The organism is Pantoea alhagi, assembly GCF_002101395.1.
Lineage (GTDB): Bacteria > Pseudomonadota > Gammaproteobacteria > Enterobacterales > Enterobacteriaceae > Mixta > Mixta alhagi.
Genome location: NZ_CP019706.1, coordinates 229,284 through 286,601 on the forward strand (window position 1 = coordinate 229,284; position 57,318 = coordinate 286,601).

General features: G+C 53.3%; 53 protein-coding genes, 7 tRNA genes and 2 pseudogenes (2 of these 62 running past the window's edge). 22 read left to right on the forward strand and 40 right to left on the reverse strand.

What is annotated here, in order from left to right:
- From tolB to sdhC, 17 genes are all read right to left on the reverse strand, one after another.
- Nucleotides 1-509 carry the start of a Tol-Pal system beta propeller repeat protein TolB gene (tolB, locus tag B1H58_RS01030; protein ID WP_085067573.1) on the reverse strand. It extends 787 nt beyond the left edge of the window, so 509 of the gene's 1,296 nt are visible here — the first part of the coding sequence; its start codon is at nucleotides 507-509; its stop codon lies off the left edge, out of view.
- A 124-nt stretch (nucleotides 510-633) separates the two neighbouring features.
- Complete coding sequence (gene tolA / locus B1H58_RS01035; RefSeq protein ID WP_085067574.1) at nucleotides 634-1,932, reverse strand: cell envelope integrity protein TolA; 1,299 nt, start codon at nucleotides 1,930-1,932, stop codon at nucleotides 634-636.
- Between the two features lie 31 nt (nucleotides 1,933-1,963).
- Nucleotides 1,964-2,392 (reverse strand): colicin uptake protein TolR, encoded by a 429-nt coding sequence (gene tolR, locus B1H58_RS01040; RefSeq protein ID WP_038627352.1) that lies wholly within the window; start codon nucleotides 2,390-2,392, stop codon nucleotides 1,964-1,966.
- 13 nt (nucleotides 2,393-2,405) lie between these two features.
- Nucleotides 2,406-3,092, reverse strand: coding sequence for a Tol-Pal system protein TolQ (gene tolQ, locus B1H58_RS01045; protein WP_085067575.1), 687 nt, complete (start codon nucleotides 3,090-3,092; stop codon nucleotides 2,406-2,408).
- A complete protein-coding gene (gene ybgC, locus B1H58_RS01050; protein ID WP_085067576.1) occupies nucleotides 3,089-3,493 on the reverse strand; it encodes a tol-pal system-associated acyl-CoA thioesterase in 405 nt (134 codons plus the stop codon). Before ybgC ends, tolQ begins: the two co-directional genes overlap by 4 nt.
- 226 nt (nucleotides 3,494-3,719) lie before the next feature.
- Nucleotides 3,720-4,013: a cyd operon protein YbgE gene (gene ybgE, locus B1H58_RS01055; protein WP_085067577.1), complete on the reverse strand. Its 294-nt coding sequence runs from the start codon at nucleotides 4,011-4,013 to the stop codon at nucleotides 3,720-3,722.
- Entirely contained in the window at nucleotides 4,013-4,126 is a 114-nt protein-coding gene (gene cydX, locus B1H58_RS01060) for a cytochrome bd-I oxidase subunit CydX (RefSeq protein ID WP_085067578.1), read from the reverse strand. The genes ybgE and cydX overlap by 1 nt, the downstream gene beginning before the upstream one ends.
- A gap of 15 nt (nucleotides 4,127-4,141) precedes the next feature.
- Complete coding sequence (gene cydB / locus B1H58_RS01065; protein WP_085067579.1) at nucleotides 4,142-5,281, reverse strand: cytochrome d ubiquinol oxidase subunit II; 1,140 nt, start codon at nucleotides 5,279-5,281, stop codon at nucleotides 4,142-4,144.
- A gap of 11 nt (nucleotides 5,282-5,292) precedes the next feature.
- On the reverse strand, nucleotides 5,293-6,861 hold the full coding sequence (gene cydA, locus B1H58_RS01070; RefSeq protein ID WP_085072202.1) for a cytochrome ubiquinol oxidase subunit I: 1,569 nt from the start codon (nucleotides 6,859-6,861) through the stop codon (nucleotides 5,293-5,295).
- 705 nt (nucleotides 6,862-7,566) lie between these two features.
- Nucleotides 7,567-8,442 carry a succinate--CoA ligase subunit alpha gene (gene sucD / locus B1H58_RS01075; RefSeq protein WP_085067580.1) on the reverse strand — a complete coding sequence of 292 codons (876 nt, stop codon included), beginning with the start codon at nucleotides 8,440-8,442 and terminating at the stop codon, nucleotides 7,567-7,569.
- The gene (sucC, locus tag B1H58_RS01080) at nucleotides 8,442-9,608 is read right to left on the reverse strand and encodes an ADP-forming succinate--CoA ligase subunit beta (RefSeq protein WP_085067581.1); all 1,167 of its coding nucleotides are present in this window, start codon (nucleotides 9,606-9,608) and stop codon (nucleotides 8,442-8,444) included. Before sucC ends, sucD begins: the two co-directional genes overlap by 1 nt.
- 69 nt (nucleotides 9,609-9,677) lie before the next feature.
- The gene (gene odhB, locus B1H58_RS01085) at nucleotides 9,678-10,901 is read right to left on the reverse strand and encodes a 2-oxoglutarate dehydrogenase complex dihydrolipoyllysine-residue succinyltransferase (protein ID WP_085067582.1); all 1,224 of its coding nucleotides are present in this window, start codon (nucleotides 10,899-10,901) and stop codon (nucleotides 9,678-9,680) included.
- A 13-nt stretch (nucleotides 10,902-10,914) separates the two neighbouring features.
- On the reverse strand, nucleotides 10,915-13,722 hold the full coding sequence (sucA, locus tag B1H58_RS01090; RefSeq protein WP_085067583.1) for a 2-oxoglutarate dehydrogenase E1 component: 2,808 nt from the start codon (nucleotides 13,720-13,722) through the stop codon (nucleotides 10,915-10,917).
- A gap of 254 nt (nucleotides 13,723-13,976) precedes the next feature.
- Nucleotides 13,977-14,693, reverse strand: a complete 717-nt coding sequence (locus B1H58_RS01095) for a succinate dehydrogenase iron-sulfur subunit (protein ID WP_085067584.1) — start codon at nucleotides 14,691-14,693, stop codon at nucleotides 13,977-13,979.
- Nucleotides 14,694-14,710: 17 nt separating this feature from the next.
- Nucleotides 14,711-16,477, reverse strand: coding sequence for a succinate dehydrogenase flavoprotein subunit (gene sdhA / locus B1H58_RS01100; RefSeq protein WP_085067585.1), 1,767 nt, complete (start codon nucleotides 16,475-16,477; stop codon nucleotides 14,711-14,713).
- Between the two features lie 2 nt (nucleotides 16,478-16,479).
- Nucleotides 16,480-16,827 carry a succinate dehydrogenase membrane anchor subunit gene (gene sdhD / locus B1H58_RS01105; RefSeq protein ID WP_085067586.1) on the reverse strand — a complete coding sequence of 116 codons (348 nt, stop codon included), beginning with the start codon at nucleotides 16,825-16,827 and terminating at the stop codon, nucleotides 16,480-16,482.
- Nucleotides 16,821-17,210, reverse strand: a complete 390-nt coding sequence (gene sdhC / locus B1H58_RS01110) for a succinate dehydrogenase cytochrome b556 subunit (RefSeq protein ID WP_085072203.1) — start codon at nucleotides 17,208-17,210, stop codon at nucleotides 16,821-16,823. The genes sdhD and sdhC overlap by 7 nt, the downstream gene beginning before the upstream one ends.
- Nucleotides 17,211-17,831: 621 nt before the next feature.
- On the opposite strand from sdhC, the gene B1H58_RS01115 reads away from it, so the two are divergent.
- The gene (locus B1H58_RS01115) at nucleotides 17,832-19,115 is read left to right on the forward strand and encodes a citrate synthase (protein WP_085067587.1); all 1,284 of its coding nucleotides are present in this window, start codon (nucleotides 17,832-17,834) and stop codon (nucleotides 19,113-19,115) included.
- 220 nt (nucleotides 19,116-19,335) lie between these two features.
- Here B1H58_RS01115 and nei read toward each other — a convergent pair whose 3' ends face one another.
- The 11 genes from nei to B1H58_RS01170 form a co-directional block, all read right to left on the reverse strand.
- On the reverse strand, nucleotides 19,336-20,124 hold the full coding sequence (nei, locus tag B1H58_RS01120) for an endonuclease VIII (protein ID WP_085067588.1): 789 nt from the start codon (nucleotides 20,122-20,124) through the stop codon (nucleotides 19,336-19,338).
- A 12-nt stretch (nucleotides 20,125-20,136) separates the two neighbouring features.
- Complete coding sequence (gene pcp / locus B1H58_RS01125) at nucleotides 20,137-20,784, reverse strand: pyroglutamyl-peptidase I (protein WP_085067589.1); 648 nt, start codon at nucleotides 20,782-20,784, stop codon at nucleotides 20,137-20,139.
- A 7-nt stretch (nucleotides 20,785-20,791) separates the two neighbouring features.
- The gene (locus B1H58_RS01130) at nucleotides 20,792-21,808 is read right to left on the reverse strand and encodes a DUF979 domain-containing protein (RefSeq protein WP_085067590.1); all 1,017 of its coding nucleotides are present in this window, start codon (nucleotides 21,806-21,808) and stop codon (nucleotides 20,792-20,794) included.
- Complete coding sequence (locus tag B1H58_RS01135; protein ID WP_085067591.1) at nucleotides 21,808-22,536, reverse strand: DUF969 domain-containing protein; 729 nt, start codon at nucleotides 22,534-22,536, stop codon at nucleotides 21,808-21,810. Before B1H58_RS01135 ends, B1H58_RS01130 begins: the two co-directional genes overlap by 1 nt.
- Before the next feature lie 44 nt (nucleotides 22,537-22,580).
- Entirely contained in the window at nucleotides 22,581-23,321 is a 741-nt protein-coding gene (gene pxpA, locus B1H58_RS01140; RefSeq protein ID WP_085067592.1) for a 5-oxoprolinase subunit PxpA, read from the reverse strand.
- Entirely contained in the window at nucleotides 23,311-24,243 is a 933-nt protein-coding gene (gene pxpC / locus B1H58_RS01145; RefSeq protein WP_085067593.1) for a 5-oxoprolinase subunit PxpC, read from the reverse strand. The genes pxpA and pxpC overlap by 11 nt, the downstream gene beginning before the upstream one ends.
- Nucleotides 24,237-24,893, reverse strand: a complete 657-nt coding sequence (pxpB, locus tag B1H58_RS01150) for a 5-oxoprolinase subunit PxpB (protein ID WP_085067594.1) — start codon at nucleotides 24,891-24,893, stop codon at nucleotides 24,237-24,239. Before pxpB ends, pxpC begins: the two co-directional genes overlap by 7 nt.
- A 175-nt stretch (nucleotides 24,894-25,068) precedes the next feature.
- Complete coding sequence (locus tag B1H58_RS01155) at nucleotides 25,069-25,812, reverse strand: type 2 GTP cyclohydrolase I (RefSeq protein WP_085067595.1); 744 nt, start codon at nucleotides 25,810-25,812, stop codon at nucleotides 25,069-25,071.
- A complete protein-coding gene (gene phrB / locus B1H58_RS01160; RefSeq protein ID WP_085067596.1) occupies nucleotides 25,799-27,262 on the reverse strand; it encodes a deoxyribodipyrimidine photo-lyase in 1,464 nt (487 codons plus the stop codon). The genes B1H58_RS01155 and phrB overlap by 14 nt, the downstream gene beginning before the upstream one ends.
- Nucleotides 27,263-27,283: 21 nt before the next feature.
- On the reverse strand, nucleotides 27,284-28,237 hold the full coding sequence (locus B1H58_RS01165) for a YbgA family protein (protein WP_085067597.1): 954 nt from the start codon (nucleotides 28,235-28,237) through the stop codon (nucleotides 27,284-27,286).
- A gap of 173 nt (nucleotides 28,238-28,410) precedes the next feature.
- Nucleotides 28,411-28,602 (reverse strand): YbfA family protein, encoded by a 192-nt coding sequence (locus tag B1H58_RS01170; protein WP_085067598.1) that lies wholly within the window; start codon nucleotides 28,600-28,602, stop codon nucleotides 28,411-28,413.
- A gap of 274 nt (nucleotides 28,603-28,876) precedes the next feature.
- On the opposite strand from B1H58_RS01170, the gene kdpE reads away from it, so the two are divergent.
- The gene (gene kdpE, locus B1H58_RS01175) at nucleotides 28,877-29,554 is read left to right on the forward strand and encodes a two-component system response regulator KdpE (protein WP_085067599.1); all 678 of its coding nucleotides are present in this window, start codon (nucleotides 28,877-28,879) and stop codon (nucleotides 29,552-29,554) included.
- A 60-nt stretch (nucleotides 29,555-29,614) separates the two neighbouring features.
- Here the strand turns inward: kdpE and pgm are convergent, their stop codons facing one another.
- The gene (gene pgm / locus B1H58_RS01180; RefSeq protein ID WP_157130128.1) at nucleotides 29,615-31,255 is read right to left on the reverse strand and encodes a phosphoglucomutase (alpha-D-glucose-1,6-bisphosphate-dependent); all 1,641 of its coding nucleotides are present in this window, start codon (nucleotides 31,253-31,255) and stop codon (nucleotides 29,615-29,617) included.
- 24 nt (nucleotides 31,256-31,279) lie between these two features.
- A complete protein-coding gene (seqA, locus tag B1H58_RS20530) occupies nucleotides 31,280-31,831 on the reverse strand; it encodes a replication initiation negative regulator SeqA (protein ID WP_157130129.1) in 552 nt (183 codons plus the stop codon).
- A 252-nt stretch (nucleotides 31,832-32,083) separates the two neighbouring features.
- Here seqA and ybfF point away from each other — a divergent pair, with 252 nt between their 5' ends.
- The 4 genes from ybfF to fur all read left to right on the forward strand — a co-directional run bounded on the left by ybfF (nucleotide 32,084) and on the right by fur (nucleotide 34,753).
- A complete protein-coding gene (ybfF, locus tag B1H58_RS01185) occupies nucleotides 32,084-32,848 on the forward strand; it encodes an esterase (protein ID WP_085067600.1) in 765 nt (254 codons plus the stop codon).
- A gap of 154 nt (nucleotides 32,849-33,002) precedes the next feature.
- Nucleotides 33,003-33,278 carry a LexA regulated protein gene (gene ybfE, locus B1H58_RS01190; protein WP_085072204.1) on the forward strand — a complete coding sequence of 92 codons (276 nt, stop codon included), beginning with the start codon at nucleotides 33,003-33,005 and terminating at the stop codon, nucleotides 33,276-33,278.
- Between the two features lie 139 nt (nucleotides 33,279-33,417).
- Complete coding sequence (gene fldA / locus B1H58_RS01195; protein WP_085067601.1) at nucleotides 33,418-33,948, forward strand: flavodoxin FldA; 531 nt, start codon at nucleotides 33,418-33,420, stop codon at nucleotides 33,946-33,948.
- A gap of 361 nt (nucleotides 33,949-34,309) precedes the next feature.
- Complete coding sequence (fur, locus tag B1H58_RS01200; RefSeq protein ID WP_085067602.1) at nucleotides 34,310-34,753, forward strand: ferric iron uptake transcriptional regulator; 444 nt, start codon at nucleotides 34,310-34,312, stop codon at nucleotides 34,751-34,753.
- An 81-nt stretch (nucleotides 34,754-34,834) separates the two neighbouring features.
- Here fur and B1H58_RS01205 read toward each other — a convergent pair.
- The 4 genes and pseudogenes from B1H58_RS01205 to B1H58_RS01220 form a co-directional block, all read right to left on the reverse strand.
- Nucleotides 34,835-35,158, reverse strand: a pseudogene (locus B1H58_RS01205) (ChiP family protein); the annotation flags it as partial.
- Between the two features lie 265 nt (nucleotides 35,159-35,423).
- Entirely contained in the window at nucleotides 35,424-35,909 is a 486-nt protein-coding gene (locus B1H58_RS01210; RefSeq protein ID WP_085067603.1) for a GNAT family N-acetyltransferase, read from the reverse strand.
- On the reverse strand, nucleotides 35,897-36,163 hold the full coding sequence (locus B1H58_RS01215) for a type II toxin-antitoxin system TacA family antitoxin (protein WP_085067604.1): 267 nt from the start codon (nucleotides 36,161-36,163) through the stop codon (nucleotides 35,897-35,899). The genes B1H58_RS01210 and B1H58_RS01215 overlap by 13 nt, the downstream gene beginning before the upstream one ends.
- Before the next feature lie 181 nt (nucleotides 36,164-36,344).
- Nucleotides 36,345-36,641, reverse strand: a complete 297-nt coding sequence (locus B1H58_RS01220) for a chorismate mutase (protein WP_085067605.1) — start codon at nucleotides 36,639-36,641, stop codon at nucleotides 36,345-36,347.
- Nucleotides 36,642-37,234: 593 nt separating this feature from the next.
- Here B1H58_RS01220 and B1H58_RS01225 point away from each other — a divergent pair.
- The 3 genes from B1H58_RS01225 (at nucleotide 37,235) to B1H58_RS01235 (ending at nucleotide 40,639) form a co-directional block, all read left to right on the forward strand.
- A complete protein-coding gene (locus tag B1H58_RS01225; RefSeq protein ID WP_085072205.1) occupies nucleotides 37,235-37,600 on the forward strand; it encodes a hypothetical protein in 366 nt (121 codons plus the stop codon).
- Between the two features lie 37 nt (nucleotides 37,601-37,637).
- Complete coding sequence (locus B1H58_RS01230; RefSeq protein WP_418304144.1) at nucleotides 37,638-39,710, forward strand: pyrroloquinoline quinone-dependent dehydrogenase; 2,073 nt, start codon at nucleotides 37,638-37,640, stop codon at nucleotides 39,708-39,710.
- A gap of 602 nt (nucleotides 39,711-40,312) precedes the next feature.
- Nucleotides 40,313-40,639, forward strand: a complete 327-nt coding sequence (locus tag B1H58_RS01235; RefSeq protein WP_085067607.1) for a four-helix bundle copper-binding protein — start codon at nucleotides 40,313-40,315, stop codon at nucleotides 40,637-40,639.
- Between the two features lie 233 nt (nucleotides 40,640-40,872).
- Here B1H58_RS01235 and B1H58_RS01240 read toward each other — a convergent pair.
- From B1H58_RS01240 to nagE, 5 genes and pseudogenes are all read right to left on the reverse strand, one after another.
- Nucleotides 40,873-41,207 (reverse strand): annotated as a pseudogene (locus B1H58_RS01240) (transposase); the annotation flags it as partial.
- A gap of 42 nt (nucleotides 41,208-41,249) precedes the next feature.
- Nucleotides 41,250-41,441: a hypothetical protein gene (locus B1H58_RS01245; protein WP_085067608.1), complete on the reverse strand. Its 192-nt coding sequence runs from the start codon at nucleotides 41,439-41,441 to the stop codon at nucleotides 41,250-41,252.
- Between the two features lie 191 nt (nucleotides 41,442-41,632).
- Nucleotides 41,633-42,883: a tryptophan permease gene (gene mtr / locus B1H58_RS01250; RefSeq protein WP_085067609.1), complete on the reverse strand. Its 1,251-nt coding sequence runs from the start codon at nucleotides 42,881-42,883 to the stop codon at nucleotides 41,633-41,635.
- 258 nt (nucleotides 42,884-43,141) lie between these two features.
- Nucleotides 43,142-44,809: a glutamine--tRNA ligase gene (gene glnS / locus B1H58_RS01255; RefSeq protein WP_085067610.1), complete on the reverse strand. Its 1,668-nt coding sequence runs from the start codon at nucleotides 44,807-44,809 to the stop codon at nucleotides 43,142-43,144.
- A gap of 155 nt (nucleotides 44,810-44,964) precedes the next feature.
- The gene (gene nagE, locus B1H58_RS01260) at nucleotides 44,965-46,992 is read right to left on the reverse strand and encodes an N-acetylglucosamine-specific PTS transporter subunit IIBC (protein ID WP_208615345.1); all 2,028 of its coding nucleotides are present in this window, start codon (nucleotides 46,990-46,992) and stop codon (nucleotides 44,965-44,967) included.
- A 341-nt stretch (nucleotides 46,993-47,333) separates the two neighbouring features.
- Here nagE and nagB point away from each other — a divergent pair, with 341 nt between their 5' ends.
- The 11 genes from nagB (at nucleotide 47,334) to B1H58_RS01315 (ending at nucleotide 53,411) form a co-directional block, all read left to right on the forward strand.
- Nucleotides 47,334-48,134, forward strand: a complete 801-nt coding sequence (gene nagB, locus B1H58_RS01265) for a glucosamine-6-phosphate deaminase (protein WP_085067612.1) — start codon at nucleotides 47,334-47,336, stop codon at nucleotides 48,132-48,134.
- 66 nt (nucleotides 48,135-48,200) lie between these two features.
- Nucleotides 48,201-49,349, forward strand: coding sequence for an N-acetylglucosamine-6-phosphate deacetylase (nagA, locus tag B1H58_RS01270; RefSeq protein WP_085067613.1), 1,149 nt, complete (start codon nucleotides 48,201-48,203; stop codon nucleotides 49,347-49,349).
- 6 nt (nucleotides 49,350-49,355) lie between these two features.
- On the forward strand, nucleotides 49,356-50,576 hold the full coding sequence (gene nagC, locus B1H58_RS01275) for a DNA-binding transcriptional regulator NagC (protein ID WP_085067614.1): 1,221 nt from the start codon (nucleotides 49,356-49,358) through the stop codon (nucleotides 50,574-50,576).
- A 291-nt stretch (nucleotides 50,577-50,867) separates the two neighbouring features.
- The gene (gene asnB / locus B1H58_RS01280) at nucleotides 50,868-52,535 is read left to right on the forward strand and encodes an asparagine synthase B (RefSeq protein ID WP_085067615.1); all 1,668 of its coding nucleotides are present in this window, start codon (nucleotides 50,868-50,870) and stop codon (nucleotides 52,533-52,535) included.
- Nucleotides 52,536-52,754: 219 nt separating this feature from the next.
- Nucleotides 52,755-52,831, forward strand: a tRNA-Met gene (locus B1H58_RS01285).
- An 8-nt stretch (nucleotides 52,832-52,839) separates the two neighbouring features.
- Nucleotides 52,840-52,924, forward strand: a tRNA-Leu gene (locus tag B1H58_RS01290).
- A gap of 22 nt (nucleotides 52,925-52,946) precedes the next feature.
- Nucleotides 52,947-53,021 (forward strand) — tRNA-Gln (locus tag B1H58_RS01295).
- A 35-nt stretch (nucleotides 53,022-53,056) separates the two neighbouring features.
- Nucleotides 53,057-53,131 (forward strand) — tRNA-Gln (locus B1H58_RS01300).
- A gap of 21 nt (nucleotides 53,132-53,152) precedes the next feature.
- Nucleotides 53,153-53,229, forward strand: a tRNA-Met gene (locus B1H58_RS01305).
- Nucleotides 53,230-53,235: 6 nt separating this feature from the next.
- Nucleotides 53,236-53,310, forward strand: a tRNA-Gln gene (locus B1H58_RS01310).
- A 26-nt stretch (nucleotides 53,311-53,336) separates the two neighbouring features.
- A tRNA-Gln gene (locus tag B1H58_RS01315) sits at nucleotides 53,337-53,411 on the forward strand.
- Nucleotides 53,412-53,497: 86 nt separating this feature from the next.
- Here B1H58_RS01315 and ubiF read toward each other — a convergent pair.
- Nucleotides 53,498-54,670 (reverse strand): 3-demethoxyubiquinol 3-hydroxylase, encoded by a 1,173-nt coding sequence (ubiF, locus tag B1H58_RS01320; protein WP_085067616.1) that lies wholly within the window; start codon nucleotides 54,668-54,670, stop codon nucleotides 53,498-53,500.
- Between the two features lie 175 nt (nucleotides 54,671-54,845).
- Between ubiF and miaB the strand changes: the two genes are divergently transcribed.
- Together miaB and B1H58_RS01330 are read left to right on the forward strand one after the other, a co-directional pair.
- Nucleotides 54,846-56,270 (forward strand): tRNA (N6-isopentenyl adenosine(37)-C2)-methylthiotransferase MiaB, encoded by a 1,425-nt coding sequence (miaB, locus tag B1H58_RS01325; protein WP_085067617.1) that lies wholly within the window; start codon nucleotides 54,846-54,848, stop codon nucleotides 56,268-56,270.
- Nucleotides 56,271-56,478: 208 nt separating this feature from the next.
- Nucleotides 56,479-57,318: the 5' portion of a PhoH family protein gene (locus B1H58_RS01330; RefSeq protein WP_085067618.1), read on the forward strand. Its footprint extends 213 nt past the window's final position; the window shows 840 of its 1,053 coding nt (coding positions 1-840); it begins with the start codon at nucleotides 56,479-56,481; its stop codon lies off the right edge, out of view.

The following is a 57,318-nucleotide window of genomic DNA, read 5'->3' on the forward strand; positions in this document are numbered from 1 at the left end:
TAGGCAATACGGGTACGGAATGCGCCTTTAATGCCGGTCAGCTTTTCAAAAGACTCATCGCTGGCGGTATGGGCAGCATAACGCAGCCACTGTTTGGTGACTTTGTACTGATTTTGCGCCAGCACGGTACCCGGCGAGCCGGAGGTATCCACCAGCTGGTAAGAGACCGTATAGCTGCCATCGGCACCCGGCTGAATCTGGCCCACCACGACGGCATCAATACCCAGCGCGGTCCAGGCGGCTGGCTGCACTTCCGCCGCGCTGCCAGGTTGCTGTGGCAGACGAGAGCGATCCAGCGGATTGAATTTGCCGCTGTTGCGTAAGTCCGCAGCGATAATGCCGCCAATATCTTCCGGCGCCGCGCCCGGCCCCTCCCATTTAAACGGGACAACACCAATCGGACGCGCCGTATTCACCCCCTGGGTGATTTCGATGCGTACTTCTGCATGCAGCATTGCTGCCCACAGAAGAAGAAAAAAGCTTAGGGTTACACGTAGTGCCTGCTTCATTTTCTCTCCCTTATCTGAACGCCATGTTCTCGATAATTCGCACTGTTCCTGACGACGATTAACTAAAACCATACAGAGTACGGCAAGCTAACCATAGTTCAACCTGCCATTTGTTACTGCATTCTTACGGCTTGAATTCCAGCGTCGCATCTTTTACCGCCTGCCAGACATCCTGGCTTGGTGGTTTAGGCATACGCGCCATACGTGCCGCATTGATCGCCGCCTGACACAACGCCGCATCGCCGCCCGCCGCCGTAGCTGAAATCAGCAAACCATCAGGCGCCAGCTTAATACGAACGTCACAGGTGCGCCCCTTAAAGGTATCGGCATCGTAGAATTTACTCTCTATCGCGCCTTTTACCTGTCCCAGATAGCTGTCAATCGCCGCGCCGGAAGCGCCTGATTTTTTCTGAGTGCCCTTCCCTGCCGCACCGCCACCGGCCTGGCCGGTTTTCGGTGCGTTTTTACCCGAGGTCAGGCCGCCCAGTAAATCATCAACCGCGCTGCTGTCGCTGGCGGCTTCCGCCGCTGCTTTTTTCTTCGCTTCAGCCGCTGCCTTCGCTTTAGCTTCAGCGGCCGCTTTTGCTTTCGCCTCCGCTTTGGCTTTTGCCTCAGCGGCCGCTTTCTCTTTCGCTTCCTGTGCCGCTTTGGCCTTCGCCTCAGCCGCTTTCTCTTTTGCTTCCTGCGCCGCTTTGGCCTTTGCCTCAGCAGCCGCTTTCTCTTTCGCTTCCTGCGCCGCTTTGGCTTTCGCTTCAGCGGCCGCAGCTTTAGCCTGCTCTGCTGCTTTAGCTTTCGCTTCGGCTGCGGCAGCTTTGGCCTGCTCTGCTGCTTTGGCTTTCGCTTCGGCTGCGGCAGCTTTGGCCTGCTCTGCTGCTTTGGCTTTCGCTTCGGCTGCGGCAGCTTTGGCCTGCTCTGCCGCTTCTGCTTTCGCTTTGGCTGCAGCTTTCGCCTGCTCCGCCGCTTCTGCTTTCGCTTTCGCTGCAGCGGCTTCTGCAGCTTTTTGCTGCTCTGCGGCGCGTTTGGTGGCTTCTTCCGCCTGGCGCTGCTGTTCAGCCTGCGCCTGGGCCTGTTGTTTCGCCTCTTCCTGCGCCTGAAGCCGCTCTTTTTCCAGCTCTTTCAATCGCTGCTGCTCAGCTGCGCGCTTTTGCTGCAGCTCTTCCGCCTGCTGCTGCGCCTGCTTCTGACGCTGCTGCTCGGCGCGCTGGCTGTCGCTTTGCTGATTTTGCTGGCGGTTATACTGTTCAACCACCGCACCTGGGTCGACCATAACGGCATCAATATCGCTACCGCCACCGCCACCGCTGGCCTCGATTTTTTCGTTAAACGAACTCCAAATCAGTAATGCAATCAGGACGATATGCAATATCACTGAGATGATTATCGCGCGTTTTAACTTATCGTTTTGTTCGGATGCCTTCGACACGCTCGGTTCCCAAAAAACGGTTACGGAATAATTAAATTGGCTGCGTCATCAGGCCGACTGATTTCACACCCGCCTGGTGCAGCAGGTTCAGCGCCTTGATAATCTCGTCATAGGGCACATCTTTTGCGCCGCCAATCAGAAACACCGTTTTCGGATTCGCTTCCAGTCGGCGCTGCGCTTCCGCCACCACCTGCTCTGAAGGCAACTGCTCCATACGATCGTGATCGACAACCAGACTATATTGCCCAACGCCGGAAACCTCTACGATCACCGGTGGATTATCATCACTGGACACCGTTTTAGAATCCGTGGCATCCGGCAGATCGACTTCAACGCTCTGGGTGATAATGGGCGCCGTTGCCATAAAAATCAGCAGCAGCACCAACAGCACGTCCAGCAGCGGAACGATGTTAATTTCAGACTTCAGATCGCGACGACCGCGACCACGCGTTCTGGCCATACGTCACCTCTGCTTACTTTTTATTCTCGCTGGAGAATGCCTGACGGTGCAGGATAGCCGTGAACTCTTCCATAAAGTTGTCATAACCCTGTTCCAGTTTGTTGACGCGCTGGTTCAGGCGGTTATACGCCATTACGGCAGGGATAGCAGCAAACAGGCCGATAGCGGTCGCAATCAGCGCTTCAGCAATACCCGGCGCAACCATCTGCAGCGTCGCCTGCTTCACCGCGCCCAGCGCGATAAAGGCGTGCATAATCCCCCACACGGTACCAAACAGACCAATATAGGGACTGATGGAACCCACGGTGCCAAGGAAAGGAATATGGTTTTCCAGGCTTTCCAGCTCACGGTTCATTGAGATACGCATCGCCCGACTGGCGCCTTCCAGCACCGCTTCCGGCGCATGGCTGTTGGCGCGATGCAAACGCGCAAATTCTTTAAAACCGGCGTAAAAGATCTGCTCTGAGCCGGTTAGCTCATCGCGACGCGCCTGGCTTTCCTGATAAAGGCGGGATAGCTCAATGCCCGACCAAAATTTGTCTTCAAACGCTTCCGCTTCGCGTCCCGCCGCGTTAAGAATGCGGGTGCGCTGGATAATAATCGCCCAGGACGCAATGGAAAACCCGATCAAAATTAACATGATAAGTTTAACCAGAAGGCTTGCCTTCAGGAACAAATCAAGAACATTCATGTCAGTCACTGCTTGAACTCCGCGACAATAGACTTGGGAAGCGCTATTGGCTTCATTAGGTGTGGGTTGATGCAGGCGATAAGGACTTCTGCTTCATTGAGCAATTTGCCTTCTGCGTTAACGATGCGTTGCCTGAACGTCATAGTGGCACGGGTCATCGACATCACCTCGCTCTGCACTTCAAGCATATCATCCAGTCGCGCGGCGGCAATATAATCAACCGTGATTCGACGTACGACAAAAGCAATCTGCTGTTCAAGCAGCGATTGTTGATGGAAATGATGCTGGCGCAGCATCTCCGTACGCGCTCGTTCATAAAAAGCGATATAGCTGGCGTGGTAAACCACCCCACCGGCATCGGTATCTTCGTAATAGACACGCACCGGCCATCGAAACAGCGTTGTACTCACTTTACATCCCGGTAATGCTTTTTAAACGTTGCTACTATACGCAAGTGCAAACGGCTTTGGAATGGGTCACCAGAGCGCGGAGAAAATAATTATAGAATGGAAACTATTGACAAAAACGGCAGGATAATTATTGAAAAAAAACGGCGCTAAACAGACGTTTGCTGACATAAATTTTCAGCGTCAGACAGGCCTGAGCCTGTACTCATGCTTCAGGCCTGCAATCGAATCAAAAAAAGAAAATGAACGTTCCCAGCGAGAGGGCAATCAGGGCCAACAGCGGCGAGAAAAACATCTGCCACCGTACCCGGCGAGGATGAAATCCAACGCCGTGCACCACGCCAGCGCATACCGCCCATATCAGTAAAAAGCCCTGCCAGACGGTGAGCGAACTGGTGCCGGCGGCAAAACGCGTCGGATCCCAGAACAGGCAGCCTGCCAGCAGCAATGCCAGCACCAGAGAAAGCGCCCGCAGCGGACGCTTATCCATGATGAAATAGAGCTGTTGCAGCTGCTGACGCATCAGGGTTTATCCTGTTGCTGGGCGCTATCTTCTACATGCTCCAGCGCCAGCGCGGTGATAATCCCGAAGGCACAGGCCAGTAGCGTTCCAAGAATCCAGGCAAAATACCACATGGTTTAACGCCTCCGTTAATAGAGTGAATGAGTGTTGCTTTCAATATGTTCTTTCGTGATACGTCCGAACATTTTGTAGTAACACCAGCTGGTGTAAATCAGGATAAGCGGCACAAAGATCATCGCCACAAACAGCATCAGTTTCAGCGTCATCAGGCTTGACGTGGCATCCCACATGGTCAGGCTCATGTCCGGCTGGATGCAGGAGGGCATAATAAAGGGAAACATCGCCACGCCAGCGGTCAAAATAACGCAGGCCAGCGTCAGCGAAGAGAACAGAAACGCCCAGCCGCCCTTCCCGATGCGTGAACTGATAACGGTAAGAAGCGGCAATGCCACGCCCAGCGCCGGAATCAGCCACAGCAGCGGATGCTGATTGAAATTAATCAGCCAGGCGCCTGCTTCGCGCGCCACTTCTTTATTTAGCGGATTTGAGGATGCGGCATGATCCAGCGCGCTGGTCACCACGTAGCCATCAATACCGTAAACCACCCAAACGCCCGCCAGCGCAAAAGCAACCAGCATAATCAGCGCACAGATTTGCGCAGTGGCACGAGCGCGTAAATAGAGTTCGCCATGGGTGCGCATCTGCAGGTAAGTTGCGCCCTGCGTCAGGATCATCGTCAGGCTAACCACGCCCGCCAGCAGACCAAACGGATTCAGCAGCTGGAAGAAATTACCGGTGTAGTAGAGGCGCAGATAGGCGTCGGTATGGAAGGGCACGCCCTGCAACAGGTTGCCAAACGCCACGCCAATCACCAGCGGCGGAACAAAGCTGCCGATAAAAATGCCCCAGTCCCACAGCGTGCGCCAGCGCATATCTTCAATTTTCGACCGGTAGTCAAAGCCCACCGGCCGGAAAAACAGCGAGGCCAGCACTAAAATCATCGCAACGTAGAAACCGGAGAAGGCGGCGGCATAGACCATCGGCCAGGCGGCAAACAGTGCGCCGCCAGCGGTAATCAGCCAGACCTGGTTTCCATCCCAGTGCGGCGCAATGCTATTGATCATGATCCGACGTTCCGTATCGGTACGTCCGAGAATGCGCGACAGCATGCCCACGCCCATATCAAAACCATCGGTGACCGCAAAGCCAATCAGCAAAATACCGATCAGCAGCCACCAGATAAAGCGTACAACGTCATAATCCAACATGGCTGGCTCCTTTACTGCACCGACTGCGAGGCGAGAGTGGACTGCTCATAGTGATAGCGTCCGGTTTTCAGGCTGCTTGGTCCCAGGCGGGCAAATTTGAACATCAGATACATTTCCACCACCAGGAATAGCGTGTAGAGGCCGCAAATCAGTCCCATCGAGAACAACAGATCGCCGACGGTAAGCGTTGAATTCGCCACAGCCGTTGGCAGCACCTCGCCAATCGCCCACGGCTGACGTCCATACTCTGCAACAAACCAGCCCGCTTCAACGGCGATCCACGGCAGCGGAATGCCATACAGCGCCGCTTTCAGCAGCCAACGGTTTTTCCCGATGCGGTTACGAATAACGCTCCAGAACGAGAGGCCGATAATGCCGAGCATCAGCACGCCGCACAGCACCATAATGCGGAAAGAGAAATAGAGTGGCGCAACATGCGGAATCGAGTCCTGGGTAGCCAGCTTGATTTGCGCTTCCGTGGCGTCGACGACATTTGGCGTATAACGTTTCAGCAGCAGACCGTAACCCAAATCCTGCTTGTGGCCGTTAAAGGCTTCACGCACTGCCGGATCGGTATTGCCCGCGCGCAGTTCTTCCAGCAGGTGATAGGCCTTCATCCCGTTGCGGATGCGCACTTCATGCTGCGCCAGCAGATCTTTCAGGCCGGTAACTGGCCGATCGACCGAACGGGTAGCGATCAGACCCAGCAGATAAGGAATTTGAATCGCATAGCTGTTTTCCTGCGTCAGCTGATCGGGCAGGCCAAACAGGGTAAAGGCTGCCGGGGCGGGCTGCGTTTCCCACTCGGCTTCGATCGCTGCCAGCTTGGTTTTTTGCACATCGCCCATTTCGTAGCCTGACTCATCGCCCAGCACGATCACCGATAGCACCGCCGCCATGCCAAAGCTGGCGGCAATAGCAAAAGAGCGTTTAGCGAACGCCAGATCGCGCCCGCGCAGCAGGTAATACGCACTGATGCCAAGAATAAACATCGCGCCGGTGGTATAGCCTGCCGCAACCGTATGCACAAACTTCACCTGCGCGACCGGGTTAAGCACCAGCTCTGAGAAGCTCACCATCTCCATACGCATGGTTTCGAAATTAAATTCAGAGGCGATGGGGTTTTGCATCCAGCCATTTGCCACCAGGATCCAGAGCGCAGAGAGGTTGGAACCCAGAGCCACCAGCCAGGTAACGGCCATGTGCTGCACTTTGCTCAGGCGATCCCAGCCAAAAAAGAACAGGCCAACAAAGGTGGATTCGAGGAAGAAAGCCATCAGGCCTTCAATGGCCAGCGGGGCACCGAAGATATCGCCGACATAGTGAGAGTAATAAGACCAGTTAGTGCCGAACTGGAACTCCATGGTCAGGCCTGTTGCCACGCCCAGTGCAAAGTTGATACCAAACAACTTGCCCCAGAATTTGGTCATATCTTTGTAGATCTGTTTACCCGACAGGACATAAACGGTTTCCATAATCGCCAGCAGAAACGCCATACCCAGCGTTAACGGCACGAAAAGGAAGTGGTACATCGCAGTCAGGGCAAACTGTAAACGCGACAGTTCGACGATATCAAACATCTTAACCCCTTGCTCTTTGCTAAAAGCAGTTAATGCATGATGTTTATTTGCCGGAAAGCGTTGGCAAATAGCGCCATGCTGATTGCTGTTTTCAATAAAACGATATTTATATTTTGCTGTTAGACGGGCAGGGAAAATCATACCCGCAGGCAGCAAATGAAAGAGAATTGATAACTCACCGTGAGTGAGACGGTAATATCATACCCTTACAAACGATACGGTAAAGAGAAATTATTGTGATCTCCGGGATATTTTTTGATCTGGACCTGCATTTAACCTGAAAGCGTTAGAGAGGCGTGATATGACATAACGCAATAAAATCAAAAAACAGAAATCTGGTCAAATATGATATAAATATCAATTATTTAGATTATAAATTAAAATAAGGTTAAACATAAATATCAATTTAAATTAAACAGGTAAAATATATGTTAATAATATGTTTTATCTAGATGCTTTTATTAATCGTTTATTTAAAAACAGGAAAATCATACTGTATAAATGCATGTTCCTTTCGCAAGAGTAGCCTTATATTTTTATTTCAATTCCATTGATAAAAAGGAAAATAGATTTTTATTGTATTTAATTTCACAATTGTTAAACCTTAATTTATTTTATTATTAACAAACAGTCCTTATAGCAGGAATAAAAGCCATAAAAAAGGCCACCCGTAGGTGGCCAGTCTGCCGAATAATCTGGTGCAGATTATTTAAGAGGGAGTACCGCTTTTACCGCGTCGCCAATATCGGCAAGGCTACGAACGGTTTTAACACCGGCCGCTTCCAGCGCAGCGAATTTCTCATCTGCCGTACCTTTGCCACCGGCAATGATCGCGCCAGCATGGCCCATACGCTTGCCTTTCGGCGCCGTGACGCCAGCGATATAGCCGACAACCGGTTTGGTAACGTGTTCTTTGATGTAGGCTGCCGCTTCTTCTTCTGCGCTGCCGCCGATTTCACCAATCATCACGATGGCTTCTGTCTGCGGGTCATCCTGGAACATCTGCAGGATATCGATAAAGTTAGAGCCAGGGATCGGGTCGCCGCCGATGCCCACACAGGTGGACTGGCCGTAGCCGATATCGGTAGTCTGCTTCACAGCTTCATAGGTCAGCGTACCGGAACGTGAAACGATACCGATGCGGCCCGGCTGGTGAATGTGGCCCGGCATGATGCCGATTTTACATTCGCCTGGGGTGATAACGCCCGGACAGTTCGGCCCAATCATGCGCACGCCCGCTTCATCCAGCTTCACTTTTACCGTCAGCATATCCAGCGTCGGGATGCCTTCAGTGATAGTAATGATCAGCTTAATACCCGCATCGATCGCTTCCAGAATCCCGTCTTTGCAGAAAGGTGCCGGGACATAGATAACGGATGCCGTTGCGCCAGTCGCTTCCACCGCCTCGCGTACGGTATTGAACACCGGCAGGCCCAGATGTGTGGTGCCGCCTTTGCCGGGCGTTACGCCGCCAACCAGCTGCGTACCATAGGCCAGTGCCTGTTCAGAGTGGAATGTACCCTGGCCGCCGGTGAAACCCTGGCAGATCACTTTGGTGTTTTTGTCGATCAAAATGGACATTATTTACCCTCCGCTGCAGCAACAACGCGTTGGGCCGCGTCGGTCAGGCTGGTTGCTGCAATAATGTTCAGACCGCTGTCCGCCAGTTTCTGTGCGCCCAGCTCAGCGTTGTTCCCTTCAAGACGCACCACTACCGGTACGTTGACGCCAACTTCTGCCACCGCGCCGATGATGCCATCAGCAATCAGGTCACAGCGTACGATGCCGCCGAAAATGTTAACGAATACCGCTTTAACCGCGTCGTCAGACAGGATGATTTTAAAGGCTTCGGTAACACGCTCTTTGGTTGCGCCGCCGCCAACGTCAAGGAAGTTAGCTGGCTGACCACCGTGATGTTTCACGATGTCCATGGTGCCCATCGCCAGACCGGCGCCGTTTACCATACAGCCGATGTTGCCTTCCAGCGCAACGTAGTTAAGCTCCCACTGCGTCGCATGCGCTTCGCGCGGATCTTCCTGGCTCGGATCGCGCATTTCACGCAGCTCCGGTTGACGGAACATGGCGTTGCCGTCTGCGCCCAGTTTGCCATCCAGGCAGACCAGATCGCCCTGTTTGGTGATAACCAGCGGGTTGATTTCAACCAGGGCCAGGTCACGTTCCAGGAACAGCGTCGCCAGACCCATGAAAATTTTAGTGAACTGATTGACCTGCTTGCCGCTCAGACCCAGCTTAAACGCCAGCTCACGGCCCTGATAAGGCTGCGGGCCGGTCAGCGGATCCAGCGCCATTTTATGAATCAGCTCTGGCGTCTCTTCCGCCACTTTTTCAATTTCAACGCCGCCTTCGGTGGAGGCCATAAACACGACCCGACGGGTGCTGCGGTCAACCACGGCGCCCAGGTAGAGTTCCTGATCAATATCGGTAGCGGCTTCAACCAGAATCTGGTTAACCGGCTGACCTTCCGCATCCGTTTGATAAGTGACCAGACGTTTACCCAGCCAGTTTTCAGCAAAAGTACGGATCTCTTCTTTGCTGTTAACCACTTTCACACCGCCCGCTTTACCACGGCCACCGGCATGAACCTGACATTTTACTACCCACGGGCCTGCGCCAATTTTAGAGGCCGCTTCTTCCGCTTCACGTGGCGTAGTGCAGGCGTAACCGGTCGGTGCCGGTAAGCCATACCGTGCAAACAGCTGTTTCGCCTGGTACTCGTGTAAGTTCATGATGTTCTATCCATTCAGGTCTGAAAAGATTAATAAGGTTGGGCGCGGCAGTAACCGCGCCCGGCAACATTAAACGTCCAGCAGCAGGCGCGCCGGATCTTCCAGCATCTCTTTCACTGCCACCAGATAGCCCACGGATTCGCGGCCATCAATCAGACGGTGGTCGTAAGAGAGCGCCAGATACATCATCGGCAGCACCACAACCTGACCATTAACCGCCATTGGGCGATCTTTGATTGCGTGCATGCCCAGGATAGCGCTCTGCGGCGGGTTAATGATCGGCGTCGACATCAGCGAACCGAACACACCACCGTTGGTGATGGTAAAGTTACCGCCGGTCAGTTCTTCTACCGTCAGCTTGCCGTCACGGCCTTTTACCGCCAGCTCTTTAATTTTCTTCTCGATATCCGCCATGCTCAGCGTATCGACATCGCGCAGAACCGGCGTCACCAGGCCGCGCGGCGTGGAAACGGCGATGCTGACGTCAAAGTAGTTGTGATACACCACATCTTCGCCATCGATGGAAGCGTTCACTTCCGGATAGCGTTTCAGCGCTTCCACAACCGCTTTGATATAGAAGGACATAAAGCCCAGACGCACGCCGTGACGTTTCTCGAAGGCATCGCCGTACTGCTTACGCAGCTCCATGATCGGCTTCATGTTGACTTCGTTAAAAGTGGTCAGCATGGCGGTGCTGTTTTTCGCTTCCAGCAGACGCTCGGCAACGCGCTTACGCAGACGCGTCATAGGTACGCGCTTCTCGCTGCGGCCAGCCAGCGGTTGAGGCTGTGCCTGCGGCGCGGCGGCTTGCGGTTTCGACTCGGCTTTCGCCGGCTGCTGCGTGAGATGTTTTTCCACATCTTCGCGGGTAATGCGTCCACCTACGCCGGTGCCTTTAATCGCCGCCGCATCCAGATCGTGCTCGGCAATCAGCCGACGAATCGCCGGGCTGAGGGCATCGTTGCTCTCTTCTTCCAGCGAAGCAGACTGACGCTGCGCCGGAGTGGACTCATTGCTTTCCGTTTTAACAGAGGCCTCTTTGCCGCCGCTGTTACCCTCTTTCAGGCGTCCCAGGATCTGACGCGAGGTCACGGTTGCGCCCTCTTCTTCCAGTACGGCTTCCAGCACGCCGTCAGCAGAGGCTGGCACTTCCAGCACCACTTTATCGGTCTCGATTTCTACCAGTACTTCATCGCGGCTTACCGCATCGCCCGGTTTCTTATGCCAGGTTGCTACAGTGGCATCAGCAACAGATTCAGGCAGGTCGGGAACGAGAATTTCTACGCTACTCATTATCTTTCCTTATTTAATCAACGTTCAGCGCGTCATTAACCAGGTCTTGCTGCTGTTTCAGGTGTACAGACATGTAACCTACAGCAGGTGAAGCGGAAGCCGGACGTCCGGCATAACGTAAAGAAGCACCAAAAGGAATCACTTCACGGAAGTGATGCTGGCTGCAATACCAGGCGCCCTGGTTTAGCGGCTCCTCCTGACACCAAACGAAATCATGTACGTGCGCGTAAGGCTGCAGCGCCTCCTGTACCGCTTTGTGCGGGAAAGGATAAAGCTGCTCAATGCGCACGATAGCGACATCGCTTTGTTCATTTTTGCGACGCTGCTCCAGCAGATCGTAATAGACCTTACCGGCACACAGCACGACGCGTTTCACTGCTTTGGCATCCAGCGCGTCGACTTCGCCAATCGCGGGCTTAAAGCTGCCGTTTGCCAGCTCATCCAGGGTAGAAACCGCCAGCGGATGACGCAGCAGCGACTTCGGCGACATGACCACCAGCGGGCGACGCATACCGCGCAACGCCTGACGACGCAGCATGTGATAGACCTGCGCCGGAGTCGACGGTACACAGACCTGCATATTCTGCTCTGCGCACAGTTGCAGATAACGTTCCAGGCGCGCCGATGAGTGCTCCGGTCCCTGCCCTTCATAGCCGTGCGGCAGCAGCATCACCAGACCGCACATACGGCCCCACTTCTGCTCGCCGGAGCTGATGAACTGATCGATAACCACCTGGGCGCCGTTGGCAAAGTCGCCAAACTGCGCTTCCCAGATGGTCAGGGTACGCGGCTCAGCGGTGGCATAACCATACTCAAACGCCAACACGGCTTCTTCCGACAGCACCGAGTCCCAGACTTTGAACTGGCCCTGGCCGTTATGGATATGCTGCAGCGGGATCCAGGTTGAGCCGTTCGCCTGGTTATGAATCACTGCATGACGATGGAAGAAGGTGCCGCGCCCGGAGTCTTCGCCGGAAATACGCACAGGAATACCCTCATCCACCAGCGTGGCGTAGGCGAGATTTTCCGCTGCGCCCCAGTCAAACGGCTTATTGCCTGCCGCCATTTCTGCGCGGTCGTTGTAAATTTTCGCCACGCGCGACTGCACTTCAACAGATTCCGGTACCTGACTGATGCGTTTCGCCAGCTCCTGCAGACGCTTGAGTTCCACTTTTTCCGGGTAGCTCTCATCCCACTCATGGTTGAGATAAGGCGACCAGGTGAAAGAGTGCAGGCTCATCGGACGCCATTCCGGCACCACGCATTCGCCTGCATCCAGCGCATCACGGTACAGGTTAACCATCTCCGTAGCGTCTTCCAGATTAATCACCTGCTCCGCTTCCAGACGATCGGCGTAGATTTTACGCGGCGTCGGATGCTTTTTGATTTTCTGGTACATCACCGGCTGGGTTGCGCTTGGCTCATCCGCTTCGTTATGGCCGTGACGGCGATAGCAAACCAGATCGATAAAGACGTCGCGCTTAAAGGTGTTACGGAAATCGAGCGCCAGGCGGGTCACAAAGGCGACCGCTTCCGGATCGTCGGCGTTAACGTGGAAAATAGGCGACTGCACCATTTTACCGATGTCGGTACAGTATTGTGTTGAACGGGCATCTTTCGGGTTTGAAGTGGTAAAACCGATCTGGTTGTTAATCACGATACGCACCGTACCGCCTACTTCATAACCGCGCGCCTGCGACATGTTCAGGGTTTCCTGAACCACGCCCTGGCCGATGACCGCCGCATCGCCATGAATGGTAATCGGCAGCACTTTATTGCTGACCGGCTCATCCAGACGATCGAGGCGGGCACGTACCGAGCCCATGACTACCGGACTGACGATCTCCAGGTGCGACGGGTTAAACGCCAGCGCCAGGTGAACCATACCGCCTTCGGTTTCCACATCGGAAGAGAAGCCCATATGGTATTTCACGTCGCCGGTACCGAGATGCTCTTTGTGTTTACCGGCGAACTCGTCAAACAGGTCCTGAGGTTTTTTACCCAGTACGTTGATTAATACGTTCAGGCGACCACGGTGCGCCATCCCCAGTACCACTTCACGCGTGCCGCTTTTGCCGGCGTGACGAATCATCTCACGCAGCATCGGCACCAGCGCATCGCCGCCTTCCAGCGAGAAGCGTTTCGCGCCGGGGAATTTAGCACCCAGATAACGCTCCAGCCCTTCTGCGGCGGTCAGCTCTTTCAGAAAGCCTTTTTTCTCTTCAGCGGAGAAAGATGCGCGCCCCACAGCCGATTCGATACGCTGTTGCAGCCAGCGTTTTTCATCGGTGTTGGTGATATGCATATATTCCGCGCCGATTGAGCCGCAGTAGGTTTGCTTCAGCGCATTAATCAGTTCCCCTAACTGCAAGCGATCTTTGCCAATGGCAAAAGAGCCAACATTAAAGGTTTCCTGAAAATCCGCCTCGCTTAAGCCATGAAAAGCCGGGTCGAGATCGGAAACCTGCTCCTGCTGCCAGAGGCCCAGCGGATCGAGGTTAGCGTGCTGATGTCCACGGAAGCGGTAGGCATTGATCAGCTGCAGGACTTTAACCTGTTTGGCATTGGCATCGGGATCGCCAACGGAAGCGGCGTAACGCGAGGTATCTTTTGCCAGACGACGGAAATAGTCGCGCGTAGAGGAGTGGAACTGCTCAGGCCTGAGCCCGGTGCCGGGAAGCTGTTGGAACATATCGCGCCATACAGCATCAACAGAGTCAGGATCGGTGAGAAAATCCTCATAGAGCTGCTCTATGTAAGATTGGTTCGCGCCGGCCAGCCAGGAAGAGTCAAGCCAGGGCTTCATTGCGCTGTTCTGCATTGTGATCCCTTAAGCATTACATGCTTTTTTCGAGGTTTCATTGTTGCCGGGTTACCGGCTTGCCCAACGCTGTGTCGCGCACCTGCTTGGAAAGTGCTCGCCACAGCCAGATCCAGTTCATCGATACAAGCACGGGGCAATCGATGCCCTGGCCCGTAAGGGAACCTTGGTAAGGTTTTTCACCGCGCCGTGACAGACCTTACCAGGGTCTCCGTAAATGCTCCGGGAACCGGGGTTCCCGGAGCAATGTGCTGTTATGCGTTACGCTGCAGCAGCATCGACTTAATATGGCCGATAGCGCGCGTTGGGTTCAGCCCTTTCGGACAGACGCTGACACAGTTCATGATACTGTGGCAACGGAATACGCTGAAAGCATCGCTGAGATCGTCCAGACGCGCATTGGTTTCGGTATCGCGGCTGTCGATCAGGAAGCGATAGGAAGCCAGCAGCCCCGCAGGCCCAACAAACTTATCCGGATTCCACCAGAATGACGGGCATGACGTTGAGCAGCAGGCGCACAGAATACATTCGTACAAACCATCCAGGTGAGCACGATCTTCCGGCGACTGCAAATGCTCACGTGCAGGCGGATTTGCGCCATTATTCAACAGGTAAGGCTTAATCTTCTCATACTGCTTGTAGAACTGCCCCATGTCCACGACTAAGTCACGGACTACCGGCAGGCCCGGCAGCGGACGGATAACAATTTTTTTCTTGCCGTTGCCCAGCGCTGAAACCGGTGTAATGCAGGCCAGGCCGTTACGACCGTTCATATTCAGGCCGTCAGAGCCGCAAACGCCCTCGCGGCAGGAACGACGAAAGGCCAGCGTCGGGTCCTTCTCTTTTAGCTTGATCAGCGCGTCCAGCAGCATCATGTCACGGCCATCTTCCGCTTCCAGGGTGTAATCCTGCATGCGCGGCGCGTCGTCCACGTCCGGGTTATAACGATAAATGGAAAATTCGAGTCTCATCGTCTCTTCTCCGCAAATTAGTAGGTACGCACTTTCGGCGGGAAAGCGGCGCGCAGTTTCGGCTGCATGTTCACCTCACGGCGCGTCATGCTTTCGGTTTGCGGCAAATAGAGCGAATGGCACAGCCAGTTCTCATCGTCACGTTCCGGGTAGTCAAAACGGCTATGGGCGCCGCGGCTCTCCGTGCGGTAATTCGCTGCTACCGCGGTAGCAAAAGCGGTTTCCATCAGGTTATCCAGCTCCAGGCATTCGATGCGCTGGGTATTGAAATCGCTGGAACGATCGTCAAGACGCGCATGTTTCAGGCGCTCACGGATCTGTTTCAGATCCTCAAGCCCCTGCGCCATCGCATCGCCTTCACGGAACACCGAGAAGTTATTCTGCATGCAGCTCTGCAGCGCCTTACGGATTTCAACCGGATCCTCACCCGTGGTGTTGTTATCCCAGCGATGATAGCGCGCCATGGCGGCGTCGATATCTTCTGAAGTGGCATCGCGCAGCGTTCCCTGCTCCTGAATCGACTCCAGCAGATGCAGGCCTGCCGCACGGCCAAATACGACCAGGTCCAGCAGCGAGTTACCGCCCAGGCGGTTCGCGCCGTGAACCGATACGCAGGCAATTTCACCAACGGCAAACAGACCCGGCACCACAACATCTTCCCCTTTTTCGTTCAGGGTCAGCGCCTGGCCGCTCACTTTGGTCGGAATGCCGCCCATCATATAGTGGCAGGTTGGGATAACCGGAATCGGTTCTTTTACCGGATCCACGTGAGCAAAGGTACGGGACAGCTCAAGGATGCCCGGCAGACGCGACTCCAGCACCTCTTTACCCAGATGATCCAGCTTCAGTTTGATGTGCGGACCCCACGGGCCTTCACAGCCGCGGCCTTCACGAATTTCGATCATCATGGAACGCGCGACCACATCACGACCCGCCAGATCTTTGGCGTTCGGCGCATAACGTTCCATAAAGCGTTCGCCATGTTTATTCAGCAGATAGCCACCTTCGCCACGACAACCTTCGGTCACCAGGACGCCAGCGCCGGCAATGCCGGTCGGGTGGAACTGCCACATCTCCATATCCTGCACCGGCACGCCCGCGCGCAACGCCATACCCACGCCATCACCGGTATTGATATGGGCATTGGTAGTGGATTGATAGATACGGCCTGCACCGCCGGTCGCCAGCACCGTGGCTTTCGCTTTGAAGTAGACGACTTCGCCTGTTTCAATACTCAGCGCGGTACAGCCCACTACAGCGCCGTCCTGATTTTTCACCAGATCCAACGCATACCATTCTGAGAAAATGGTGGTTTTGTTTTTCAGGTTCTGCTGATAGAGCGTGTGCAGCAGCGCATGGCCGGTACGGTCAGCTGCCGCCGCAGTACGTGCCGCCTGTTCGCCGCCGAAATTACGCGACTGTCCGCCGAACGGACGCTGATAAATGCGGCCATCTTCCAGACGGGAGAATGGCAGGCCCATATGTTCCAGCTCCAGAATCGCTTCCGGGCCGGTTTTACACATATACTCGATTGCGTCCTGGTCACCGATATAGTCGGAACCTTTAACGGTATCGTACATGTGCCATTCCCAGTTATCTTCATGGGTGTTACCCAGCGCGACGGTAATACCGCCCTGCGCAGAAACGGTATGGGAACGGGTAGGAAAAACTTTAGACAGCAGGGCGCAGCTCTGGCCCGACTGTGAAATCTGCAGGGCCGCGCGCATACCTGCGCCGCCTGCCCCGATAACGACGGCATCAAACTCTCTGACTGGCAAATTCATTCTCACGCACCCCACACCACAACAGTTCCATAAATTGCATAAACCAACAGCGTAACAACGATGACCAACTGCAACAGCAGACGCCATGCCAGAGGTTTAACATAGTCCGTCAGCACCTGCCACATGCCGATCCAGCCGTGGATCACGGTAGAAAACAGCGTCAACAGGGTAAAGACTTTAGTAAAGGAAGAGGCGAAGAAGGCGCGCCAGATATCATAGGTCAGTGTATCTGACACAATGATGAAGCCAAGAATATATAAGGTGTAGAGCGTAATGAGGATTGCAGTGGCACGTAACAGCAGCCAGTCCTGCACGCCATTACGACCCAGTGCAGTAGCATTGCTTACCATACGAGGACTCCAGCCAGAATTGAAAGCACGATAGTAATAGCGAAACAGAAGTGTGCGGAGCGATTGCCGACACGCTGCGTTTCTGCCAGGTAACCGAAATCCATCAACATATGGCGAATGCCGCCAACAGTATGCCAGGCCAGGGCGGTGAGAATGCCCCACATAATGAACTTAGCGAAAAAGCTGTTCATTACGGCAGATGCCTGCAGGAAGCCTTCAGGAGAGGAGAGCGAGAGTCCGAGTAACCAGAGCAGGATCCCAACGGCTACAAAACTAATGACGCCGGAAACGCGGTGGAGAATGGACGATATTGCAGTAACGGGAAACCGGATCGTAGTGAGATCCAAGTTGACAGGTCTTTGTTTTTTCACGGTTTTGCCCACACAGCTTTTCTTATTTTGCTTCCTCCGGGCCTGAAGGTGATAGCCGAACACGACTCGTGCACCGGCACCATAACAGCAACATCCAGTGTTAATTGAAGCGGTAAAACGCTGGGTGGCTCCTGGTGTCAGGGTATTCCGGAGACCTGGCGGCAGTATAGGACGATCACATTCTCATTACAATTGCTCTACAAACGCTTTAGCGAGATTTAAGTGGAACAGTGATCAACCTCACGATTTTCATATTTTAAACAAATTTAATTATCTGATTTGACAAAACTTCAACAATTCAGTTACAAACTAACGCACGAAAATCCTATGATGCGCAAAAGTTATGGGGATACACTTTACCCCTCAACGCAAGTTATGTAACAGTAATGAAATAAATTGCTAAACGCATCAGGTTATTAGTTAAGATTCATAATGACCAGCACGGATCTTTAACAACCACAGAACGCATTAGCATCGTGGCTGCCGGAAACTTCCGACTGCGCCCGTCACTCTGTACCCTGCAAGCAAAACATGCCACAGAGTAGATAGTCTGCAATTACTTCACACAATTTGCAGCATGATGGTAACTTCGGTGTCAAAGATCCTACAAATATGGCGCTAAGGAGACTGTAAATGGCTGATAAAAAAGTGACGCTCACCCTTGACGGTGAAGCTCCTGTTGAGCTGGACGTGCTACAGGGCACGCTGGGCCAGGATGTTGTCGATGTCCGAAGCCTTGGCTCACAGGGTTTGTTTACGTTTGACCCTGGTTTTACCTCTACTGCGTCCTGCGAATCCAAAATTACCTATATTGATGGTGATGAAGGCATTCTGCTCCATCGTGGCTATCCCATCGACCAACTCGCTACCCACTCCAATTATCTGGAAGTCTGTTACATCCTGTTGAATGGTGAAGCGCCGACGCCAGAACAGTTTGAAGAGTTCCGCATCACGGTTACGCGTCATACCATGATTCATGAGCAGATTACCCGTCTGTTCCATGGCTTCCGTCGCGACTCGCACCCGATGGCGGTTATGTGCGGCGTGACCGGCGCGCTGGCGGCGTTCTACCATGACTCAATGGATGTGAATATTGAGCGTCACCGTGAAATTGCGGCGTTCCGCTTGCTCTCTAAAATGCCGACCATGGCGGCCATGTGTTACAAATATTCGATTGGCCAGCCGTTCGTCTATCCGCGCAATGACCTCTCTTATGCCGGTAACTTCCTGCATATGATGTTCGCCACCCCGTGTGAAGAGTATAAAGTGAACCCGGTGCTGGAGCGCGCCATGGATCGTATTCTGATCCTGCACGCGGATCATGAGCAGAACGCCTCTACTTCAACGGTACGTACCGCAGGATCGTCCGGCGCTAACCCATTCGCCTGTATCGCTGCCGGTATCGCCTCGCTATGGGGACCGGCGCACGGCGGCGCAAACGAAGCCTGTCTGCGCATGCTGGAAGAGATTAGCCATAAAGAGCATATCCCGGAATTCGTAAGGCGTGCGAAAGATAAGAATGACTCTTTCCGCCTGATGGGCTTCGGTCATCGTGTTTATAAAAACTACGATCCGCGTGCAACGGTTATGCGTGATACCTGTCATGAAGTGCTGAACGAGCTGGGTATGAAAGATGACCTGCTGGAAGTGGCGATGGAGCTGGAGCATATTGCGCTGAACGACCCATACTTTATTGAGCGCAAACTCTACCCGAACGTCGATTTTTACTCTGGCATTATTCTGAAAGCGATGGGCATCCCCTCTTCCATGTTCACCGTGATTTTTGCCATGGCGCGTACCGTTGGCTGGATTGCCCACTGGAAAGAGATGCATGACGAAGGCATGAAAATTGCCCGTCCGCGTCAGCTCTATACCGGTTACGCACAGCGTGAGTTTGAATCCCAGCTGCAGAAATAACTTTCCTGCCAAAGAAAAAGGGCCTGCGGGCCCTTAAAATTTGTTCCGGTGATCGCGCGGGAGACAAGGTCCGTTCGCAAAGACGCAAAAGACGGCATCCCTGCCAGCTCGGCCCGCGCCTTCCCTGGCGCGGGACGCTTTGCTCTTTGGTCCTTGTCTCCTGCGCTTAAGCATCGGCGTCTGAAGGGCCTGCGGGCCCTTTTTTATTGGCGCTAACAGATTAATGTTGACAGCCGGGGCACCAGTAAAAAGGACGCGATGAAAGCGTGCTTTTCTCAATGATTCCGCCGCAGCGCTCACAGGGTTTGCCAGCCCGATGAAAGACTTTAAAACGAAAGGCCGCGCCGTGGTGTGCGCTCTTCATGGTGCCACGCATCCGATAAGAGTGACGCGGAATCGCCAACAGCGCATGCGCCAGGCGCTGTAGCTGTGCCCCGGTTAAATCCTGCGCCCGGTGCTGCGGTGCCAGCGCTGCGTCCCATAAAATCTCCACACGCAGGTAATTGCCTAAGCCCGCCAGAAAAGCCTGATCCAGCAACAGCCCGCTGAACTGACGCCGACGAAAGCGCGGTGAAAGCAGGCGCTCGCACACCTCTTCTTCGGTAAGTGTCAGATCCAGAACATCAGGCCCGATGCGCTGCAAAAAAGGATGCGCCGCCAGCGTGTCGCTGTTGTGCATTTCAATATCAGACGCGCTATAGAGCAAAATCGTTTGGTCGGCGCAGCCGAGGCGCACCCGTAATATGCGCTGCGTTGCCGGCTCGCTACCGGTTTTGACCACCCGCCAGACGCCATAGAGCTGGTTATGGCTGTAAAGCGTTAATCCGCTGGAAAAGTGGGTTAGCAGCGCTTTGCCTCGGGTTTCAATGGCGGTGACCGTTTCACCAATTAGCGCGTTTTCATAGGTTTTTAGCTGCGGAAAAGCAAACCAGACCTCCGTCAAAGGCTTGCCCGCGATGGCTTTTTCCAGCCGATCCGCCGCCCGACGGATCTCGGGTCCTTCTGGCATAGAGATATCCTGTTAGTGCGTTGCGCCGCCAACCAGACGCAAATCCTGTTCAGTTCGTAGCGCAATGGTAATCGCCATTTCCAGCGCCAGAATGACGGTTTGTGCCGCCATGCTCGGCGCACCGGGATGGTTAATCGCCTGTTCCGGCAGATAAGGAATATGAATAAACCCACCGCGCACCTCGTTGCCCTGTTGAGCAAGACGATGCAGCAGTCCATACATCACATGATTACAGACGTAGGTACCTGCCGTTTGCGATACCGATGCGGGAATGCCAGCTTCACGTATCCCTTCAACAATCGCCTTAATCGGCAGGGTTGAAAAGTAGGCGGCCGGGCCGCCGGGAATAATCGGTTCATCAATTGGCTGATTACCCTTGTTATCAGGGATACGCGCATCGTTAATGTTGATACCGATGCGTTCTACGGAAATATCGGCGCGCCCACCCGCCTGCCCTACCGCAATAATTAATTCTGGCTGCAGCGCCTCCATTTCAGCGTAAAGCGTAGTGAGCGCATCGCCAAAGACGCAAGGCAACTCTTTTGCTACTACCTGAAAACCGCACAGCATACGCTCATGCAGCTGACGCACCGCTTCCCATGAAGGGTTCATCCGCTCACCGCCAAAAGGCTCAAACGCCGTAATCAGTACTGTTCTCATTATTGCCTCACAGGAACATCAGGAAATAGAGCAGGAATATGTTTACAATTAACAGTAGCACGCCGGTAGGCGTCTGCGCCTTGATGACCGCATTGCGATCCGGCAGCTCCAGTAACGCCGCAGGAACAAGATTAAAATTGGCCGCCATCGGCGTCATCAGGGTGCCGCAGTAGCCGGAAAACATCCCGATAGCGGCCATAACAGCCGGGTTGCCGCCGTGCTGCAGCACCAGGATCGGAATACCGATACCGGCGGTGACAATGGGAAACGCAGCAAAGGCATTGCCCATAATCATGGTCAGCAGCGCCATACCGATTACATAGACCGCTACGGCAATCATACGATTATCCACTGCCAGATATTCCCCGGTGAGGTGAGCGATCGCGCTGCCAACGCCTGCAGTGGTAAACAGCAAGCCCAGGGTGGCAAGGAGCTGCGGCAAAACAAAGGCCCAGCCGATAGAGTCCAGCAGGCGGCGCGCTTCCTGCAACGATTGCGCCGGGCGCTCATGGCTGATTTTCAGTGCCACCAGCCAGCCCACCAAACAGCCTACGGTCATTGAAAAGAGCGTGACCAACGTAGCGTGGTTACCGGTACCGAACACCAGCGTTTCCAGCCCGGCAATATGGTTAAACGCCAGCACGCCCGCTACCGTAACCAGCGGAATAGAGAGCGCCGGCAGGAACAGGCGATTGCCCAGCCGGCTGGCGCTTTGCTGACGTTCTTCTTCACTACGCTGGTGATAGCGCCCGAGTTTTAGCCCGCCCAGGCCAGCAATCACGCCCATTAACGTCACCAGCACGCCGACAAAAATATGCAGATTACGCGCACCAGCCTCGCTGGATCCGGTTAACTGCGTCGCCAGTTGATATGCCCAGTCACCGATAAAAAAGATCAGGCCATACAGGCCCCAGAATAGCCCGGTGGTAATACGTCGCGGATTGGCCTTATCACGCCATGACATCAGCGCCACTACCAGCAAAACCAACCCGGCCAGAGAAAACAGATACTGTTGCTGAAACATTAGCGGCCCTCCTTCTGCTGCAGCGCCGCCTGATTTAGCGCGCTTAGCTCTGCCGCCAGTTTCCTGTCCAGCCGACGCAGACGCAGAGCGTGAATAATAAAGGCGCAAACCGCTGTAGGAATGCCCCATAGCGCAATGTGCAATGGCTCGGTGTGGATACCGCCCGACTCCAGCATAAAGTTATGCATGAAGATAATGGCACCAAAGGCGACAAAAATATCTTCACCAAAAAAGAGCCCAACGTTATCGGTTGCCGCTGACATGGCGCGCAGACGGTAGCGCACCTCAGCGGGCAATTCGCCATAACGGTTTTTTGTGGCACCTTCCGCCATCGGTGCCAGTAGCGGACGCACCATTTGCGGATGTCCGCCCAGGCTGGTTAGCCCCAGCGCCGCCGTGGCTTCACGCACCAGCAGATAGATAATTAACAGGCGACCTGCGGTGGCCGTTTTAATTGTGGCGATCCACGCCTGGGCGCGCTCTTTTAATCCGTGCCGCTCCAGCAGCCCGATTATCGCCAGTGGCAACAGCAGAATAAACGGCAGGTTACGGGTATTCAGGAATCCCGAGCCCAGCTTTTCCAGAATATCCGCCAGCGGCATATGCGCGGCGAAGCCAGTGACCAGACCGGCCAGCAGCACCACCAGCACCGGGTTAAAACGCAGTAAAAAACCGATAACAAGGGCTGCGATCCCCAACAGGGGCCACAGGCTTACCAGAGGTTGCATAGTATCTCCTGCTAAAAAACCCCGCTACGATCCGGGGTGAACTGTCAGATTTCACTGCTAACAGCAATATGCTGCGCAGCAAACGCGTCACGCAGGCGACGTGCGAAAGTTAATGCATGCGGGCCGTCGCCGTGCAGACAAACGGTTTGTGCACGCAGTGTTACCCACTCACCGGTAACGCTGGCGATTCTTCCCTGCTGCACCATGCTTAAGGTACGAGATATGGCTTGTTCTTCTTCTTCAATCATCGCGCCCGGCTGATTACGTGGCACCAGCGAGCCGTCGGCCTGATAACCGCGATCGGCGAAGACCTCTTCCCGGGTGCGCAATCCGTGATGCTGCGCGGCGCGGATCGATTCACTGCCCGCCAGCCCCACCAGCAGCAGCTCAGGGCTCACCGCCTTAACCGCCCGGGCAATCGCATCCGCCAGTTGCCCATCGCGCGCGGCCTGGTTATACAACATGCCATGCGGCTTAACGTGCGTCAGCTCTCCACCTTCGCTTTCCGCCAGGGCTTTCAGCGCGCCAATCTGATACAGCACCTGGGCAAAGACCGTTTCCGGCGGCAGCTGCATAGCGCTGCGACCAAAATTTTCCCGATCGGGAAAAGAGGGATGTGCGCCAATCGCCACGCCAAATTCCCGCGCCCAGCGTACCGACTGCAGCATGGTTTGCGCATCCCCCGCGTGAAAACCGCAGGCGATATTGGCTGAGGTCACTAACTGCAGCAGCTCGCGGTCATGGCTGCATCCCTCGCCCAGATCCGCGTTTAAATCAATTTTCATCTTCCAGCCCCCATGCCATGCGCTCAATAACCTGCTGTTGCTGCCGCTTCGCCTGTAACGCCTCCTCCAGCGTACAGTGTATAAAGTGGATCGGCTCGCCCAGACGGATCTGCGCCAGATGATAAAGATCCGCTTCGATCACACAGGCAATGCGCGGATAGCCGCCGGTGGTCTGCGCATCGGCCATCAGCACAATTGGCTGGCCGTTATGGGGAACCTGAATCACGCCCGGCAACAGGCCATGTGAAAGCAGCTCGCGATTAACGTTGCGCGCCAGCGGTCGCCCCTGAAGGCGGTAACCCATACGGTTACTCTGTGGATCGAGCCGCCAGGAAACGCGCCAAAACGCTTCCTGCGACTCTTTACTGAACTCATGATATTCCGGCCCCGGCAGCGCGCGCAGGCGATTGCCCCACAACAGCTGTCGTACACCGGCGGTTTTGCTGAAGTCATGCGTGGGTGCCGCCAGCGGCAACAGATCGTCATCCTGCAGACGCCGCCCCTGCCAGCCGCCAAATACCGCCCTGGTATCGGTGCTACAGGATCCCAGCACCGGAGCAATATCAAAGCCGCCGTTAATCGCCAGATAGCTGCGCATACCGCGTACCGGCATCGACAGCGTCAGGCGCTGGCCTTTTTTTACCGGCAGACGCCAGCCGGTCCAGGCGGGACGACCATCTATATCGGCATTGCAGCCAGCCCCTGTTAATGCAAACCAGCCGTCGCGATCAAACTCCGCACAAAACTGGCCCAGCGTAATTTCCAGCACCGCCGCTGTTTGCGGATTGCCCACCAGCAGGTTTGCGGTGCGCATCGCCGGTTCATCCAGCACGCCGCCGCCACTAATGCCAAGCTGACGCCAGCCGCTGCGACCGCAGTCCTGCAGCGTGGTATTGATCCCGGCACGGATAATTTTCAGCATACGCCCTCCTTCTGCGGCACAAAGCGCACCTTATCCCCCGGGCGCAACAGCGTGGGCGGCTGATGCTGAGGATTAAATAACGATAGCGTGGTTCGTCCCAACAGTTGCCAGCCGCCGGGCGACGCCAGCGGATAGATACCGGTCTGACTGCCGCCGATGCCCACCGAACCCGCAGGCACCAGCACGCGCGGTTCATCGCGGCGCGGCGCGTGCAGGCGGCTGTCTAACCCGCCCAGATAGGGGAAGCCGGGCTGAAAACCGATGAAATAGACCACATAGTCACCGGCGGCGTGCGCCTCAACCAGCTGCTGCGGCGTCATTTGACAATGGCGCGCCACCGTCTCCAAATCGGGGCCGCCTTCACCGCCATAAACCACCGGAATGGCGACCTCGCGCGATTCCGGCACTGCGGCTTCGCTCTCTTCCCACCAGGTCTGCAGACGCTCAATCGCATCCAGCGCCTGATGCTGTGGGTCACGCAAAATGACAGTGAGGTTATTCATTCCAGGGATCGCTTCCAGCACCTGCGGATAGTCACGCAGGCGTTCGGTTAATCCCCAAATTCGCTGTTGGCTGAACAGCGAAACAGGCGGTTCCAGCTCAAGCACGACCGCGCGTTCCCCCAACAGGTAACAACGTGCTCTTTGCAAAACTTACCTCCTGTTATCACTAAGTAGCTCAAACTTATTCATTTTGAGCAGATAGTTATGATGAGATGACGCAGGTATGTCAACCGCTTTGCATCAGGTGAATTCACGAAAATGACGACGGAAACGCCGTCATCATCGTCAGGAAAAGATCCGTCAGGGGAAAATCGCAAGGAACTCAGGCTGGGTTAGCAATATCAATAAAAGTGACATCCAGCTGATGATGCGCTGCCAGCCACTCGCCCAGTGCGCGAATGCCGCCGCGTTCAGTGGCATGGTGACCGGCGGCAAAAAAGTGCAGCCCGTTTTCTCTGGCGCTGTGGATCGTCTGTTCCGATACTTCGCCGGTGATAAAGGCATCCACGCCAAAGTCCGCAGCGCTGTCGATAAAGCCCTGTCCACCGCCGCTACACCAGGCGATACGGCGAATCTGCGGCGGCGCGTTGTCGCTACAGTGCAGCGGCTGACGTCCTAATACGCGATTAATGCGCTCCGCCAGCTGCTCTCCGCTCAGGCTCTCCTTTAGCTCTCCCCACGGCACCAGCGGCTGTATTTCGCCCTGTACGTTAATATCCAGCGCCTGCGCCAGCTGTGCGTTATTGCCTAATTGCGGATGCGCATCCAGCGGCAAATGCCAGCCATAGAGATTAATATCGTTCGCCAGTAAGGTACGCAGGCGACGGCGCTTCATGCCTTTAATCACTGGCGCTTCGTTTTTCCAGAAGTAGCCATGATGCACCATGACCGCATCCGCCTGTAAACGTACCGCCTCATCCAGCAACGCCTGGCTGGCGGTTACGCCGGTTACGATTTTCCGCACTTCATCGCGCCCCTCAACCTGCAAACCATTTGGCGCATAGTCGCTAAAGGCGGCGCTGTTCAGCTGTTGGTTAACGATTTTCTCCAGTTCAAAATTGTTCATTCATCGACTCCAGGGGCATAACATGGGACGCTTTGCGCGCCGCAGCAAAAATAGCTAACGTTTTTTCTCTTGCCGCCTTATGTTCCACGATTGGTGACGGATAATCGAGTCGCTGATGATTTTTCTTTGCCCAGCCGTGCGGATCGTGGATGGCACTATCCGGTACCTTCGCCAGCTCCGGTAGCCAGCGGCGGATAAACTCGCCCTGTTTGTCAAAGCGCTCGCCCTGCGTGGTGGGATTAAAAATTCGGAAATAAGGCGCCGCATCGGTGCCGGTTGAGGCCGCCCACTGCCAGCCGCCATTGTTAGCGGCCAGGTCGCCATCAATTAACATCGACATAAAATAGCGTTCGCCCAGTTGCCAGTTGATCTGCAGATCTTTAACCAGAAAGCTGGCGGTAATCATGCGCAGCCGGTTATGCATCCAGCCGGTGCGGTTCATCTGCCGCATCGCCGCATCGACAATCGGATAGCCGGTTTTTCCCTGCTGCCAGGCGGTAAAATGGTGAGGGTTATCCTGCCAGGCAACCTGTTTCGTCCAGGTCATAAAGGGCTGGTTTTTACACAGCGCCGGAAAAGCCACCAGCAAATGACGATAGAAATCTCGCCAGATTAATTCGTTCAGCCAGACTCTGGCCCTCCCCTGCTCCAGCGTCTGCGGCTGTTCGTGCAGTAAACGATGCAGGCACTGACGCGGCGATAAGGTTCCCGTCGCCAGGCAGACCGATAGTCTGCTGGTGCCGTCCAGCGCAGGCAGATCGCGCTGTTCTGGATAGCTCATCACCGGCTGTCTGCAAAACGCACGCAGACGCTGCAGCGCCGCGGCTTCGCCTGGCGGAAAAAGCTGATGATCGAACGCTTGTCGCGGATAATCAAAGGGCGCTAACGCAGGTAATGTCTGCGGCAGCGTCTGGCTGCGCGGTTCCGGCGCGGGCAGGCACTCCGGCAACGATATGCGCAACCGCTGCAGGTAAGCTTTACTGAAGGGAGTAAAAACTTTATACATTTTTTGACTACCGGTACGGACGCTGCCCGGCGGCAGAAGAACGCTGTCATCAAAACCCTGTACCGTGACGCCCTGCTGCGTCAGCCTGCGCTCCGTCGCCGCATCCCGCTCTCGCTCGTTAAACTCATACTGGTAGTTATAGAACAGCGCATCAACCTGCTGCTCACGGCAAAAAGCCGCCAGATAATCAACGGACGCGCTAAAGTCAGCACACTGGTAATAATGCAGAACGATACCTTTTGCCGCCAGCGCCTGCTGCAGAAGCTGCAGGCTGTGCCAGATATAGTCAGCCTGACGCGGCGACATATCATGCTGACGCCACTGCTGCGGCGTAGCGATAAATAACGCAACGACGTTTGCATCGCGCTGACGGCAGGCGGCCCAGAGCGCGCTGTTGTCGTTGATACGCAGATCATTGCGCAGCCAGACCAAATGGGTGGCCATAACCTCTCCTGTATGCTCAACTCAGCGGCCGTAGCGCAGGCGCAGCGTCTCTGGATAGGGTTCAAAATAGCGCTGCTGCGACAACCATTCGTGCGGATACTCTTTCATATAATGTTTGAGCAAGGTGATGGGGGCCAACAGCGGCTGCACTCCCTGACGATAGCGATCGATCAACGAGGCCAGCTCCTGTCGCTGCGACGACGTCAGCTGTTGACGAAAATAGCCCTGAACGTGCATTAACACGTTGGTGTGATTGCGGCGCGTGGCGGGATGCTTCATGAGTTTCATCAGTCGATTGCGATATTCAACGGCATACGCCTCCAGCGAGGCGTAATCATTCATTGCCGCCACAAACGGCCCCAGCTCACGATATTCCGGCTGTGAATGCGCCAGCAGCAGCAGCTTATAGCGGGTATGAAACGACATCAGCTTATGGGCCGTCAGCCCTTCGCGCCAGAGCTGATTAAACTCATGCAGCGCATAAACGCGCCCGACAAAATTTTCACGCAGGGTATCGTCATGCAGACGTCCATCTTCTTCCATCGGCAGCCAGGGCATCTCCTGCTGTAGCGCCTGTGCGAAAATCCCGATGCCTTCTTTGCGGTTATTCTTGCCGTCGGGTTCATAAATGCGTACCCGTTCCATCCCGCAGCTGGGTGATTTGGCACACAGAATATAGCCGCACAAGTGATGCAACCCAGCAACCTTCCGCGTGGCGAAATCGCGCATCTGAGCGGTAATCTCTTCGCCGCCGCTTTTGCTGAAACAGAGTGAAATCTCGTCCTGATGTTTAACCAGACGCAGGGCCGGACGCGGCACAGGCAGGCCAATCGCCATTTCCGGACAGATGGGCTCATAGCTTACGTAGGGAGCCAGCTCTTGCGTGGCAAAAGTCAGCCGTTTATGTCCGCCATCAAAACGTACGCTGTCGCCCAACAGACAGGCGCTGATTCCTACCGGGATTTTCTCACTCATACTTGTACAACCCCTAACTTCTTGTATAAGTTTAAGTGTAGCTGAAGCTGATGAATGACGCACCGAAAATCCAGCGATGCTGTGGTACAACGCAAAAAAAATCCCGCCAACAGGGCGGGATCTTATTGAGCGCTTATCATCAATGCTGAACCGGGCGTGGTAAAAAACCAGGGCTAGTAGATGTCTCCGCCTGCGGCTTCAGCCTGCGCCAGCCAAACGGGTTTGGTACTGGTTTTACTCCAGACACGGTGCAAATAGCTGTAAAAGCGTGCACGATCGCTGCGAAACAGCATAACCGGAAGCGCCAGCAGGCCAATAACCACTACAGCGCTGCGACGCAGGATAATTTTATGCAGAGGGTACATTGAATAGCTCACCTGGGCCTCCCGGAGGGTTAAACAGCGAATAATTGTTCATTAGTTAATCATCATACGCCGCATTGTGTAATTTTACTACTCATCAGACCACTTAATTGCTGGAAAAAAGTGCATTCCCGAATTTTACCTGTAAGAAAGTTACATAAATGTTGATTTAAAGTGATCGTCTTGTGCCAGAAAAACAGATTGCCACGCAAAACGCAGCGGGTTTTGCTAAAGTGCGCTTTCCGTCATTCCTTTATGGCGTTGGGGAATCATCATTTTGACCAGCGTACTGATTGTTGAAGATGAAAAAGAGATTCGCCGTTTTCTGCGCGTGGCGCTGGAAAGCGAAGCCCTGCGGGTTTATGACAGCGAAACGTTACAGCGTGGGCTGATGGAGGCTGCAACCCGCAAACCCGATTTGGTTATCCTTGATCTGGGCCTGCCGGATGGCGACGGCATCGACTTTATTCGTGATTTTCGCCAGTGGAGCAGCGTCCCGGTGATTGTGCTTTCCGCACGCAGCGAGGAGCAGGACAAAATTATGGCGCTGGATGCTGGCGCAGACGATTTTCTTACTAAGCCGTTTGGCGTTGGTGAACTGCTGGCGCGTGTTCGTGTTGCGTTGCGCCGTAAGACAGGGCTGCAGACGCCGGATCCTGTAGTGCATTTCGCTCAGGTTCAGGTTGATTTGGCTGCGCATCATATTGTGCGTAATGGTGAGACACTGCATCTGACGCCCACCGAGTTTCGTTTGCTGGCGCTGCTGCTGAATAATCCAGGCAAGGTACTGACACAGCGGCAGCTGTTAAGCCATGTCTGGGGGCCGAACGCGGTGGAACACAGCCACTATTTGCGCATTTATATGGGCCATCTGCGGCAAAAGCTGGAACAGGATCCCGCCCGTCCGGCGCACCTGCTTACCGAAACCGGTATCGGCTATCGCTTTATGCCGTAGCGCTACGCTGGCCATAAAAAAAGGCGCTGAACCTCAGCGCCTTTTTCGTAGCGATTAAACTCAGGCGTTTTTCAGCACTGCGCTCACAATCTCTACGGCTTCTTTTTCGATTTTTTCGCGATGTTCCGCACCGAGGAAGCTTTCACAATAGATTTTGTAAGCATCTTCCGTACCGGACGGACGTGCAGCAAACCAGCCGTTTTCGGTCATGACTTTCAGGCCGCCAATCGAAGCGCCGTTGCCTGGCGCACTGGTTAAACGTGCGGTGATAGGATCGCCCGCCAGCGTTGCCGCGCTTACCATTTCCGGCGACAGTTTTGACAGCGCCGCTTTCTGAGCAGAGGTCGCAGACGCCTGTAAGCGGTTGTAGCTTGGCGCGCCGAAACGTTCTGCCAGCTCGTCATAGTGCTGCTGCGGGTTTTTACCGGTTACGGCAGTGATTTCCGCCGCCAGCAGGCAGAGGATGATCCCGTCTTTATCGGTAGACCACGGCGTACCGTCGAAGCGCAGGAAAGACGCCCCGGCGCTCTCTTCGCCGCCAAAGCCGAAGCTGCCGTCAAACAGACCATCCACAAACCATTTGAAGCCCACCGGCACTTCTACCAGTTTACGACCGATATCGTTAACCACACGGTCAATCATGGCACTGGAAACCAGCGTTTTACCTACGGCAACCTCTTTGCCCCACTGCGGACGATGCTGGAACAGATAGTTGATTGCCACAGCCAGATAGTGGTTCGGATTCATCAGACCTGCAGGCGTGACGATACCGTGACGGTCGTAGTCCGGGTCATTGCCAAACGCCAGATCGAATTTATCACGTAGCGCCAGCAGACCGGCCATCGCACATTCTGATGAGCAGTCCATGCGCACCACGCCATCTTTATCCAGATGCATAAAGCGGAATGTCTGGTCGATAGCGTCGTTAACGATAGTTAAATCGAGCTGATAATGCTCGGCGATGCGTTTCCAGTATTCCATACCGGAGCCGCCCAGCGGATCAACGCCGATTTTCAGGCCCGCTTTTTTAATCGCTTCCATATCCACAACCTGGGCCAGCCCTTCAACATAAGGCTGAATCAGATCTTTTTCCTGAATATGGCCGCTGGCCCAGGCCTGCTCCAGCGACAGGCGTTTAACCTCCTGCAAATCGTTTTGAATCAGCTGATTCGCACGGTCTTCCACCACTTTGGTAACGTTGGTGTCGGCCGGGCCACCGTTAGGCGGATTATATTTAATACCGCCATCTTCCGGCGGATTATGGGAAGGCGTAATCACGATGCCATCAGCCTGAGCGCCGCCCGCTTTGTTATATTCAAGGATTGCGTTAGAGATGGCCGGGGTCGGCGTATAACCGTTATCCTGCTGCACAATGACATCAACGCCGTTGGCCGCTAACACTTCCAGCACGGAAATGATCGCCGGCTCTGACAGCGCGTGGGTATCTTTACCCACGTAACAAGGGCCAGTGATCCCGTTCTTTTTACGTTCTTCAGCAATGGCCTGAGCGATAGCCAGAATATGCGTTTCATTGAAACTCTGACGTGCGGCGCTGCCGCGATGCCCTGATGTGCCAAACTTCACCGCGTGTTCCGCATTCCCTTTTTCTGGCTGCAGAACGTAATACTGGGATGTTAATTGTGCAACGTTAATCAAATCGCTCTGCTGGGCTGGCTGCCCGGCACGGGGGTGATTGGCCATTGGCGCTTCTCCCTGACGCTTCAGTTAAATGGTGCCGCAAACCTTATCTGACAGCTCCGGTGGGAACTGCATAGCCAGCATGATATGTTCCACCATGCTGCATTTGCGGCCTGTGTTAGTGTTGGTGATCACCCAGTACGGCGTGCCGGGAACATGCTTCGGCTTGGTATGGGTGCCATGCTGCAACAGTGTTTGTTCATCGCCGGCAAAGTAAACGCGGGTGCGTCCCTGCAGCGATGCGGTGGCCTCAGCAAACGCTTCGGGATCAAGACGATATAGTGTAGATAAAATCAACATAAAGCGATTTACCGCTTTATTCTGCTCGGCGTATTCATCAGAGAGTAGCAGCTCGCGCACAGCACGCACCCGATCTTGCGCACGCGTGGTTGGCTTGCTGACTTCATTTTCCTGACGCACGCTAACAGCAGGCGCCGGGGCCGGGGCCGCAACCGGTGCGCTCTGACCAGCGGTAAATTTCAACATCCGCCGTAAAATGTCGGAGGCGCTTTCACCGATATGCTGCGTGTGGCTGGCAATATAGCGATAGAGTTCTTCGTCGACTTCAATCGTTTTCATCTTTATCCGTACGGTAATTGCTTGTGGCAGATCCAGGCGCAGCGCGTAATAGCAAATTTCAGCTGTACAATCTGTGCGCTGGTTCTAACATAAGGATTATAAAGTTAAATCCTGCGGGTCGGTAGCGACGTTGGCGCTTGCAGGCAAAAGTCAGAATATGCCGCAAAGCAATCCGGCAAACAACCACTGACCGGCAGGCAGTCTATAAACCATGATAACCTATGCTTTCCTTTCAACTGTAAGAACTTTGCCATGAATTTGAATACTCGCCTGCAAACTGAACAGTCCGATCCGAACGCACTCCCCCTTCTGCTTATTCATGGCCTGTTCGGCAGCCTTGATAACTTAGGCGTGCTGGCGCGCGGCTTAAAAGCGGATCGTCCGTTGATTCAGGTGGATGTGCGTAATCATGGCCTTTCACCGCGCAGCGATGAAATGTCGTATGCGGCCATGGCGCAGGATATGCTGGATACGCTCGATGCGCACGGCATTGATAAAATCGCGGTGACTGGTCACTCCATGGGTGGGAAAATCGCCATGACCATGACGGCGCTGGCGCCTGAGCGGATCGAACAACTGGTATTAATTGATATCGCCCCGGTTGACTATCGCACCCGACGTCACGATGAAATTTTCGCCGCGGTTAATGCAGTAACCGCCGCAAAGGTGCAGTTGCGCAGTGAAGCCGCCAGCGTAATGCGCGAAATGCTCGCTGACGAAGGCGTTATCCAGTTTCTGCTGAAATCTTTCCACGACGGCGCATGGCGTTTTAATGTTCCGGCACTCTGGGACAACTACAGCAGCATCTCCGGCTGGGAAAATGTGCCCGCCTGGCACGGCCCGGCGCTGTTTATTCGCGGTGAGCTTTCTCCCTATCTTGATGATATTCATCGCAATGCTTTGCTGGCGCAGTTTCCAGCGGCGCGAGCGCACGTGATTGCTGGCGCAGGCCACTGGGTTCATGCTGAAAAACCGGATGCGGTGCTGCGGGCTGTGCGGCGTTTTTTAGCGCTGTAAAAGCAATATGTTAACAGGCTAACAAAGATTGTCCTCGCTCTTTGGTCAGGGTATGATGGCGCGCTAAAATTTTGCCGCCGTTAAACGGGGGCAAACCGGCCCAAACGTCACCATGCGCGGCGCAAACGCGCAGCCCATTCAGTATCACGATTCTATGGCAAAAGAACAAACGGACCGGACCACGCTCGATCTCTTCGCAGATGAACGTCGCCCGGGTCGCCCGAAAACCAGTCCGCTGTCGCGTGATGAACAACTTCGTATCAACAAGCGCAACCAGCTGAAGCGTGACAAAGTCCGCGGGTTACGGCGCGTTGAACTGAAGATGAACAGTGAGGCCGTCGATGCGCTTAATGCGATGGCTGCCGAACGCGGCGTCAGCCGCAGCGAGCTGATCGAAGAGATGATTCTCGCCCAGTTGCAGGCGCTTTGAACGGCTGGAAGAAGCGCACTAAGAAACAAATGCAGCGGCTTTACGAGTTCCGCCTCCTGACGGTCTCTGCTATTATTGCCGTAATCTGCATACAACGGGCAGTTACCATATTTTTAAGTTTCAAGAGGTTACTAAACTCATGGCAATCGTAGGTATTTTCTTTGGCAGCGATACCGGCAATACAGAAAACATTGCAAAGATGATCCAGAAACAGCTCGGTAGCGATGTTGCCGAAGTGCATGATATTGCCAAGAGCAGTAAAGAAGACCTGGAAGCTTTTGATATCCTGCTGTTAGGCATCCCGACCTGGTACTACGGCGAAGCACAATGTGACTGGGACGATTTTTTCCCAACGCTGGAAGAGATCGATTTCAACGGCAAACTGGTGGCGTTGTTTGGCTGCGGTGACCAGGAAGATTACGCTGAATATTTCTGCGACGCGATGGGTACTATTCGCGATATCATTGAGCCAAACGGCGCGGTGATTGTTGGTCACTGGCCAACCGAAGGTTATCATTTTGAAGCGTCGAAAGGCCTGGCAGATGATAAGCATTTCCTTGGTTTAGCCATTGATGAAGACCGTCAGCCCGAATTGACTAACGAACGCGTTGATAAATGGGTTAAACAGATTTATGCAGAACTGCACCTGCAGGAAATTCTGGAAGCCTGATTTAACGCGCATTGTGCTGTAAATCACATTGCGTAACAGGTATTTCCTATAGAAATGATAGATACGGGTTTGAAAATTTTACTATTGAGTCGGTAGAATACCCGTATCGGTCGCGCGCTTTCCTGCCGTGGTGCTGTAAAGCGGCAGGATCTAGCGAAATGTAAACACAGCATCATATGGGCATGAACAACGCCGGACGTAGCGATCTTCTCTTTACTTCCACTTGCGATTTCACGCGCACCCTTACGGTTTTCATTTCGAAGCATCAGTTCTATAATGAGACGCTATTAGCTTAGCGTCGACCGATGTTCATGGCTGTTCAGCCACATTGTGACTAGCAAAGTAACAGGACAATATCCGCATGACTGACAATAACACCGCATTAAAGAAGGCCGGACTGAAGGTCACACTTCCGCGACTAAAAATCCTGGAAGTGCTTCAGGGACCTGAGAGCCATCACGTCAGTGCGGAAGAGTTATACAAGCGACTCATTGATATGGGCGAAGAGATCGGGCTGGCGACGGTTTATCGCGTCCTGAACCAGTTTGACGATGCCGGTATCGTTACCCGCCATAACTTTGAAGGCGGCAAATCCGTTTTCGAACTGACCCAGCAGCAGCACCACGATCATCTGATCTGCCTGGACTGCGGCAAGGTTATCGAATTTAGTGATGAGTCTATTGAATCCCGCCAGCGTGAAATCGCCACGCGCCACGGCATCAAACTGACCAACCATAGCCTTTATCTGTATGGTCACTGCGCGTTGGGCGATTGCCGCGAAGACGAAACATTACACGATAAATAATCAATTATGCTATGCAGTAAAATCAAAACCGGTGCTCAGGCACCGGTTTTTTTTACCCTTCACGCTGCCCGCATGCGTTAAAAAAACAGTGAACGGGGCGATAACGATAAACTTCACCTCTTTCTTATCCTGGAAAATATTGCCGTATCCACCGCCGTAGCTGGAGAGATTGCTGTGATTGTTGTAACGGGTGAAGTGCAGCTTAAACAGCGTATCCTTCGCTCTGCCCTGCTGAATGGTATAAAACAGGTCCAGATCCCAGCCGCCTAAGTCATACATCACACCGGCAAAAATTGCTTTTTCACCGTTGGCGTTCCAGTCAGAGCGCGCATCCCACCAGATATCAAGACGCCCGTTGGAGCTGCCACAGGAAGGCGTCATGCGCTGAAGAAAGTAGCCATGATTTGTACTGACCCAAAAAGTTGGACAGATTAACCGAGGCATCTGAGGAAGAGTTCATTTAATACATGGGCTCTTTTTTGTTTCCTGCTAACGCTAAATAAACTGTTACGTAACCGAATTATCCATCCCGCAGCTTTCTTACTTTCGCATTGCCGTCTCATCAATAAACTGTTTGTCATCTTCTTTCGTGAAAGTTTCTACTGAATTAACAATAGGTGTATCATCCGATTCCCGCTCGTAGCGGTATGGACGTATTGGCCTTCACCTCCTATTGAGAGAGTTTCAGGAATAATGTCCGCTGCTGAGTTTGTGATGGTTTGAAACCATGATAAATATAGAAGTTTTTGGCTTCTTCCGTAAGTGCGTGAACCATGATTGCACGTACACCAATATTCTCGGCTACCCGATAGCAACGAAGCACTGCGTCATGCAGTAAATCGGCACCAAGCCCTTTTCCACGGAATGAGACATCGACAGTCAGACGGGCAAGTATAATGACAGGAATGGGATCAGGCATGTTACGCCGAAGGCTGCCTGTCGCTTCTGTATGGTTGACGCTCCCGGTGGCCAGAGAGTAAAAGCCGGCTATTTGTTTAGTGTCCTTCTTACAAACCACAAACGTTCGGGCCGCTCTGAGAGCCTGGTTTTTGAGGCCCCTCTGCTTTAACCAGTCATCGAGCACGGCTTCACTGCTGACAAACTCCGCCACCTGATGAAAAGCGGATAAAGGTTCTGGTGCTGTTACACGTCCCACTGAGGTTTCCTTGCCAGCAGTTTTTCGATAACGGGATCATCTGTGACCGGTGCATCAATCATATCGATGAACTCTGCGTATTGCTCATCGTTAAAATTAAAGACGCGGCGGTCGAGGATAACATTCTCGGCAGCCTTACAGGCCATTTCCAGAATGAAATCTGTACGTGATTTGTGAAGGATTTCAGCCGCGGCATCAATGAGTGCTCGCTGAGATTCTTTGGCCCTAAGGTTGAGTTGAACATCAGATTTCATGAAATATCTCCGTATAGCATTTGCTTTACAGAGTAGCACAATGAGAATGTATAGCAAATGCTATACATCAAGTTATCTTCTTTAATATTTAGAATGATGATGTCCGCTTTGTGCCAAAAACGGCCTCTGGAAGATATTTATACTCACCCACTAATGCTTCGATTTTTGATGTCGCGCGGTGTCAGGCTTTTTCCTGTTGCAATTGTTCATGCTGCTTAAGCTCATAGTCAATAAATGCATCAATCATGCTCCGGTATACTTTTTCAATGATTACTTTCGAAAGTCCAATTTCCGCAGCTCTCTCACGCACCTTACTGATGACTTGTTCTACGCGATCCTGCGCACGAACGGCGGTACTATCGGTTTTGAACGCAGCAGCGGCTTTAACACACCCTGCACGCTGAGCTATTAATTTAACCAGCTCACTATCGATTTGATCAATACGGTCTCTAACTTCGTCAATACTGGAAAAGCACATAGATTGAACCTTTAGACTAGTACATGAGGTCAGCAGGATACATTAAATTCTGACAGGTGCCATCTATAGAATTATGAAGCGGACATTTTGCACCCTAACCTTCCTCACCCACGCCGGAAATTCGCAGAACGTATCAGGCATCATCAAGCCGTGAGGTCAGTTTTCTGACATGAACGCCTTCGGCAAGGCGCCGTTCCGGTCCCGGCCACCGCTGCCCCCACAATGACAGCAAGAGATGGCGGGGATTCGTCCATTATTTGCCGGAAGCGGGCATTACTGATATCCCGACACGTTAATAACCACGCCAGTTGGCCGCTGCATTTTAAGTTGATTAAAAAGGCATCGTTAATATGCACGATTAAAATAGCCATGATTGATGCTAAGTCCGGTCTGTCAGCCATCGTGAATGCCACATCCGGTTGAGTGCCCCCAATAAGAAACCATCTTCTATACTCTGTTACGTTTAGTTAACTTTGCCGCTGTTCATCGTGCTGCGTTGTTTTTTTAATCACCGCCTTGCCCGAAAGCCGCTGCCTGAATCCATCGATACGCCATATTTAATACTTATTCATTTCAACGGGGGACGTCCTGATATGTCGCAATCTCAACCCTCACGCCTGGGCAGCTTACTGCTGCTGCTGGCAGCCGTGATCGGCTTCGCGGTGGCTTTATACGCGTGGCTGACACCCCTCACCGGTGTTACCGGTACTATTGGTGCACTGGGTGTGGCCATCGCCAGCGCCGTGCTGGCGCTACTGACCTTTATTTTACGTGGCGCATCCCGCCGCGGTGCGCGCACTTCCCTGATTGTTATCATTTTTCTGATGTTATTCGCGATTGGTTTTGCAGCTGCGCTACTGCATCAGTACATCATTACGGCAGCAATGGTGGTCGGCCTTATTGGCCTGATTACGCTGAGCCGCAATTCCGTTCGTCATAATCATCGCATCAGAGCCTGAGGAGCTGCCCGTGCATAATGATCACTATTCTCCATTAATGAAAGTCAGCATCACGGCGCTGGCTCTACTGTTCATACCGGTGACGCAGGCGCAGAAGCAGGATAACGCTGCTGAAGCCTCTATGGGCACGCAGGAAAAACTTAATGTGGATTCGGCCAATCAACAGGCGCCGGGAACCACTGAAACCACTGAAGATGCGTCCACCGGCAAGCGTGACGGACAGAAAGTCGAGTCTGCCAGTCACGCCGCGAGCTCACTGGTGCCCTCTTCTGCCAGCTGGGACAGCTTCCATGGTCAGCTTAACGCACAGAAATATAGCCCGCTGAAACAGATCACTGCGGATAACGTCAGCAAGCTAAAGAAAATCTGGGAATTTCATACCGGAGATGTCTCGGATGGCAAAGGTGACACCCCTGCCACAGTCTGGTCAGCAACGCCAATTTTTGCCAACCAGACGCTCTACATCGGTACCCCATTTGATCGCCTGATTGCGCTGGACCCCGGTACAGGTAAAGAGAAGTGGCACTATGACACTAAATCCTCGCGCAAAGCCCTGACGCAGCCGGTACTGAAGAACCGTGGTGTCTCCTACTGGCAGGCCCGACAACCGGCTCCCGGGCAAGCGTGTCAGAAGATCGTCTATATGGGAACCGTTGATGGCAAGCTCTTTGCGCTGGATGCCGATTCGGGTAAGCCATGCAGTGACTTTGCTGACAACGGCATGCTGGATCTTAATCAGTGGAACACGGTTAACGCCAAGTACCCGCTATCTGTGCTGCAGCCGCCCACGGTCGTCGGCAACCACCTGCTTGTTGGCTGGGCTGGCAAAGACTGGGCTTATGCTGAAGCGCCTCCGGGCACCGTCTTTTCAATCAATGCGCAGACCGGCGAACGCGAATGGACTTTTGAAGCCATTCCGGCCGCAATCCGCAAACGCACCGGTACCGCCAACGTCTGGACACATATGTCTGCCGATGAGGCTCATGGACTGGTCTATCTGCCGGTCTCATCGCCATCTCCCAACTACTGGGGCGGTAACCGCGTCGATCCGATTCCGCTCGGCACGTCTACTACCGCGCTGGACATCAATACCGGTAAAGTGGTCTGGTCTCGCCAGTGGGTGCATCACGACGTGTGGGATTACGATATCAATTCGGCACCAACGCTGATGGATATCACAGTCAACGGCAAAAAGATCCCGGCACTGATTCAGGCTACCAAGCAGGGCTTTCTGTTTGTTGTGAACCGTCTGACGGGTGAGGATGTCTGGCCTATTGAAGAGCGTCCGGTGCCTCAGGGTGATGGTTCGGTGCAGGGTGAAGTTCTTTCGCCAACACAGCCATTCCCTACAAAACCTGCGCCACTGCTCGATCAATCGAAAAAGCCAGAGATCTGGAAACTGGCGGATATAGTGGGTGCCGGCCAGTGTTCACGACTATGGGATAAGCTGACCTATGAGGGCATGTACACGCCACCAACCACTAAGGGCGAAGGGACGCTAACCTATCCGGACAGCGCCGGGGGCGTTCAGTGGGGCGGCGTAGCGTACGATCCACAAAAACAGATTGCGGTCGTTAACACCTCACACATCGTGCAGTATGTGAAGCTCTATAGCCGCGAAGATTACGAAAAAGCGGATAATGGTTCCGGCAACGAGAGCGGTTTTGCCCCTCAGGAAGGTGCGCCTTACGGGCTGCGTCTGATGGTGGCGAATAACTGGCTTGGCATGCCGTGCTGGCAGCCACCCTTTGGTGAAATCGTGGCGCTGGATATGCATACGGGTGACGTAAAATGGCGTCGTCCGGTTGGCGCTTCGCAGCAGTATGGCTTCTTTATGCCGGAAAGCTGGGGATCACCCACCATCGGCGGCCCGGCAGTGACAGCGGGTGGCGTGATCTTTATAGGTGCCTCAATGGATGCCAAAGTTCGCGCCTACTCCGTGGATAACGGAGAAGAGCTGTGGTCCGATCAGGTTGAAGCACCAGCGGTGGCGAATCCGTCGATCTATGAGTATAAAGGCCGTCAGTATGTCGCATTTGTCGCAGGCGGTAATACTATTCTGAAGGATCAGGTGGGCGATCAGGTGGTGGTTTACGCGCTACCTGAGTAATCGTTCTTAAAAACATCAATACAAACAGAATGGGGCCCCAGCGCCCCATTTTTTTGTACCCGGTCCGGCGTTTCGAGCGCTCCGGACTGCCACATTGGCGATAATCGAGCCTCTCCCGCTCTGCGCAGGGATGACCGGCTTCGGCTCAGTTCGCTAAGGTATTTTTAGTTGCAGGACTGAACCCACTCATTCCTGATTAGGGCTGGGGTAAATTCTGTGGCAGGAAGTTTTAGTAAAGCCTTTGCGATCGTTAATATACAGCCTCCAGGTCCGCTGGACATTGCCTGCTGCTCCGTCTTATTTCATATACCGCTGGCCCCCGCAGGTACTTCGTTACGAAATGGCGTAAAGGCCGTTATCTGCTACATAGCCGCCCCTCCGTCAGCCGCTGTACAGCTCTCAAGTTCTGCTGCGCCTCAAACGTTCTGAAAGAACTGCGGAAGTCCGCTCTGTGCCTAAGCGGACACTGGTGCATTGGGTAACTATAAAGTTGCACTGCAGGTCAATTATGAGAAATGCTGAAAAGCTCGTTAACTAATCCCAAGTTGCATAATCAGTTATCTCTTCCATGATTAATACGTAACCTTAGCTAAGGAGAAATCATGTTAGACGAATACAAAAAATGCATTGAGGCCTGCTATCTGTGTGCAGCGGCATGTGATAACTGTGCGGCTTCATGTCTGGAAGAAGAAAACGTTGAGATGATGCGCAAGTGCATAAAACTGGATATGGAGTGTGCAAATGTCTGTCGTCTTGCAGCTCAGTTCATGGCACTTAATAGCGAGTCAGCTCAAGAGCTCTGCCGACTTTGTGCTGATATTTGTCAGAAATGCGGCGATGAGTGTGCAATGCATGAGCATGACCACTGCCAGGATTGCTCCAGAGCTTGTCATCACTGCGCCGAACAATGCAGAAAGATGGCCGCCTGAGAAAAAAATCAAATTACCAAACCCGCTTCGGCGGTTTTTTTAATCCCGTAGAGAAAATTCAGCAGGATGAGATTAAGAGTACAGGCGGGAAATGGATCTATTCGTAAGTGTCATCCTCAACGACAAATGCTTGCACAGATTATTTAAATGGCTCAATGCCCGTTTTTCGCTCATAGCAGACATTTGCGTGCTCGTCTCAAAGACGTTCAGGTTTCCTGAACTGGAAGGTGCCTTGATTTCAACGTCCCGAAAAAGCATTCTGCGCAGGCGTTATCGAGGTAGTTACCTTTGCGGGAAATATTTTGCATGATGCCAAATTCATGTAACAGATATTGGTACCATCTATGACGGTATTGCCAGCCCTGATCTGAATGCAGAACCGGATTGCTGCCCGCATCAAGTCGGGAAAATGCCTTAATCACATCGGCATGGTTGGGCGTTCTGAAATACTGTAGGAAATCACTTCGTTATTGAAGAGATCAATAATGGGGGAAAGATAGAGTTTGCGACCGTTGACAGCGAATTCAGTGACATCGGTGACCCACTTTTCATTAGGCCGTTTTCGCTTTACTGAAGCCAATTTCGTTTGGTGCTGCCGGGCCGCTATTGCTTATTTTCCACGCGCCAAATAACGCCACATCCAGGCCGATAAAATCTGCCGCATAGCCAGAATTAAAATCCAGGCTACTGTTAAAGGTGGAATGATGCAGATTAGCCTGATATTGCCCATACTTTCGCTTGCAGGATCCATGTCTTTGCGATCGCGCTGGCGTTGCCAGTAATAAACAATACCAACAACCATATAAGGTTATTTATGAGAAAACATCATTATGTTCAGGATGTTTTTTTCAGCCTGATAATGAGACAAGCAATAGTGTAAAGTAGTCTTAAAAATAGCACCGATTAAATAATTTACCCGACAGCAATCAATCTAATAAATACAAACTTGAGGCTTATTCTCAGGACGCTAAATAAAACATCCTGAGAATAAATTTAACGGGCGTAGACCGGAAGGAGATCAGCGTAGCTCAGTAACGACACCACGATATTCAGAACGGCAAACAACAGCACCAGAAACACCGGCAGATTACCGCCTTTTAAACGCCAGCCTTGAGGTTGTGGAAAGCGTTGTCTGGCGCGCCAGACAAGCAGCGCCGGCGTGATAACCGCCCAAACGGTAGCTGCCAGCCCGGCATAACCAATTGCGACCAGAAAACCATTCGGCCAGATTAGCGCAGCGGAAAGCGGAAAGATAAAGGTGAGCAACGTAGTTTTTAACCGCCCTGTCGCATGGTTATCGGTTTTCAATAAATCAGCCAGATAATCAAACAGCCCCAGCGTAACCCCAAGAAATGAACTGGCAACGGCGAAAGTTGAAAAAACAGTGAGCAGTACACTAAGCGAGGCGTTTTGCAGTAAATTGCCTAAAGCGTCAACCAGCGCATCGATATTGCCGCCGCGTTGGGCAATCGCAATAAAGTCCGTGCGGGGAATATTGCCCATGGTGCCAATAATCCAGACCAGATAGATCATCAGCGCCGCCAGGGTTCCCAGCAATAAACAGCGCGCCACTTTTTTGCCATTGCCCTGGTAATAGCCGATCAGTCCGGAAATATTGCCATGATAGCCAAACGAGGCCAGGCAAAAAGGAATCACCATCCAGCCATAGCGCAGATAATGGCTTTCCGTTGCAATGGTATCAAACAGCAATGCCGGCTTAACATGACCAAGCAGGCCGCCGAACAGCAGAAAGAAAGTAATAACTTTCGCGCCCAGAAAGATCAGCGTAACGCGGCTGACTGCGGCGGTCCCCAGCCAGACAAACAGCGCCACCAGCAGCGTAAAACCCAGTCCCGCCGCTCTGGCAGAGACCGGCATCGCCAGCGCAGCAAAGGTATGCTGCAAAATAGCGCCGCTGGCTGAAATATAGGCATAGGTCAAAATACCCAGCACAAAGAGGATGGACGCACCGTTAAGCAGGTTCCAGCGCTGTCCCAGCAGATCGCGCGTCAACGTATCGAAGCCCGCCCCGCCTGGATAGTGCAGACTTGCCTCAAGAAACATCAGCCCGGACAGCAGCATGCAGAGCCAGGTGAATAATAAAATAGCTGACGACCAGCTAAACCAGGCACCGGACATCACCACCGGCAGCGAAAACATACCAGCCCCGACTATCGTACCGGTAATGATCAGCGTGCCCCACAATATTGAGGGAAGCTTGCTGGCGGAAACCGCTGTTTCCATAACACGTCCTTAGAATGATATTTGTTCATTTAATATTCAGTTGGCACTCTGTCTGGCTGAAAGGCCATTAAGGAAGATATTCTACCCTATAGTGAACTCATGAACTAGTACATGTCAGAAAAAACAGATCAATGCGCTGCCAGCATAAAATGGGCATCGTATTTCCTGGTGTAATGTTTTCTCGCTGCCTGCCACTGCCAGGGTTGCAACAAGCAAAAAAAGGCGGCTCAGTGAGCCGCCTTTGATTACTGAAACGTCTTACTCGCCGCTTTTAGCCCAGGTATCACGCAGGCCAACGGTACGGTTAAATACCAGATGCTGCGGACTGGAATAAACGCTGTCGGCACAGAAATAGCCTTCGCGTTCAAACTGGTAAGGCGAGGTGGCTTCAGCCTGTTTCAGGCCTGGTTCGACAAAGCCATGCTTAATCACCAGCGATTCCGGGTTAATGGTTGCAAGGAAATCTTCCGCCGCGCCCGGATTCGGCACGCTAAACAGACGATCGTAAAGACGGAACTCGGCCGGTGCCGCATGTTCTGCCGATACCCAGTGGATAACGCCTTTCACTTTACGGCCATCCGCCGGATCTTTGCTCAGCGTATCAACATCGCAGGTGCAGAAAATGCAGGTAATATTACCCTCTTCATCTTTCGCGATACGCTCGGCACGGATAACGTAGGCATTACGCAGACGCACCTCTTTACCCAGTACCAGACGTTTGTACTGCTTGTTCGCTTCTTCACGGAAATCAGCGCGATCGATCCAGATTTCACGGCTAAAAGGCACTGCACGCGTGCCCATCTCCGGCTTATTCGGATGATTTGGCATGCTAATGATCTCTTCATGACCGGCTGGCAGGTTCTCAATCACCACTTTCACCGGATCGAGCACTGCCATTGCGCGCGGCGCATTTTCGTTCAGATCGTCACGAATACAGGACTCCAGCGCCGCCATCTCCACGATGTTATCCTGTTTGGTCACGCCTATACGGCGGCAGAATTCGCGGATAGACGCAGCGGTATAACCACGGCGGCGTAGGCCAGAAACGGTAAGCATGCGCGGATCGTCCCAGCCTTCCACCACTTTCTCTGTTACCAGCAGGTTCAGCTTACGCTTGGACATAATGGCGTATTCAAGATTCAGGCGAGAGAATTCGTACTGACGCGGATGTACCGGGATGGTGATGTTATCCAGCACCCAGTCATACAGACGGCGGTTATCCTGGAACTCCAGCGTACAAAGCGAATGGGTGATCCCTTCCAGCGCATCGGAAATGCAGTGGGTGAAATCGTACATCGGATAGATGCACCACTTGTTGCCGGTCTGATGATGCTCGGCAAATTTTACACGGTACAGCACCGGATCGCGCATTACGATAAAGTTGGATGCCATATCGATTTTAGCGCGCAGGCAGGCGGTGCCTTCAGCAAATTCACCGTTGCGCATTTTCTCAAACAGCGCCAGGTTTTCTTCCACGCTGCGATCGCGGTATGGGCTGTTTTTACCCGGCGAGGTCAGCGTACCGCGATATTCGCGGATCTGTTCCGGCGACAGTTCATCGACATAGGCCAGACCTTTGTTGATCAGCTCAATGGCGTAGTGATAAAGCTGGTCAAAATAGTTGGAGGAGTAACGAACTTCACCACTCCACTGGAAACCCAACCATTGCACGTCACGCTTGATTGACTCGACATACTCGATATCTTCTTTTACCGGGTTGGTATCGTCAAAACGCAGGTTACATTCGCCCTGATAATCTTGCGCGATGCCAAAGTTCAGGCAGATAGATTTTGCGTGACCAATATGCAAATAGCCATTTGGTTCCGGTGGAAAACGGGTATGCACACTGCTGTGCTTGCCGCTCGCCAAATCTTCGTCGATGATCTGACGAATAAAATTAGTTGGGCGGGCTTCAGCCTCACTCATCACTGTATCCTCAACACGAAATGTCTGGTCGTTATAACCAGGAAATAACGGATATGATCCACAAAGCGTGCAAGGGAAACAACCGTTTGTTAGCGCTGAGGCAGAAAAAAGGCAGGAATCGCTTCCTGCCTGAAGAGGTTTAACGCAGAGGCGCGTTATTTCTGGATTTCGTACAGTTTGCTTTCGCCTGCAATCACCGTTCCGGTGGCCAGCGATGCCATTCCGGCGAAGTCGTCGATATTGCTCACCACCACCGGGCTGATCATGGAGCGGGCGTTGGCATTAAGGAAATCGAGATCCATTTCCAGCACCGGCTGACCGGCGCTCACGGTTGCGCCCTCTTCCACCAGTCGCGTAAAGCCTTTACCCGCTAACGCCACGGTATCCAGCCCCATATGCACCACGATTTCCACGCCATTTGCCGTTTCCAGGCAGAATGCATGATTAGTGTTAAAGATTTTCACTACCGTTCCGGCAATCGGCGCTACTACTGTTTTGCCGGTAGGTTTGATCGCTACGCCATCACCCACTGCTTTGCTGGCGAAAGCTTCATCAGGCACCTGATCAATTGGCACAATTTCACCGCTTACCGGCGCGACCAGGGTGGCAATCGTTTGCTGAGCGTTCGCCGGAGCCGCTTTTACTGCAGGCTCAGCGGCAATAACTGGCGCTGCGCCGCCGGATGCCGCTACCGGCCCTTTTGCCAGGACGTTTTTCATTGCTGAGGCGATGGATTCCGCCTGGGCGCCGACAATAATTTGTACGCTCTGCTTGTTCAGACGGATCACGCCGGATGCGCCTAAACGCTTCGCCAGCTGTTCGTTCAGCGCCGCGCTGTCTTTTACATTCAGACGCAGACGCGTAATACAGGCATCAATATGCGTCAGGTTAGCTGAACCACCTACCGCGCTGATATAGCGACGCGCCAGGGATTCGGTTTCCGTTTCGCCTTGCAGGTTATTTTCGACATTTACATCGTAGCCATCCGTCTCATCACCGGAAACCGCCAGTTCACGGCCCGGAGTCAGCAGGTTGAAGCGTTTGATGGTAAAACGGAACACCAGATAATAGATAACAAAGAACACCAGCCCCTGCGGGATTAGCATATACCACTGGGTCGCCAGCGGATTGCGCGATTGCAACGCCATATCCACCAGCCCAGCGCTGAAACCGAAACCGGAGATCCAGTGCATGCTCGCAGAGATAAACACTGAAATACCGGTCAGGACCGCGTGGATAAAGTAAAGCACCGGTGCCACAAACATAAAGGAGAATTCCAGCGGCTCGGTAATACCGGTAAAGAAAGCCGCAAACGCTGCGGCGATCATAATACCGCCTACTTTGGCGCGGTTTTCTGGATGCGCGCACTGATAAATCGCCAGCGCGGCGCCCGGCAGACCAAACATCATGATCGGGAAGAAGCCCGCCTGATATTGCCCCGTTACGCCAACAATGCCTTTTCCGCTGGCAATGGACTGCGCGCCGCCGAGGAAGTTAGGGATATCGTTGATGCCCGCCACGTCAAACCAGAAAACAGAGTTCAGCGCATGATGCAGACCGACCGGAATCAGCAAGCGGTTGAAGAAGGCATAAACGCCGGCGCCAGCAGAACCCAGTTTTTGAATATGTTCGCCAAAAGAGACCAGCGCGTTGAAAATAAGCGGCCAGACATACATCAGAATAAAGGCGATCAGAATCATCAGGAAGGAGACCAGAATAGGCACCAGCCTGCGTCCGCTAAAGAAGGAGAGCGCTTTCGGCAGTTCTACGTGGCTGAAGCGGTTATAAACTTCAGCAGAGAGAATACCCACCAGAATACCGACAAACTGGTTATCAATTTTGCCGAATGCGGCTGGCACTTGCTCCAGCGGCATTTTCTGAATCATCGCCACTGCCGCTGGTGAGCAGAGCGTGGTCACGACCAGAAAGCCTACAAAGCCCGATAGCGCCGCAGCACCGTCTTTATCTTTCGACATGCCATAAGCAATACCGACGGCGAACAGCGCAGGCATATGTTCAATAATCGCGCCGCCCGATTTAATCAGCAGCGCGGCCAGTGCGTTACCCGCTCCCCAACTATCGGGATCGAGCCAGTAACCGACGCCCATTAAAATTGCGGCGGCGGGTAGCGTAGCAACAGGCACCATCAGCGCCCGGCCCACCTTTTGCAAATAACTAAGAATATTCACTCTTTCCCCCTGTGAGAATCAAAAAAGGCGTCTGAAGCTGTTACTTTTATTATCACATCCCTCAGATAACCTAACGAAAGTACAGCATGCTACGCAGTGTAAAAAGAATTTAATTCGCTTCGCAAATTAAAACCGCTCCGTATGTGACAGTTGTCACCATAAACTTGATTGGAACTTGCATGGCGCTGGTTATCTTTCCCTACTTATTTTATGATTAAAAATATCCGGACGGCGATCTCCTTTACGGTAAGTGTTAACAGGTCAAAATACGCTTAGATAGGTGACCTTACCGTCCATTAACCGGTTTGAATAATACTCCTTAAACGAGGTCAACTATGAGACTAATTCCCCTGGCAAATGCTTCCCAGGTAGGTAAATGGGCCGCACGTCATATCGTAAACCGTATTAACGCCTTTAAACCCACGCGCGAACGCCCTTTTGTACTTGGTCTGCCCACCGGTGGTACACCGCTGGAAGCCTATAAACATTTAATTGAAATGCACAAAGCGGGCCAGGTTAGCTTCCAGAACGTCGTCACCTTCAATATGGATGAATATGTCGGCTTGCCGAAAGAACATCCTGAAAGCTACCACAGCTTTATGTATCGTAATTTTTTCGATCACGTTGATATTCCGCGAGAAAACATCAATCTTCTTAATGGAAATGCAGCGGATATTGACGCAGAATGTCGCCAGTATGAAGAAAAAATTCGCGCTTATGGAAAAATCCACCTGTTTATGGGCGGCGTAGGCAATGACGGCCATATCGCCTTTAACGAACCTGCGTCTTCGCTGGCATCCCGTACTCGCATCAAAACGCTGACGCATGATACCCGCGTCGCTAACTCACGCTTTTTCGATGGTGATGTGAATCAGGTACCTAAGTATGCCTTAACGGTGGGCGTTGGCACGCTGCTGGACGCTGAAGAAGTGATGATTCTGGTGACCGGCCATGTGAAGGCGCAGGCGCTACAGGCTGCAGTCGAAGGCAATGTTAACCATATGTGGACCATCAGCTGTCTGCAGCTTCATCCTAAAGCGGTAGTGGTTTGCGATGAGCCTTCCACCATGGAGCTGAAGGTAAAAACCGTCAAATATTTCCGCGAAATGGAAGCGGAAAATATGCAGAATTTATAATCACTGGATTTAACCCCTGTCCGGTTAACCAGCCGGACAGATGCCGCCTTGAGTCGGGAGAATATTATGTATGCTTTAGTAAATGGTCGCGTGTTTACCGGCCATGAAATCCTCGATAATCACGCTGTTATTATTAATAACGATCTGATTGAACGTGTCTGTCCTCACGATGAGCTACCAGCGGAATGCGAACAGCGTGATGTGGGTGGCGCAATCATAGCTCCCGGCTTTATTGACGTTCAGCTAAATGGCTGCGGCGGCGTCCAGTTTAATGATGATATTGATGCGATTAGCCTGGAAACCCTGGCTATTATGCAAAAAGCGAATGAGAAGTCAGGCTGTACCAGCTTTCTTCCTACCCTGATTACCAGCAGCGATGAGCTGATGGTACGGGCGGTCGAGGTGATGCGTAGCTGGCTGGAACTGCATTCCCATCAGGCGCTCGGCCTGCATCTTGAAGGCCCGTGGCTGAACGTGGCGAAAAAAGGCACCCACCACGCAGAGTTAATCCGCAAACCCGATGCGGCACTGGTCAAATTCCTGTGCGATAACACTGATGTGATTACCAAAGTTACCCTGGCACCAGAAATGGCGGGCACCGAGGTGATCCATCAATTACACGACGCTGGCATTATTGTTTCCGCCGGGCATTCTCATGCTACCTATGATGAAGCGCGTAGCGGTTTTGCCGCCGGCATCAGCTTTGCCACACATTTATATAACGCCATGCCGGTAACAACCGGTCGCGAGCCCGGTTTGATTGGCGCGCTGCTCGATACGCCAGAAGTTTACTGCGGCATTATTGCCGACGGCCTGCATGTTCACTACGCTAACGTGCGCAACGCAAAACGCATCAAAGGCGATAAGCTGGTACTGGTTACTGATGCCACCGCGCCAGCCGGTGCAGCTATTGACCGGTTCATTTTTGCCGGTAAAACAATATACTATCGAAACGGGCTGTGTGTTGACGAAAACGGGACGCTGAGCGGATCGGCGCTAACGATGATCGAAGCAGTACAGAACTGCGTTGAACATGTCGGCATTTCACTGGATGAGACCTTGCGTATGGCAACGCTTTATCCAGCCCGTGCAATGGGCGTGGATAAACAGTTAGGCTCTATTGAAGCTGGAAAAGTAGCAAACCTGGCTGTTTTCACACGCGATTATCACATTATCAAGACTATCGTTAACGGTAACGAAGTCTTTAGCGAGTAATCATTGATGACCACTGGCGGCCAGGCACAAATAGGAAATGTCGATCTCGTAAAGCAGTTAAACAGCGCAGCGGTTTACCGCCTTATCGATCAGATGGGTCCCATTTCCCGTATTCAGATTGCGGAGCATAGCCAGCTTGCGCCAGCCAGCGTCACGAAAATTACCCGCCAGCTTATTGAGCGCGGCCTGATAAAAGAGGTCGATCAGCAGGCCTCTACCGGCGGTCGCCGCGCCATTTCGATCGTTACCGAAACACGGGGCTTTCATACCATTGGCGTGCGCCTTGGGCGTAACGACGCCACGCTCACGCTCTACGACCTGAGCGGTAAGTCGCTGGCGGAGGAGCATTACCCGCTGCCTGAGCGCACCCAGGAGACGCTGGAGCATGCGCTTTTCAATGCCATCGATCACTTTATTGCAGCTCATCAGCGCAAGCTGCGTGAGCTGATTGCCATCTCTGTTATTTTGCCAGGCCTGGTCGATCCACATAGTGGCATCATTCGTTATATGCCACATATCACGGTCAATAACTGGCCGCTGGTCGCTAATCTTAAACAGCGTTTCCACGTTACCAGCTTTGTTGGTCATGACATTCGCAGCCTGGCGCTGGCGGAACACTATTTTGGTGCAAGTCGCGACTGCGCAGATTCTATTTTGGTGCGCTTACATCGCGGCACCGGGGCGGGCATCATCACTAACGGTCATATTTTTCTCGGCAGCAACGGCAACGTAGGGGAAATAGGTCATATTCAGGTGGATCCGCTGGGCGAGCGCTGCCACTGCGGCAACTTTGGCTGTCTGGAGACCATTGCCGCCAACGGCGCGCTGGAAAATCGCGTGCGTCGTCTGTTGCAGCAAGATTACCCCAGTACGTTAACGCTGGATGATTGTACGATCCACGCTATCTGCAAAGCGGCCAATCGCGGTGACAGGCTGGCGACGGAAGTGATTGAGCATGCCGGGCGCTATTTAGGTAAAGCGATCGCAATTGCGATAAATTTGTTTAATCCACAAAAAATCGTGCTGGCTGGCGAGATTACCGAAGCGGAAAAGGTGCTGTTCCCGGCTATTGAAAGCTGTATCAATGCGCAAACGTTAAAGGCATTTCGTAAAAATTTACCGGTCGTGCGCTCTGAGTTGGATCATCGTTCCGCCATTGGCGCTTTCGCGCTGGCCAAACGCGCCATGCTGAATGGTGCCCTGCTCCAGCATCTGCTGGAAGAATAACCGCTAACGCCAGCCTTTCACGGCTGGCTTTTTTTTTGCGTTGCGCCCGCACGGCTGTTTTTTGCTCAACAGGGCATCTTTTTTGATGAATCCACAATTATCTGCGCATTTTTTTAGATAAAATCTAATATCCAACGCCTGACAACAACCTTTTTATCAAGAAAAAGGGAAATCGCTTGCATTGCATGTACCAGATAGCGCATTTTCTTATACATCACGCAACGACAGGCGTTGCTTTTCCAACATCACTTAATGAAAACATCACCGTTTAGGTGAGATCAGGAGTAGGTTATGTGTTCAATCTTCGGTGTACTCGATCTGAAAAGCGACGCTTCAGAACTGCGTAAAAAAGCGTTAGAACTTTCACGCCTGATGCGTCATCGCGGCCCGGACTGGTCCGGTGTCTATGCTGACGACCATGCCATACTGGCGCATGAACGTTTGTCGATTGTTGACGTTAACAACGGCGCGCAGCCCCTGTACAACGCAGCCCATACCCACGTTCTGGCCGTTAACGGTGAAATCTATAACCATCAGGCGCTGCGCGCAGAGTTGAGCGATCGCTATGCGTTTCAGACCGGTTCCGACTGCGAAGTGATCCTGGCGCTCTATCAGGAAAAGGGCGTTGATTTCCTGGACGATCTGCAGGGCATGTTCGCCTTTATCCTTTACGATAGCGAAAAGAAAAGCTGGCTGATTGGCCGCGATCATATCGGCATTATCCCGCTCTATATGGGCAACGATGAGCATGGCAACCTGTTTGTGGCTTCAGAGATGAAAGCGCTGGTGCCGGTATGCCGCACCATTAAAGAATTCCCGCCGGGAAGCTATCTCTCCAGCACCGATGGCGAAATTCGTCGTTATTACCAGCGTGACTGGATGGAATATGACAGCGTCGCCAACAACTCTACTGATGCAACCGCGCTGAAAAATGCGCTGGAAGAGTCAGTAAAAGGCCATCTGATGTCCGATGTGCCTTACGGTGTGCTGCTTTCAGGCGGTCTGGACTCGTCCATTATTTCGGCGATCACCAAACGCTTCGCGGCAAAACGCGTGGAAGATCAGGATAAGAGCGATGCCTGGTGGCCGCAGCTGCACTCTTTCGCCGTTGGACTCGAAGGCTCGCCCGATCTGAAAGCGGCCCGTTCCGTCGCCGATCACCTGGGTACGGTACATCATGAGATTCACTTTACCGTGCAGGAAGGTCTGGATGCGATTCGCGATGTGATCTATCACATTGAAACATATGATGTCACCACCATCCGCGCCTCTACGCCGATGTACCTGATGTCACGTAAGATTAAAGCGATGGGCATTAAAATGGTGCTCTCTGGCGAAGGCGCCGATGAAGTGTTTGGCGGCTATCTCTACTTCCATAAGGCACCAAACGCGAAAGAGTTCCATGAGGAAAACGTCCGTAAGCTGCTGGCGCTGCACATGTATGACTGTGCGCGTGCCAATAAGGCGATGTCCGCATGGGGCGTGGAAGCGCGTGTGCCCTTCCTCGATAAAAAGTTTCTCGACGTGGCGATGCGCATCAACCCGCAGGACAAAATGTGCGGCAGCAACGGCAAAATGGAAAAGCATATTCTGCGTGAATGCTTCTCTTCTTACCTGCCGGAGAGCGTGGCCTGGCGTCAGAAAGAGCAGTTCTCTGACGGCGTAGGCTACAGCTGGATTGATACGTTGAAAGAAGTCGCTGCACAGCAGGTGAGCGCTCAGCAGCTTGAAACCGCGCGCTATCGCTTCCCGTACAACACGCCAACGTCAAAAGAAGCCTATCTCTACCGCGAGATCTTCGAAGAGCTGTTCCCGCTACCAAGCGCGGCAGAGTGCATTCCAGGTGGTCCGTCTGTGGCCTGCTCTTCTGCTAAAGCCATTGAGTGGGATGAAGCCTTTAAAAGCATGGACGATCCGTCCGGGCGCGCTGTCGGCGTACACCAGTCCGCCTATAAATAAGCAATCTTACATCACCAATAAAACGGGCCTGCGCGGCCCGTTTTTTTATTGCATCTGGCGGTGTTACGATCAAAAATTGTCGTTTTTATCATCACGCTGGTTACAAGCCAGTCAAACAGTGTGCGAATGGTAAAAAACGACAAAAAACTTGTTGACGCTCTTGAGTGCAATACGCATAATGCGCCCCGCAACGCCGATGAAGGTAGCGCGAAAAAAGATGGCTACGTAGCTCAGCTGGTTAGAGCACAGCACTCATAATGCTGGGGTCACAGGTTCGATTCCCGTCGTAGCCACCATCTTTTTTGCGGGAGTGGCGAAATTGGTAGACGCACCAGATTTAGGTTCTGGCGCCGCAAGGTGTGCGAGTTCAAGTCTCGCCTCCCGCACCATTTCAGTCATCGGTTTAGCGGATGGGGTATCGCCAAGCGGTAAGGCACCGGTTTTTGATACCGGCATTCCCTGGTTCGAATCCAGGTACCCCAGCCATATTTCTGATGTGAAACTGATGCGTAATCGGATCTTGGGATATCGCCAAGCGGTAAGGCACCGGTTTTTGATACCGGCATTCCCTGGTTCGAATCCAGGTATCCCAGCCACATCAGAAAGCAATAAAATTTGGCTACGTAGCTCAGCTGGTTAGAGCACAGCACTCATAATGCTGGGGTCACAGGTTCGATTCCCGTCGTAGCCACCATTTTATTGGGGTATCGCCAAGCGGTAAGGCACCGGATTCTGATTCCGGCATTCCGAGGTTCGAATCCTCGTACCCCAGCCAATTAAAAACTGTTTATCCCAATTTATTGGGGTGTCGCCAAGCGGTAAGGCACCGGATTCTGATTCCGGCATTCCGGGGTTCGAATCCCTGCACCCCAGCCAAACAGTGTAAAAAAGCCCGCTTATGCGGGCTTTTTTGCGTCTGCGAATCTGGCATTTCAACGGGCGATTCCTTCCGCCCGCCTCGTCTACAGCCCCAGCGCGTAACGCAGCGCCTGACGTTTCAGCACGCCAGCATGTTCTGCCGCCATCAATCCCACATTACGCAGCACGCGCAGCGGTGGCAGGCGGTTGCTGAAAGCGAAATAGAAGAGATCCATACCGCTCTGCATCAGCAAATTATCTTTCTGGCGCTGACGTTGATAACGCAGCAAGACCCGCTCAGAAGACCACTCTTCCGCCTGGTTGCGTGCCGTGGTTAATACCTCAATCAGCGCATCAACATCGCGGTAGCCCAGATTTACCCCCTGCCCGGCCAGCGGATTGATGGTATGTGCCGCATCGCCTACCAGCGCCAGTCCCGGCTGCACATAACGATTGGCGTGCCGACGCACTAACGGGAAGGAGGCGGCCTGCTGCACGCGAAAACGCCCCAGACGCGACGGGAAACAGCGTTCTACCTCTTTTTGCAACTGTTCTGGCGACAGCGTCTGCAGCTGGCGAATGCGGGCCGGGCTGTCATACCAGACCAGCGACGCCCAGCGATCAAACAGCGGCAGCAGCGCATGAGGCCCCTCCGGCGTAAAATGTTGCCAGGTGGTATCACCTGCCGCATGATCCAACTCCACGCTTATCAGCATACAGGACTGGCTATAGTTCCAGCCCTGAATGCCAATGCCGGTAAGCTGGCGCACCTGAGAGTTCGCCCCATCGGCACCGATCACCAGCCGGGCCGTAAGCGTCTGGCCATCTTCCAGCACCAGTTGCCAGCCGCCGTTATGCTGCTGCAAGGCACTCAATTTTGCTGGCGCGAACAGGCTAACCGGCTGCTGTTGCAGACGCTGCCACAGCGCCAGCTGCAATACCGAATTCTCCACCATGTAACCCAGCTCCGGCAGACCAAGACTTGCGGCATCAAACTGTACGCGCGCCGTCTGCCATTCCCAGGTTTCCAGCTTACGATAGGGCGCACAGCGCATTTGCTGCACGGCCGGCCAGACTTCCAGCTGTTTGAGTAAATCCACCGAGGCGCAGCCGATGGCGGAAATGCGAATATCCGGCGGCGCGTCAGGATCAAAAGCCGCCGGAACGTCTCGCTCCAGAACGGCAACCTGAAAGCCCTGCTGCGCCAGCCCGCTTGCCAGCGCCGCGCCAACCATACCTCCGCCAACCACGACGACATCGAATTGCGTTTGATGCATAAATTTATCCTTTTGTGCCCTGCCGTCTCGCGGCGACAGGTCCGCGAGCCCGTTAAGTTAAAGTGTACCGGAAATTCTGCAGAAAACAGAAAAGCCGATACACTGGTCACAACAGCAGCAAAGCATTACAATACGCGCCCTGCAATCCTTCCTGCACTGATAAATGGCACGTTAGATGAGTAAAAAACTGCATATCAAAACCTGGGGCTGTCAGATGAACGAATACGATTCATCTAAAATGGCCGACCTGCTGGAGAGTACGCACGGCTATACCCTCACGGAAGTGGCGGAAGAAGCTGATATTCTGCTGCTTAATACCTGCTCTATCCGCGAAAAAGCACAGGAGAAAGTCTTTCATCAGCTGGGCCGCTGGAAGACGCTGAAAGAGCGTAATCCTGAATTGATTATTGGCGTGGGTGGCTGCGTCGCCTCGCAGGAAGGTGACCATATTCGTCAGCGCGCCAGCTATGTCGATATTGTCTTCGGCCCGCAAACGCTGCATCGCCTGCCGGAAATGATCAATACCGTGCGCGGCTCGAAAAGCCCGGTGGTGGATATCAGTTTCCCGGAAATTGAGAAATTTGACCGCCTGCCGGAGCCGCGCGCTGAAGGCCCGACGGCGTTTGTTTCCATTATGGAAGGCTGCAACAAATACTGTACTTTCTGCGTGGTGCCTTATACGCGCGGTGAGGAAGTTAGCCGTCCCTGCGATGATATTCTGCTGGAAATTGCCCAGCTCGCCGCTCAGGGCGTTCGTGAAGTGAACCTGCTGGGCCAGAACGTTAACGCTTATCGCGGCCCTGCTTTCGACGGCGGCATCTGCTCTTTTGCTGAACTGCTGCGTCTGGTGGCGGCGATTGACGGTATCGATCGCATTCGTTTTACCACCAGCCATCCGATCGAATTCACCGACGATATTATCGATGTTTACCGCGATACGCCGGAGCTGGTGAGCTTTCTGCATCTGCCGGTGCAGAGCGGCGCTGACCGTATCCTGACCCTGATGAAACGTGCCCATACGGCGCTGGAATATAAAGCGATTATCCGCAAGCTGCGGGAAGCGCGTCCGGATATTCAAATCAGCTCTGACTTTATCATCGGCTTCCCTGGCGAAACGCAGGAAGACTTTGAAAAAACCATGAAGCTGATCGCCGACGTTAACTTCGATATGAGCTTCAGCTTTATCTATTCTGCGCGTCCCGGCACGCCGGCTGCCGATCTGCCGGACGATGTCAGCGAAGAAGAGAAAAAGCAGCGTCTCTATATCCTGCAGGATCGCATTAACCAGCAGGCGATGGCATGGAGTCGTCGCATGATGGGCACCGTGCAGCGCATTCTGGTTGAAGGACCGTCACGTAAAAATGTGATGGAGCTTTCAGGCCGTACGGAAAACAACCGCGTGGTGAACTTTGAAGGCACGCCGGAGATGATCGGCAAGTTCGTCGATGTGGAAATCGTAGACGTCTATACTAACTCTCTGCGTGGCGTGGTGGTTCGTACCGAGGAAGAGATGGGCCTGCGCGTTGCAGAAAGCCCGGCTTCCGTCATTGCGCGTACCCGTAAAGAAAATGAAATTGGCGTGGCCATTTTCCAGCCCTGATATGATGTCATTCAACGGTGGGCAGCGCTTGCCCACCGCACAATTTCACCTCATTGCACTTGCTTTCTGAAAGCAATGCCCAAATATCGGCTTTACAGCTTGCGCCTTTTGGTCATGCCATAAATACTTCTGCTATGGTTCGCCTGTATTTCAGGCGGCAAGTCCCTGTTAATTATCAACCTGGCCCTGAGCGACCCAAAGGATTAGTTTGAATATCGAAACACGCGAAATAGAATTAGAACCCGCCGATAATAATCGGTTGCAGAGCCTGTGTGGTCCGTTTGATGATAACGTGAAGCAGCTGGAGCGTCGGCTGGGCATTGAAATCAGCCATCGCGATCACAGCTTTAAGCTGGTCGGACGCGCGCTCTGTGTGAATGCCGCAGTGGATATCCTGCGTAACCTGTACGTGGATACCGCGCCGGTACGCGGCGTTATCCCGGACATCGAGCCGGAACAGATCCATCTGGCGATTAAAGAGAGCCGCGTGCTGGAACAGACGGCGGAAAGCGTCCCTGAATATGGCAAAGCGGTAAACATCAAAACCAAACGCGGCGTTATTAAGCCACGTACGCCGAATCAGGCGCAGTATATTGCTAACATCCTCGACCATGACATCACCTTCGGCGTAGGCCCGGCGGGTACGGGTAAAACCTATCTGGCGGTGGCTGCTGCGGTTGATGCCCTGGAGCGCCAGGAAATACGCCGTATTCTGCTGACGCGTCCGGCCGTCGAAGCGGGGGAAAAGCTGGGCTTTCTGCCCGGTGATTTAAGCCAGAAGGTCGATCCCTATCTGCGCCCGCTTTATGACGCGCTGTTCGAGATGCTGGGCTTTGAGCGCGTAGAAAAGCTGATAGAGCGTAACGTGATTGAGGTTGCCCCGCTGGCCTATATGCGTGGCCGTACCCTGAATGATGCGTTTATCATTCTCGACGAAAGTCAGAACACCACCATCGAGCAGATGAAGATGTTTCTGACCCGTATCGGTTTTAACTCCAGAGCGGTTATTACCGGCGACATTACCCAGATCGACCTGCCGCGCAACGCC

Excerpts from the sequence above, each read along its gene's own strand:
- tolR (WP_038627352.1), bottom strand. The coding sequence starts at position 2,392 with ATGGCCAGAACGCGTGGTCGCGGTCGTCGCGATCTGAAGTCTGAAATT.
- ybgE (WP_085067577.1), bottom strand. The coding sequence starts at position 4,013 with ATGCGTCAGCAGCTGCAACAGCTCTATTTCATCATGGATAAGCGTCCG.
- cydX (WP_085067578.1), bottom strand. The coding sequence starts at position 4,126 with ATGTGGTATTTTGCCTGGATTCTTGGAACGCTACTGGCCTGTGCCTTC.
- cydB (WP_085067579.1), bottom strand. The coding sequence starts at position 5,281 with ATGTTGGATTATGACGTTGTACGCTTTATCTGGTGGCTGCTGATCGGT.
- cydA (WP_085072202.1), bottom strand. The coding sequence starts at position 6,861 with ATGTTTGATATCGTCGAACTGTCGCGTTTACAGTTTGCCCTGACTGCG.
- sucD (WP_085067580.1), bottom strand. The coding sequence starts at position 8,442 with ATGTCCATTTTGATCGACAAAAACACCAAAGTGATCTGCCAGGGTTTC.
- sucC (WP_085067581.1), bottom strand. The coding sequence starts at position 9,608 with ATGAACTTACACGAGTACCAGGCGAAACAGCTGTTTGCACGGTATGGC.
- odhB (WP_085067582.1), bottom strand. The coding sequence starts at position 10,901 with ATGAGTAGCGTAGAAATTCTCGTTCCCGACCTGCCTGAATCTGTTGCT.
- sucA (WP_085067583.1), bottom strand. The coding sequence starts at position 13,722 with ATGCAGAACAGCGCAATGAAGCCCTGGCTTGACTCTTCCTGGCTGGCC.
- B1H58_RS01095 (WP_085067584.1), bottom strand. The coding sequence starts at position 14,693 with ATGAGACTCGAATTTTCCATTTATCGTTATAACCCGGACGTGGACGAC.
- sdhA (WP_085067585.1), bottom strand. The coding sequence starts at position 16,477 with ATGAATTTGCCAGTCAGAGAGTTTGATGCCGTCGTTATCGGGGCAGGC.
- sdhD (WP_085067586.1), bottom strand. The coding sequence starts at position 16,827 with ATGGTAAGCAATGCTACTGCACTGGGTCGTAATGGCGTGCAGGACTGG.
- B1H58_RS01115 (WP_085067587.1), top strand. The coding sequence starts at position 17,832 with ATGGCTGATAAAAAAGTGACGCTCACCCTTGACGGTGAAGCTCCTGTT.
- nei (WP_085067588.1), bottom strand. The coding sequence starts at position 20,124 with ATGCCAGAAGGACCCGAGATCCGTCGGGCGGCGGATCGGCTGGAAAAA.
- pcp (WP_085067589.1), bottom strand. The coding sequence starts at position 20,784 with ATGAGAACAGTACTGATTACGGCGTTTGAGCCTTTTGGCGGTGAGCGG.
- B1H58_RS01130 (WP_085067590.1), bottom strand. The coding sequence starts at position 21,808 with ATGTTTCAGCAACAGTATCTGTTTTCTCTGGCCGGGTTGGTTTTGCTG.
- B1H58_RS01135 (WP_085067591.1), bottom strand. The coding sequence starts at position 22,536 with ATGCAACCTCTGGTAAGCCTGTGGCCCCTGTTGGGGATCGCAGCCCTT.
- pxpA (WP_085067592.1), bottom strand. The coding sequence starts at position 23,321 with ATGAAAATTGATTTAAACGCGGATCTGGGCGAGGGATGCAGCCATGAC.
- pxpC (WP_085067593.1), bottom strand. The coding sequence starts at position 24,243 with ATGCTGAAAATTATCCGTGCCGGGATCAATACCACGCTGCAGGACTGC.
- B1H58_RS01155 (WP_085067595.1), bottom strand. The coding sequence starts at position 25,812 with ATGAACAATTTTGAACTGGAGAAAATCGTTAACCAACAGCTGAACAGC.
- phrB (WP_085067596.1), bottom strand. The coding sequence starts at position 27,262 with ATGGCCACCCATTTGGTCTGGCTGCGCAATGATCTGCGTATCAACGAC.
- B1H58_RS01165 (WP_085067597.1), bottom strand. The coding sequence starts at position 28,237 with ATGAGTGAGAAAATCCCGGTAGGAATCAGCGCCTGTCTGTTGGGCGAC.
- B1H58_RS01170 (WP_085067598.1), bottom strand. The coding sequence starts at position 28,602 with ATGTACCCTCTGCATAAAATTATCCTGCGTCGCAGCGCTGTAGTGGTT.
- pgm (WP_157130128.1), bottom strand. The coding sequence starts at position 31,255 with ATGGCCAATCACCCCCGTGCCGGGCAGCCAGCCCAGCAGAGCGATTTG.
- seqA (WP_157130129.1), bottom strand. The coding sequence starts at position 31,831 with ATGAAAACGATTGAAGTCGACGAAGAACTCTATCGCTATATTGCCAGC.
- ybfF (WP_085067600.1), top strand. The coding sequence starts at position 32,084 with ATGAATTTGAATACTCGCCTGCAAACTGAACAGTCCGATCCGAACGCA.
- ybfE (WP_085072204.1), top strand. The coding sequence starts at position 33,003 with ATGGCAAAAGAACAAACGGACCGGACCACGCTCGATCTCTTCGCAGAT.
- fldA (WP_085067601.1), top strand. The coding sequence starts at position 33,418 with ATGGCAATCGTAGGTATTTTCTTTGGCAGCGATACCGGCAATACAGAA.
- fur (WP_085067602.1), top strand. The coding sequence starts at position 34,310 with ATGACTGACAATAACACCGCATTAAAGAAGGCCGGACTGAAGGTCACA.
- B1H58_RS01215 (WP_085067604.1), bottom strand. The coding sequence starts at position 36,163 with ATGAAATCTGATGTTCAACTCAACCTTAGGGCCAAAGAATCTCAGCGA.
- B1H58_RS01220 (WP_085067605.1), bottom strand. The coding sequence starts at position 36,641 with ATGTGCTTTTCCAGTATTGACGAAGTTAGAGACCGTATTGATCAAATC.
- B1H58_RS01225 (WP_085072205.1), top strand. The coding sequence starts at position 37,235 with ATGTCGCAATCTCAACCCTCACGCCTGGGCAGCTTACTGCTGCTGCTG.
- B1H58_RS01230 (WP_418304144.1), top strand. The coding sequence starts at position 37,638 with ATGAAAGTCAGCATCACGGCGCTGGCTCTACTGTTCATACCGGTGACG.
- B1H58_RS01235 (WP_085067607.1), top strand. The coding sequence starts at position 40,313 with ATGTTAGACGAATACAAAAAATGCATTGAGGCCTGCTATCTGTGTGCA.
- B1H58_RS01245 (WP_085067608.1), bottom strand. The coding sequence starts at position 41,441 with ATGGTTGTTGGTATTGTTTATTACTGGCAACGCCAGCGCGATCGCAAA.
- mtr (WP_085067609.1), bottom strand. The coding sequence starts at position 42,883 with ATGGAAACAGCGGTTTCCGCCAGCAAGCTTCCCTCAATATTGTGGGGC.
- glnS (WP_085067610.1), bottom strand. The coding sequence starts at position 44,809 with ATGAGTGAGGCTGAAGCCCGCCCAACTAATTTTATTCGTCAGATCATC.
- nagB (WP_085067612.1), top strand. The coding sequence starts at position 47,334 with ATGAGACTAATTCCCCTGGCAAATGCTTCCCAGGTAGGTAAATGGGCC.
- nagA (WP_085067613.1), top strand. The coding sequence starts at position 48,201 with ATGTATGCTTTAGTAAATGGTCGCGTGTTTACCGGCCATGAAATCCTC.
- nagC (WP_085067614.1), top strand. The coding sequence starts at position 49,356 with ATGACCACTGGCGGCCAGGCACAAATAGGAAATGTCGATCTCGTAAAG.
- asnB (WP_085067615.1), top strand. The coding sequence starts at position 50,868 with ATGTGTTCAATCTTCGGTGTACTCGATCTGAAAAGCGACGCTTCAGAA.
- ubiF (WP_085067616.1), bottom strand. The coding sequence starts at position 54,670 with ATGCATCAAACGCAATTCGATGTCGTCGTGGTTGGCGGAGGTATGGTT.
- miaB (WP_085067617.1), top strand. The coding sequence starts at position 54,846 with ATGAGTAAAAAACTGCATATCAAAACCTGGGGCTGTCAGATGAACGAA.